General features: G+C 43.9%; 51 protein-coding genes (1 of these 51 running past the window's edge). 32 read left to right on the forward strand and 19 right to left on the reverse strand.

Features of this window, described 5'->3' with window-relative positions; genetic code table 11:
- On the reverse strand, window positions 1-698 hold the 5' portion of the coding sequence (locus tag FKX85_RS08180) for a metallophosphoesterase family protein (RefSeq protein ID WP_141614266.1). The gene continues 523 nt to the left of window position 1, outside the view; 698 of the gene's 1,221 nt are visible here — the first part of the coding sequence; the start codon lies at window positions 696-698; the stop codon falls past the left edge of the window.
- 527 nt (window positions 699-1,225) lie between these two features.
- Here FKX85_RS08180 and FKX85_RS21760 point away from each other — a divergent pair.
- Window positions 1,226-1,765: a septal ring lytic transglycosylase RlpA family protein gene (locus FKX85_RS21760; RefSeq protein ID WP_141614267.1), complete on the forward strand. Its 540-nt coding sequence runs from the start codon at window positions 1,226-1,228 to the stop codon at window positions 1,763-1,765.
- A 694-nt stretch (window positions 1,766-2,459) separates the two neighbouring features.
- Here the strand turns inward: FKX85_RS21760 and FKX85_RS08190 are convergent.
- Window positions 2,460-3,374, reverse strand: coding sequence for a bestrophin family protein (locus tag FKX85_RS08190; RefSeq protein ID WP_141614268.1), 915 nt, complete (start codon window positions 3,372-3,374; stop codon window positions 2,460-2,462).
- 754 nt (window positions 3,375-4,128) lie between these two features.
- Here FKX85_RS08190 and FKX85_RS08195 point away from each other — a divergent pair.
- The 25 genes from FKX85_RS08195 (at window position 4,129) to FKX85_RS08310 (ending at window position 32,233) form a co-directional block, all read left to right on the forward strand.
- On the forward strand, window positions 4,129-4,476 hold the full coding sequence (locus FKX85_RS08195; protein ID WP_141614269.1) for a LytTR family DNA-binding domain-containing protein: 348 nt from the start codon (window positions 4,129-4,131) through the stop codon (window positions 4,474-4,476).
- Window positions 4,445-5,368 (forward strand): sulfotransferase, encoded by a 924-nt coding sequence (locus tag FKX85_RS08200; RefSeq protein WP_141614270.1) that lies wholly within the window; start codon window positions 4,445-4,447, stop codon window positions 5,366-5,368. The genes FKX85_RS08195 and FKX85_RS08200 overlap by 32 nt, the downstream gene beginning before the upstream one ends.
- Before the next feature lie 240 nt (window positions 5,369-5,608).
- Window positions 5,609-5,740 (forward strand): hypothetical protein, encoded by a 132-nt coding sequence (locus FKX85_RS21765; protein WP_262711628.1) that lies wholly within the window; start codon window positions 5,609-5,611, stop codon window positions 5,738-5,740.
- A gap of 436 nt (window positions 5,741-6,176) precedes the next feature.
- Entirely contained in the window at window positions 6,177-7,361 is a 1,185-nt protein-coding gene (locus FKX85_RS08205) for a 6-bladed beta-propeller (protein WP_141614271.1), read from the forward strand.
- Window positions 7,362-7,913: 552 nt separating this feature from the next.
- On the forward strand, window positions 7,914-8,162 hold the full coding sequence (locus FKX85_RS08210; protein ID WP_141614272.1) for a hypothetical protein: 249 nt from the start codon (window positions 7,914-7,916) through the stop codon (window positions 8,160-8,162).
- 291 nt (window positions 8,163-8,453) lie between these two features.
- The gene (istA, locus tag FKX85_RS08215; RefSeq protein WP_229239638.1) at window positions 8,454-10,013 is read left to right on the forward strand and encodes an IS21 family transposase; all 1,560 of its coding nucleotides are present in this window, start codon (window positions 8,454-8,456) and stop codon (window positions 10,011-10,013) included.
- A gap of 12 nt (window positions 10,014-10,025) precedes the next feature.
- Window positions 10,026-10,745, forward strand: a complete 720-nt coding sequence (gene istB / locus FKX85_RS08220; protein WP_141614274.1) for an IS21-like element helper ATPase IstB — start codon at window positions 10,026-10,028, stop codon at window positions 10,743-10,745.
- A 120-nt stretch (window positions 10,746-10,865) separates the two neighbouring features.
- On the forward strand, window positions 10,866-12,029 hold the full coding sequence (locus FKX85_RS08225; protein ID WP_141614275.1) for a DUF4221 family protein: 1,164 nt from the start codon (window positions 10,866-10,868) through the stop codon (window positions 12,027-12,029).
- An 11-nt stretch (window positions 12,030-12,040) separates the two neighbouring features.
- The gene (locus FKX85_RS08230; RefSeq protein WP_141614276.1) at window positions 12,041-12,427 is read left to right on the forward strand and encodes a hypothetical protein; all 387 of its coding nucleotides are present in this window, start codon (window positions 12,041-12,043) and stop codon (window positions 12,425-12,427) included.
- A gap of 397 nt (window positions 12,428-12,824) precedes the next feature.
- Window positions 12,825-13,616 (forward strand): hypothetical protein, encoded by a 792-nt coding sequence (locus tag FKX85_RS08235; RefSeq protein ID WP_141614277.1) that lies wholly within the window; start codon window positions 12,825-12,827, stop codon window positions 13,614-13,616.
- A gap of 311 nt (window positions 13,617-13,927) precedes the next feature.
- Window positions 13,928-14,149 (forward strand): hypothetical protein, encoded by a 222-nt coding sequence (locus tag FKX85_RS08240; protein WP_141614278.1) that lies wholly within the window; start codon window positions 13,928-13,930, stop codon window positions 14,147-14,149.
- Window positions 14,150-14,235: 86 nt separating this feature from the next.
- On the forward strand, window positions 14,236-15,447 hold the full coding sequence (locus FKX85_RS08245; RefSeq protein WP_141614279.1) for a 6-bladed beta-propeller: 1,212 nt from the start codon (window positions 14,236-14,238) through the stop codon (window positions 15,445-15,447).
- Window positions 15,434-15,880, forward strand: coding sequence for a DUF1573 domain-containing protein (locus FKX85_RS08250; protein WP_141614280.1), 447 nt, complete (start codon window positions 15,434-15,436; stop codon window positions 15,878-15,880). The genes FKX85_RS08245 and FKX85_RS08250 overlap by 14 nt, the downstream gene beginning before the upstream one ends.
- 587 nt (window positions 15,881-16,467) lie before the next feature.
- Window positions 16,468-17,550 (forward strand): BF3164 family lipoprotein, encoded by a 1,083-nt coding sequence (locus FKX85_RS08255; RefSeq protein WP_141614281.1) that lies wholly within the window; start codon window positions 16,468-16,470, stop codon window positions 17,548-17,550.
- A gap of 11 nt (window positions 17,551-17,561) precedes the next feature.
- Window positions 17,562-18,203, forward strand: coding sequence for a glycoside hydrolase family protein (locus FKX85_RS08260; protein ID WP_141614282.1), 642 nt, complete (start codon window positions 17,562-17,564; stop codon window positions 18,201-18,203).
- Between the two features lie 401 nt (window positions 18,204-18,604).
- Complete coding sequence (locus FKX85_RS21890) at window positions 18,605-18,928, forward strand: LytTR family DNA-binding domain-containing protein (RefSeq protein ID WP_141614283.1); 324 nt, start codon at window positions 18,605-18,607, stop codon at window positions 18,926-18,928.
- 324 nt (window positions 18,929-19,252) lie between these two features.
- A complete protein-coding gene (locus FKX85_RS08270; protein WP_141614284.1) occupies window positions 19,253-19,615 on the forward strand; it encodes a hypothetical protein in 363 nt (120 codons plus the stop codon).
- 16 nt (window positions 19,616-19,631) lie between these two features.
- Window positions 19,632-20,891, forward strand: coding sequence for a 6-bladed beta-propeller (locus FKX85_RS08275; protein WP_141614285.1), 1,260 nt, complete (start codon window positions 19,632-19,634; stop codon window positions 20,889-20,891).
- A gap of 413 nt (window positions 20,892-21,304) precedes the next feature.
- Window positions 21,305-21,646 carry a hypothetical protein gene (locus FKX85_RS08280; RefSeq protein WP_141614286.1) on the forward strand — a complete coding sequence of 114 codons (342 nt, stop codon included), beginning with the start codon at window positions 21,305-21,307 and terminating at the stop codon, window positions 21,644-21,646.
- Between the two features lie 16 nt (window positions 21,647-21,662).
- Complete coding sequence (locus tag FKX85_RS08285) at window positions 21,663-22,922, forward strand: 6-bladed beta-propeller (RefSeq protein WP_141614287.1); 1,260 nt, start codon at window positions 21,663-21,665, stop codon at window positions 22,920-22,922.
- Between the two features lie 70 nt (window positions 22,923-22,992).
- Entirely contained in the window at window positions 22,993-23,586 is a 594-nt protein-coding gene (locus FKX85_RS08290) for a hypothetical protein (RefSeq protein WP_141614288.1), read from the forward strand.
- 267 nt (window positions 23,587-23,853) lie between these two features.
- Window positions 23,854-24,933 carry an efflux RND transporter periplasmic adaptor subunit gene (locus FKX85_RS08295; protein WP_141614289.1) on the forward strand — a complete coding sequence of 360 codons (1,080 nt, stop codon included), beginning with the start codon at window positions 23,854-23,856 and terminating at the stop codon, window positions 24,931-24,933.
- A 2-nt stretch (window positions 24,934-24,935) separates the two neighbouring features.
- Window positions 24,936-27,986: an efflux RND transporter permease subunit gene (locus tag FKX85_RS08300; RefSeq protein WP_141614290.1), complete on the forward strand. Its 3,051-nt coding sequence runs from the start codon at window positions 24,936-24,938 to the stop codon at window positions 27,984-27,986.
- Between the two features lie 246 nt (window positions 27,987-28,232).
- Window positions 28,233-28,790 carry an REP-associated tyrosine transposase gene (locus FKX85_RS08305; protein WP_141614291.1) on the forward strand — a complete coding sequence of 186 codons (558 nt, stop codon included), beginning with the start codon at window positions 28,233-28,235 and terminating at the stop codon, window positions 28,788-28,790.
- Window positions 28,791-29,101: 311 nt separating this feature from the next.
- Complete coding sequence (locus FKX85_RS08310) at window positions 29,102-32,233, forward strand: efflux RND transporter permease subunit (RefSeq protein WP_141614292.1); 3,132 nt, start codon at window positions 29,102-29,104, stop codon at window positions 32,231-32,233.
- 66 nt (window positions 32,234-32,299) lie between these two features.
- Here the strand turns inward: FKX85_RS08310 and FKX85_RS08315 are convergent, their stop codons facing one another.
- The 3 genes from FKX85_RS08315 to FKX85_RS08325 all read right to left on the reverse strand — a co-directional run bounded on the left by FKX85_RS08315 (window position 32,300) and on the right by FKX85_RS08325 (window position 36,318).
- A complete protein-coding gene (locus tag FKX85_RS08315) occupies window positions 32,300-33,355 on the reverse strand; it encodes a hypothetical protein (protein ID WP_229239802.1) in 1,056 nt (351 codons plus the stop codon).
- Between the two features lie 128 nt (window positions 33,356-33,483).
- The gene (locus FKX85_RS08320) at window positions 33,484-34,668 is read right to left on the reverse strand and encodes a 6-bladed beta-propeller (RefSeq protein ID WP_141614293.1); all 1,185 of its coding nucleotides are present in this window, start codon (window positions 34,666-34,668) and stop codon (window positions 33,484-33,486) included.
- 531 nt (window positions 34,669-35,199) lie between these two features.
- On the reverse strand, window positions 35,200-36,318 hold the full coding sequence (locus FKX85_RS08325) for a 6-bladed beta-propeller (RefSeq protein WP_141614294.1): 1,119 nt from the start codon (window positions 36,316-36,318) through the stop codon (window positions 35,200-35,202).
- Window positions 36,319-36,559: 241 nt separating this feature from the next.
- Between FKX85_RS08325 and FKX85_RS08330 the strand changes: the two genes are divergently transcribed.
- The 3 genes from FKX85_RS08330 (at window position 36,560) to FKX85_RS08340 (ending at window position 39,855) form a co-directional block, all read left to right on the forward strand.
- Window positions 36,560-37,666, forward strand: a complete 1,107-nt coding sequence (locus FKX85_RS08330; protein WP_229239804.1) for a hypothetical protein — start codon at window positions 36,560-36,562, stop codon at window positions 37,664-37,666.
- Between the two features lie 339 nt (window positions 37,667-38,005).
- Window positions 38,006-38,611, forward strand: a complete 606-nt coding sequence (locus FKX85_RS08335; RefSeq protein ID WP_141614296.1) for a hypothetical protein — start codon at window positions 38,006-38,008, stop codon at window positions 38,609-38,611.
- Between the two features lie 659 nt (window positions 38,612-39,270).
- Window positions 39,271-39,855: a hypothetical protein gene (locus FKX85_RS08340; protein ID WP_141614297.1), complete on the forward strand. Its 585-nt coding sequence runs from the start codon at window positions 39,271-39,273 to the stop codon at window positions 39,853-39,855.
- A 60-nt stretch (window positions 39,856-39,915) separates the two neighbouring features.
- Here the strand turns inward: FKX85_RS08340 and FKX85_RS08345 are convergent, their stop codons facing one another.
- Complete coding sequence (locus tag FKX85_RS08345) at window positions 39,916-40,638, reverse strand: hypothetical protein (protein ID WP_141614298.1); 723 nt, start codon at window positions 40,636-40,638, stop codon at window positions 39,916-39,918.
- A 607-nt stretch (window positions 40,639-41,245) separates the two neighbouring features.
- On the opposite strand from FKX85_RS08345, the gene FKX85_RS08350 reads away from it, so the two are divergent.
- A complete protein-coding gene (locus FKX85_RS08350; protein WP_141614299.1) occupies window positions 41,246-41,842 on the forward strand; it encodes a hypothetical protein in 597 nt (198 codons plus the stop codon).
- 167 nt (window positions 41,843-42,009) lie between these two features.
- Here the strand turns inward: FKX85_RS08350 and hemE are convergent, their stop codons facing one another.
- From hemE to truA, 6 genes are all read right to left on the reverse strand, one after another.
- A complete protein-coding gene (gene hemE, locus FKX85_RS08355; protein ID WP_141614300.1) occupies window positions 42,010-43,056 on the reverse strand; it encodes a uroporphyrinogen decarboxylase in 1,047 nt (348 codons plus the stop codon).
- Between the two features lie 199 nt (window positions 43,057-43,255).
- Window positions 43,256-43,783 carry a hypothetical protein gene (locus FKX85_RS08360; RefSeq protein ID WP_141614301.1) on the reverse strand — a complete coding sequence of 176 codons (528 nt, stop codon included), beginning with the start codon at window positions 43,781-43,783 and terminating at the stop codon, window positions 43,256-43,258.
- Window positions 43,784-43,908: 125 nt separating this feature from the next.
- Window positions 43,909-44,427, reverse strand: a complete 519-nt coding sequence (locus tag FKX85_RS08365) for a hypothetical protein (protein WP_141614302.1) — start codon at window positions 44,425-44,427, stop codon at window positions 43,909-43,911.
- Between the two features lie 229 nt (window positions 44,428-44,656).
- Window positions 44,657-45,238, reverse strand: coding sequence for a hypothetical protein (locus FKX85_RS08370; RefSeq protein ID WP_141614303.1), 582 nt, complete (start codon window positions 45,236-45,238; stop codon window positions 44,657-44,659).
- A 560-nt stretch (window positions 45,239-45,798) separates the two neighbouring features.
- Window positions 45,799-47,574, reverse strand: coding sequence for an ABC transporter ATP-binding protein (locus FKX85_RS08375; protein ID WP_141614304.1), 1,776 nt, complete (start codon window positions 47,572-47,574; stop codon window positions 45,799-45,801).
- Window positions 47,575-47,587: 13 nt separating this feature from the next.
- On the reverse strand, window positions 47,588-48,343 hold the full coding sequence (truA, locus tag FKX85_RS08380) for a tRNA pseudouridine(38-40) synthase TruA (protein ID WP_141614305.1): 756 nt from the start codon (window positions 48,341-48,343) through the stop codon (window positions 47,588-47,590).
- Between the two features lie 334 nt (window positions 48,344-48,677).
- On the opposite strand from truA, the gene FKX85_RS08385 reads away from it, so the two are divergent.
- A complete protein-coding gene (locus FKX85_RS08385) occupies window positions 48,678-49,157 on the forward strand; it encodes a DUF4293 domain-containing protein (RefSeq protein ID WP_141614306.1) in 480 nt (159 codons plus the stop codon).
- Window positions 49,158-49,774: 617 nt separating this feature from the next.
- On the opposite strand, the gene FKX85_RS08390 is transcribed toward FKX85_RS08385, so the two are convergent.
- Genes FKX85_RS08390 through FKX85_RS08400 form a run of 3 tightly spaced genes read right to left on the reverse strand, consistent with a single transcriptional unit; the run spans window position 49,775 to window position 51,818 of the window.
- Window positions 49,775-50,533, reverse strand: a complete 759-nt coding sequence (locus FKX85_RS08390) for a hypothetical protein (RefSeq protein ID WP_141614307.1) — start codon at window positions 50,531-50,533, stop codon at window positions 49,775-49,777.
- 56 nt (window positions 50,534-50,589) lie between these two features.
- Complete coding sequence (locus FKX85_RS08395; protein WP_141614308.1) at window positions 50,590-51,291, reverse strand: hypothetical protein; 702 nt, start codon at window positions 51,289-51,291, stop codon at window positions 50,590-50,592.
- A complete protein-coding gene (locus FKX85_RS08400; protein WP_141614309.1) occupies window positions 51,288-51,818 on the reverse strand; it encodes an RNA polymerase sigma factor in 531 nt (176 codons plus the stop codon). Before FKX85_RS08400 ends, FKX85_RS08395 begins: the two co-directional genes overlap by 4 nt.
- Before the next feature lie 230 nt (window positions 51,819-52,048).
- Here FKX85_RS08400 and FKX85_RS08405 point away from each other — a divergent pair, with 230 nt between their 5' ends.
- A complete protein-coding gene (locus FKX85_RS08405) occupies window positions 52,049-53,158 on the forward strand; it encodes a trans-sulfuration enzyme family protein (protein ID WP_141614310.1) in 1,110 nt (369 codons plus the stop codon).
- A gap of 303 nt (window positions 53,159-53,461) precedes the next feature.
- Here FKX85_RS08405 and FKX85_RS08410 read toward each other — a convergent pair whose 3' ends face one another.
- The 4 genes from FKX85_RS08410 to FKX85_RS08425 all read right to left on the reverse strand — a co-directional run bounded on the left by FKX85_RS08410 (window position 53,462) and on the right by FKX85_RS08425 (window position 57,573).
- Window positions 53,462-55,000, reverse strand: a complete 1,539-nt coding sequence (locus FKX85_RS08410) for a YifB family Mg chelatase-like AAA ATPase (RefSeq protein WP_141614311.1) — start codon at window positions 54,998-55,000, stop codon at window positions 53,462-53,464.
- An 89-nt stretch (window positions 55,001-55,089) separates the two neighbouring features.
- Window positions 55,090-55,470 carry a hypothetical protein gene (locus tag FKX85_RS08415; protein WP_141614312.1) on the reverse strand — a complete coding sequence of 127 codons (381 nt, stop codon included), beginning with the start codon at window positions 55,468-55,470 and terminating at the stop codon, window positions 55,090-55,092.
- A 100-nt stretch (window positions 55,471-55,570) separates the two neighbouring features.
- A complete protein-coding gene (locus FKX85_RS08420; RefSeq protein WP_141614313.1) occupies window positions 55,571-55,861 on the reverse strand; it encodes a hypothetical protein in 291 nt (96 codons plus the stop codon).
- A 32-nt stretch (window positions 55,862-55,893) separates the two neighbouring features.
- Window positions 55,894-57,573, reverse strand: coding sequence for a hypothetical protein (locus FKX85_RS08425; protein ID WP_141614314.1), 1,680 nt, complete (start codon window positions 57,571-57,573; stop codon window positions 55,894-55,896).
- Between the last annotated feature and the right edge of the window lie 98 nt (window positions 57,574-57,671).

Consider the following 57,671-nt stretch of genomic DNA (forward strand, 5'->3'; position numbering starts at 1 on the left):
TCCGGGATCAAATGGGTGTACAGCGCTTGGGTGCCGCCGACATGGAGTATGGGACGTTCGCTTTCGGGTTCTGCTTCGGGTTTTTCCCCTTCTTTCATGAAGAAAAAATGTCCCATAAAGAGGTTCACACCGGCATCATCACAATAGTCGTCTGCGAGATTTTGCCACTTTTTGCCCAAAACTTCCCGTAGAGCGGCTTCTTTATCCTCTTCTCCGAGGTAGGTTTTTAATAGTACTTCATTGGCGTAGGGAGCTAGGATGACGCGAACAGGAAAGTCGTATTGTGGCAATTTTAGTTCGACAAATCCAGGAGCCGACCGCGTGATCTGAAGTCCGCTGTCCAGCGTCCCCGTGGCGATCTCCTGATCGTATCTACTGTAAAAAAGGATACCCAATTCCCTTGCCAGCGGATCAGGTGCACTGATGAACTGTGTGCTGTCATGATTTCCGGAGATGGCTATAATGGGCCTTTTTCCGTCTTTGGAGAGTCTGCGAAGGGATTTGTACAGCAGCTCCACGGCCTCATGGCTGGGATTAAAGCTGTCAAAAATGTCTCCTGCCAACAATACCAAATCGACTTCCTCATGGTCAGCAATTGCGATCATCTCCTCTAATACCAGCTGTTGTTCGGGCAGCCTGGAATATTCCTGAAGGCGTTTTCCTAAATGCCAATCAGCTGAATGTAAGAGTTTTAACATATTTTAAAAAGGTCGTTTTTTTCGTTTTAATGGAAATCAGATTAAATTTAGGGGCTTAAAAATTGGTAAGCAAACCAAAAGGCGGTTCAAAGATGGGAAAAACTTAACACTTTCGTCACTGCGAACATAGTACAAAATATCATGGCCCGCCAGTCTGCTACCAAACAAGCATGTTTGGAGCCATAGGTAAGGAGGAACGACAAAGCATCTCCTTTGGAAGAAAAGATTGCTTCACTCCACCTCCGTTCCATTCGCAATGACGTACTGGAAACCGTCCCCGCGAACGCTATGGTAACGTAGTGCAGCAGTCCCGAGTCTTATCCCGTCACTGCGATCCTGTCTACAGCCATAGGCAGGGAGGAGCGACGGAGCGATCTCCTTTGGAAGAAAAGATTGCTTCACTCCGCTACCGCTTCATTCGCAACGTACTGGAACTATTTTAAGAAACGGAGATTTGAGGTCATTGCAATGACGCTTTATGATACTGATTAGAAAATTTGGCATTTAAATTGAATAAGCCGAAGCTTATGAAGAAAATAGTGTTTTTGTCCCTGTTGTTGAGTGCGTTAGCGCTCGGGGAGCTGTTTGCGCAGCCGCCCGTTTTGGGGGGGGATTCCACATTGGTCATTGAAAACGGGATTGCAAGTTATTATGGGAGATTTTTTCATAACCGGAAAACTGCCAATGGAGAGATCTTTGACATGGAAGGGATGACGGCTGCACATAAAAACCTGCCCTTTGGTACCATGGTGCGTGTGACGAATCTCCACAACGGCAAGCATATAATCGTAAAAGTAAACGACCGCCTTCCCCAAAACTCCAAAAGAACCATCGACCTGGCTAAAGGTGCGGCTCGAAAGCTGGGAATGATCCAGATGGGACTGGCCCCCGTGACCATCAGTGTGCTAAAGCACGAAAACATGGCCCGACTAATGGATTATTACGAAGATGATGTGCCCGGTAGTCTAAGGCTAAGAATGTATTATGAGCCCATAGCTGTAGAGAAAGATACGACTGTGATTTTTGCCTGGCCGGACTGGGAGGCTAGTTACGATAGCGGAGGCTGAATGGTTTTGTCTTACCCCCTAGCCCCCTAAAAGGGGGGAGCTGTTCCTTGGTCTAAGGCTATTTTTCATTGATTTAACAGTTCAGCCTTCAAACCTTAAAACTTTTAAACCTTTCCACCTTTCTTACCCCCTAGCCCCCTAAAAGGGGAACTGTCGCTTGATCTAAGGCTATCACTTATGGATTTAACAGTTCAACTTTCCAACCTTCCCCACTTTCAACATTAACACCTTCCACCCATTCTAACCCCCTAACCCCCTAAAAGGGGGGACTGTCGCTTAATCTAAGGCTATCACTTATGGATTTTACAGTTCAACTTTCCAACCTTCCCCACTTTCAACATTAACACCTTCCACCCATTCTAACCCCCTAACCCCCTAAAAGGGGGGACTGTCGCTTAATCTAAGGCTATCACTTATGGATTTTACAGTTCAACTTTCCAACCTTCCCCACTTTCAACATTAACACCTTCCACCCATTCTAACCCCCTAACCCCCTAAAAGGGGGGACTGTCGCTTAATCTAAGGCTATCACTTATGGATTTTACAGTTCAACTTTCCAACCTTCCCCACTTTCAACATTAACACCTTCCACCCATTCTTACGCCCTAGCCCCCTAAAAGGGGGAACTGTCGCTTGATCTAAGGCTATCACTTATGGATTTTACAGTTCAACTTTCCAACCTCCCAAACCGCCTCTACATCACATATTCATCATTGATAGGTCCGACTGGGTCAGGGATATGCTCTTCACGGATCATTTCAAGTAGGTTGATTTCGATGGTGCGGGTAATCTGGTTCAGCGGGATTCCGGTGGGGATAGGCTCAAAAGGATTTAAAATGGCCAGACCAATAAAGTGAATGGTGTGGAAAACATAGCCGATGATGGTGCCAAAAAGAATAGCTCGCCAGCCTACCGTAGGGGCTACTGCCAGTGTAAAGGCGATATTAAAGAGCCAAATAAAGGCTTTTGTATAGTAATTATAAGAGGTAGGGAAGACGGTGTTTTTGATCCGCTCCGCCTTGCCCATCTCATCACAAAACCGCGTGATCTCCCTGTTGAGTTCCAGGAATTCAAAGCCATCGATAAGCTTTTCCTTCCGCCAAGTCTTCAGTTCCATGGTTTGGAGACTGAGAATGGCATTGTGTTTATTGCTTTCGTTTTCGATGATATCGATATCGCTTTGGATGAGGTACTTTTTGTACTCACTATCGTCGGTGCCGCGTAGTTTTTCTTTTAGGGCATATAGAAAGGCAATGTGTCGTTTGATGGCATATTCTTTCATCAGTTGCAAATGTTGGCCTTTTATATGGTCATTGGGAACGGGAAATTGGAGGACATGTCTGGCCCAAGTGCGGGAGCTGTTGACTATGGCTCCCCAGATTTTTCGGGCTTCCCACCAGCGGTCATAGGACTGGTTATTATTAAAACCAATAAAAAAGGCCAGTGCAGTACCCAGGATGGTGGGGATGATGGATGGCATTTCGAAGCGATACTGGATAAAGTACCAATAGAAAAAGTAAGCTGTCGAGCAGGTCACGGTCACCAAAATCGTATTCTTCCAGGTTCCTCTGATAATGCGGCTTAACCTGATGTCATTGGTAATGATCATGATAAAAATCTTCTTTTGTAATGTGAACAATTTACGAAAAAGTTGGTGGAAACAAAGGGCATTGCAAATGCCATGGTTGGTTTCGCCTAGAACGGCAACTTATGAGACAGCCTGAAAAGTGTGATGGTTAGGTGGTTGATTCCTGTTTTGGATAGAAAAAGTCCAGGTCGTTTAAGTAATTTATATGTTTTATCGGTAATTATAACACGCTTATGGTGTTTATTGATATAAAAAAGTAATATAACAAAATAAACTTTGCTTTATTTATTTTATTTGATTTAATTATAACTATAAATACAGTTAAAGCCAAGAGTTTTATTGTAGTACGGAGTGAAAGAGAGGAATTAAAAATGCTCCGTTCGGTTTTCTCTCGTTGCAAACGAGGGGAATAGTAGAGGATTAAGAAAAACTTAACTTTCCAAATTAAGATCATTTTGTTTTACTGTCGTCCGACTAAATTTCACATACGCTGAAAAAGTAGGTTTAAACGAAAATAGAAGGGGTTTTTTCGATTTCCTAAAACTACCCCGTCCTCTGAAGGGGTGATCAGAAAGTCCCCTTTAGGGGATTTAGGGTGGATTTTGACGAATTTCCTTCGAAAGCATAATCTTTACCCGGACGCCAATGATTTTGCTTTGAATAGTGTTTTATGAAATTCTCATAAAGTAGGTGTTGCTTCTATTTAAAATAGCCGTAGTTGGGTATTTACTACTTTTTTTTGTAGTGAAATCAGTCTACTCCAAAACTAGAACGTATGGAATATCTTTTTTTGAAAAATGAGACGGAGACAGCGAACATCCCCATGGATATGATTATTTCACTTGAGGTGAAGGATTATTATTTGGTCTGTCACACCGTTTGTGGCCGGGATTTTTGCTGTAGTAAGTCACTAAATAAAATAGAAGGGGAACTCCCCTCTCACTTTATACAGATCAATAGGAATATTATCGTGAACTTACAAAAGGTACAATTGCTCAATTTTAAGGAAAGAACCATTTATATGAACGGACAATTGGCCTATCAGATGGCGATCAGGAGAATGAAAGCAATTCGCAAAGCAATCAATGAATATGAATCAGATAGATACGATATTGGCAGATAAGCATTTCCTCCCGGAGGACGGTATAGTGATCTTTGCGGATGCACGGAGCGGAAGCACTTGGCTAATGGAGCTCCTCGGTCATATCCCCGGTTCCATTATCAATTGGGAACCGCTACATAAGGAAAGGGGAGTCGTTCCTGTCAATTTTAATTGGGGAGACCGTCCCTATATTCCCTTGGATGATACGCATGAGGCATACCAAGATTGTATCAGGGATATATTATCCCTCAGAAAGTACTCAGACTGGACGATTGGCAAGAATTCACCGGAAGGCTTGGTAAAAGGTAAGATCGTCCTGACCAAGTTTGTCCGGGCCAACTTGCTGATCCCATGGATGTGCCAACAGGTCAAGTTCAAGCATAAACCTTTGTTACTGATGAGGCATCCTATAGACACCTGTCTTTCCCAGCTTAGGGCATTTGGAAGTAGAACCAATGATTATGGTGAAATTCCGTCGGGTATTAACAATGCCCGTTTCACACACCATAGAAAAATGATGAAACAAGCCCAAAATGATTTGGAGTATAAGATCGTCCTTTGGTGTATCAATAATATGCCGATTTTGGAGAATCCATGCTTAGGGGATTGGGTGGAAGTGGTCTATTATGAAGACCTGATCATCGATCCCCGGAAGCAACTCCGTTCGATTTTAGGACGGATCATTCCCTACGTACATATTCCAGAAGTAATGTCACTCATTCCATTAAGGGCTCCCAGCGAGACAAATTTACATGGAGGACTGGAAAACAGTCCTGTAAAACAACTTTACAAAAATATTGATGCCATTGGTTATAGCCAAAAGGAGCGGATTCAGATCATTTTTGACCACTTTGGATTAAAGCTATACGATGCCTTTGGGCCTTATAGAACCTGTAGTAAATTGTCTTTGTGATGGATCTAAACTTGGTATTACTTAAAAAACAGTAATTAACGCCGTCCCCTGAGCGGAGCCGAAGGGTAGCGGAGTGAAGCAATCCCGTCCGCCCAAACCGTCTTTGCGACAACCGGGGGAGGAAGCAATCTCGTTTTCTTAAGACGGGACTGCCGCGTTCCCGATAGCCTCCGGGACAAGCTGTACCTCCCTGCCTATGGCACCAGACAGGCCTGCCTATGGCTTCAGACAGGCCTGCCTATGGCTTCAGACAGGCCTGCCTATGGCACCAGACAGGCCTGTTTGGCACCAGACAGGCTCGCAGTGACGGGAAGGGGCTCGGAATTGCTTCGTTCCCGAGCTATCGGGACAGGCTATACTTCCCCCTTCTAAAAAGGGCGTGGCAATCTCCATGAAAGGAAAACTACCCCGTAAGTCTTGCTTTGTGTCCTGTTTGGCTTCAAACAAATTCACAGAGTTGGTTTGAAAATATAATCTGAGGTTTCACGCTCACGGGTTATTATGGTACACTTTTCCTTTGGTGTTGGTTTATTCTATTAGGTAAAGGCTGTAAATCAATCTTTTAATGCTACAGCTTACGTTGGGGGGAATTGCTCAGAACGTGCTCTGTGAATGACCCAAATGGTGGCGGTGTTATTATGACCGGAAATACCTGCGGAAGCGGAAATGATAGATGTATTGACAATGACTGCACCACGGGGGGAGGAACAGTAGTTCTTTAGAGCAGTAGCCTAAAATTGAATCCTAGAAGGCCAATTTATTGGTTAAATGGCCTTCTAGGGTTATGAATCTAAATAAAAATTAAGTTATGACTAAATCAGTCTTGTTTCTAGGAGCTTTTGTTTGCTTTTTTAGTTGTGGAGGTAGTAAAGAGATTAAAGATGATGTAATATTATCACCAGATTATAAGGAGTTGAAAATTGCGGAAGGATTGAATGAATTCGAAAGCAGTTTCGAAGCTATTTTTGAGGAAGTTTCATTTATACCTATTGATTTAACGGATTCCCTGTACCTGGCCTCCATTGACAAGATGGAAATTGGCAAAGACAGGATGTTTTTACTGGATAAAAAACTCTCCCAGTTGGTAATATGTGGATTGGATGGCAATTTGGAAAGGAAGGTCGGTAAATTGGGGTTTGGCCCTTCGGAATTTCAGGAGATAAGTGATTTTGTTTTAGACGGGGATGGAAAGCATGTAAAGATATTTTCCAATGATGATATGTCCTTTTATACTTTTTTGACAAAGAGCGGGGCTTTTCTTGAAAAGAACAGGATAAACGCTTACGGGGAAGGTTTTGAAAAGGTAGCGAATGATCAGTATCTGTTTTATCTAAATCATAATATAAGTGATAAAAGCGGGGCATATAATATTCTGTTACTGGATAAGGAAGGAAATGTGATCAAAAGATTTTTTCCATTTGATCCCGATAAATCAAATATGATGGTAACATATTCAGGTTTTTTGAAAAATAGTGGCGGACATGTGTTTTTCTCACCGCCTTTCCATAATGAAATATTTCGATATGATTCGAATTTGATGGAATTCCAAAAAGTGCTCCAATTGGATATCAATAGCAAGTATATAAATGAAAACCAAGATGATTTCCAAAAGATAGCCAATACAAGGGTCATAGTGGAAGACCTGACCACCAGGTTTTTGGGGGAATCAGTTTTTAAAAACGATGATTTTATAGTGTTTACCTACCACTATAGGGCTCAGAGGAGGATAGGAGTATATAATTTAAAGCAACAGGCATTAAAATGTTTTGCCAAATCGGTGGAGGACCCGATATTTAAATTGGCAGGAAAACCTTTATATATTGATAGTAACAATAATGTTTATTTTGAGGTGTCCACAGATCAGGTAAATACTGTAAAGGATAATGCACCTAAACTGTACAGTTCCTTGACTCCTGAAACAAAAAGCATGTTTGAGTCAAATGGGGAGAGTATAAGCTACTATTTATTGAAAGCAAAACTAAGAGATTTGTGAAATCAATCTATGAAGTAGGTAGTGGTCTGTGTAGGATTTGTATATCAAGGAACATTTTAAAATACTGTGGGCCGACTAAATTTCACATAGGCCGAAAAAGTAGGTTTAAACGAAAATAGAAGGGTTTTTTCGATTTCCTAAAACTACCCCGTCCTCTGAAGGGGTGATCAGAAAGTCCCCTTTAGGGGATTTAGGGTGGATTTTGACGAATTTCCTTCGAAAGCATAATCTTTACCCGGACGCCAATATTTTAAAATGTCAATAAAAGACAAATTATAAACTGTATCCATCTGAACACTTCCTTTCAGATCAACTATAGGGCTAATAAATGGCAAAAGCGCATCCATCCTTTATTTTTCCGGTTTAGAGGATTCGTTTTACATTGATGATATCCTTTATTCCTTCATGGAGGCAGGTGTCATGATAAGAAAATCAACGCTCACGAGTTGAGACACGACCTTCACGGGTTATTATGGTACACTTTCCCTTTGGTATTGGTTTGTTTTATAGGTTAAGGTTGTAAATTAATATTTTAACCAAAACCAATTTAAAATGAAAAAGAAAAGAGTATTGCCAAGAGTTTTAATGGCTGCGAGTGTAACTGCCATGGGAGTTGGTGTATTTCAAGTTTTTGATGCAGAGGCACAGACGACTGGCGGGGGGTGGCATTGTGAAGAAGTTAGTCCTGGCACTTGGGTTTGCGACAATGAGGATGGCGAATCTGTTGGCTGGCATGACAGTACGCCACAAGGTGACGGATCCTGCAAAGGTGCCCCGAACGGTTGTAGGATAGTGTTTTAATACCAGGGGACAAACCATATCCCCTGCTTTACTGGATATTCCGGAGCATGTTGACCCCATGATCCGGGAATGAACCGGAGGTTGAAAAGTGGCTTAAGCGGCTGTTTTCAACTGCCATTCCGGCGGATGCTGACCCCCTAAAGTAATATTTCAGCAATAATTCCGGAGCATATTGACCCCTCTGTTGTCAGATTCCGGAACATATTGCCCCCTCATAATGCTGGTTTTGGTTTTTTAGCGGATGATTTATATACCACTAACCGTGATCCAATGGCAGGAAAACCAAAACCAATGAGTCAGATAAAACAATTGATCATTCTCAACAAGCAGGGCAAAGGGATCAAGACCATTGCCCGAATGCTTGGCATGAGCAAGAATACCGTAAAAGCCTACCTGGTCAAGCTGGAAAAGCTGCTGGGGCAGACAGGTACGAGCCTAACCATAGATGATCTGCTCGCCCTTGAAGAGCCGGAGATCCATTCCCGTTTCCATCCTGGCAACCCTTCCTATAAGGATCCCCGGTACGATCATTTTAAAATGCGTCTTGAATATTTTCGTAAAGAGCTGAAGCGTACCGGGGTTACCAGGGCACTTTTATGGGAAGAATACAGACAGTCCCATCCGGATGGTTACAGCTACTCACAGTTCTGCCATCACCTTGACCAGCATGATCTTGCCCGATCAAAACCAACTATGGTACTTGATCATCAGCCCGGGGAAAAGCTTTATATTGATTTTGCCGGCAAAACGATTGACTACATAGACCGGGAAACCGGAGAAGTCATTTCCTGCCAGTTTTTTGTGGCCTGCCTGCCCTGTTCGGACTATGCTTTTGCCATGGCCGTGCCCAGCCAGCGTATAGCTGATTTTCTCCATGCCCTGGCCTGCTGCCTGGAACATTTGGGCGGAGTCCCTTCCCTGCTGGTCCCTGACAACCTGAAGTCAGCAGTGAACAAGGCCGACAAGTACGAACCGGATATCAACCGGGCACTGGAAGACTTTGCCAATCATTACGGTACGGCTGTCCTGCCGGCAAGGGTCAGAAAGCCTCAGGACAAGGCCCTGGTCGAGAACCAGGTCAACATGCTCTACTCCAGAGTATATGCCAAGCTGAGGAACATGCAGTTCTTTGACCTTTATGCACTCAACCAGGCCATTAAAATGCGGATCAGGGCACATAACCAGACACGGATGCAGCGCAAGCCCTACTGCCGGGAAGAGAAGTTTTTGGCCGATGAAAAACCCCTGTTGGGAAAACTTCCCGAGGACCGGTTTGAGCTACGGTACCATGCCTTGCTGACTGTGGCAAAAAACAACCATGTTTACCTGGCAAGGGACAAGCAATATTACAGTGTCCCGTATACCCTTATTGGCAAGAAAGTGAAGGTAGTCTACACCAGGTCTATGTTCTATGTGTACCATGAAGGTAAAAAGGTAGCCGTCCATGCCAGAAGCACCAAGGGCGGCTATTCTACCGTTGAAGACCATCTGTGTTCCCAGCACAGGCATTACAGGGATAGGAGCCCTGAATACTACCGGGAGCTTGCCCGTAAAAAATCAGCAGTTCTTTATCAATATGTATCCTTGCTGTTTGAGCAGAACCGGTATCCCGAGCAGCTTTACAGAACCTGTGATGGCTTACTGGCCTTAAGCAGGAAGTCCGACCCGGATACCTTTGACAGGGCCTGCAAAATAGCCATGGATCACCAGGTCTATTCTTATGGGTTTATCAGGAACATCCTTGAAAACAACATGGCCTATGAACAGCCCGATACTACACAAAAAGCCCTGCCCAAACACGACAATGTCCGGGGCAAGGAATATTACGACCAACAGAAACTCCAATTTTAACACTTAATGAATATGAATCAGATCGAAGCACAAATGACCAGGCTTAAACTGCACGGCATGTCCAAAACATGGACAGCCCTGAAGGAAACCCGCAAAACCCAAAACCTCACGTTGACAGAAGGCCTTGAGATGATGCTCCAGGCCGAGGAGCAGGAAAGGGACAACAGGAGGTTCAGAAGGCTGGAGTCCAATGCCGGATTCAGGTATAAGGCCTCCCTGGAAGAACTCAAGCTTGATAAAACCAGGGGGTTGGACGATATGGTGCTGGCATCCCTGTCCACCGGAGACTACATCACCAAAGGGGAATCGGTGCTGATAACAGGGGCCACCGGCTGTGGTAAAAGTTACCTCGCATCCGCACTGGGACACCAGGCCTGTATCCAAGGGTTCAAGGCCGCCTATTTTAATACCCAGAAACTGATGCTCAAAACCAAGATGGTAAGGCTGGAAGGCACCGCTATCAAGTTCTTTGACAAGTTGGCAAAAGCCGACCTGCTCATCATGGATGATTTTGGGCTCACACATCTGGAAAAACAGCATCAGATGGACTTTATGGAGCTCATTGAGGACCGGCACGGGAAGAAATCCACCATCATCGCAAGCCAATTGCCCGTATCCAGCTGGTATGAGGTGATTGGAGAAGAAACAATTGCCGACGCTATTCTTGACAGATTGGTACACTCATCATACAGAATCGAACTTAAAGGTGAAAGTCTAAGAAAAAAAATGTAAAATTGTCATACCATTGGATTCACAGGACCAAACCAACTTTTAGAGGGGTCAATATCCCCGGAGAGGGGTCAGTATCATCCAGAATATCCAGCTTTACTTCAATATTAAGTTTGAAACCATATGATTTATATATTTATGCGAAACAGTTTTTTTTTGGTACTATTATTTCTAACAATATCGTGTAAACGGAAGACACAAGAAGGGTTTGGGGGAATTGATATTGAAGGAGATGACGTTCTAAATAAAACAGGGAGTTTTAGTCTCCATTTGGATGAATTTGCAAGCTATGAAATTTTCAGTCACCAAGTTGTCCCTGAGAGAAAGAAAGAGAAGCTTTATGTGTTGAACAAGCAAAACAGATCGCTGGACATTTATGATTTAGAACTTGGTCAATTGGAAAAGAGGATAGAGATACCTTCCGAAGGCCCCGGTGGGATAACAAACCCTTATGGTTTTTTTGTTCATAATAGAGACTCGATCTTTGTTTTTGTCCAAGGTACCTTTAAAAACACTCAATTATTGAATGCTCAGGGGGAACTAACAAGGACTTTCACTCCGGAAAATATTGGGGATTTTAGGTTTGGTTTGATTAATCATGCTTCTGTCCCCAGTACTCCCAGCTATTATATGGCCGGAAAAATATATTTTGGAGAGTATGGCCTTTATTCTTCCAATGACCCGGAGAATTTTAACCGCTCAGTCAAAATGGCCGGGGAATATGACCTGCTATCCGGAAAGGTTGAAATGTACCGCGGATTTGGCTTTCCGGCAAGCTATCTGGGGAGGGCATGGAACGAATATCATTCGGTGTATTCCAGGGTACTGAACAAAGACCGGGAATGGGCAGTGTCTTGGTCTGGTTTGGATTCTATATTGGTTTATGATTCGGATTATCGGCTTGTGGAGTCCCGAGTAGCAAAAAGCAACTACTTAAGCAGCTTCTCCCCTCCAAAAAAAGGAGAGACTTTAAGAATTGCAATTGAAGAAGGCGGGTATATCCGTTTACTTTATAGCCCCTATTTGAACTGTTATTACCGGATAGTGAGACACGGAAGGGAGTTCGACGCCAAATATGATAGAGATGTTAATGCCTTTGATCGGTCTGATTTCAGTATTATAAAGCTGGACAGTTCTCTTAATGTGATTTCTGAAACAAAATTTCACGGGGGTGTATATAATTTGTTTTGTGTGTTTGTTTCCAATAGGGGCCTGTGTTTGCCCAGGAATAGTTATTGGAATCCTGATCTTAAAGAAGAACTGTTGAAAATCGATGTGTTCCACTGACCAATGAGGCGATGCATTTTGCAAATAATTTTATGGGCGGTTTTTTTTCGTGCCGGAGCCATGTCAGTCTGGAAAGAAGCTTGGAAAGCTTGAAACTGAAGCACAATATCGAAAGCGATACATTTTTGGTAGTTAATTGGGACCATTGCCATTCCTGCCGTTATGTTTATCCTCGCATGATTGAAAGGTATCTCTCTCTGCAGGATATTCAAGTCATCGCCATATCGAACCAGATTAAAAAGGTATTTACACAACTTTGTGCAGGGGAAATATTAATGATGAGACCTGAAGAGATGATGGAATACGATATTTACCCTATAATTCCTACCCTGTATATTATATCAGATAGCGGGAAAGTAGAACTGCTGGAAGTTGACCTAAGTGAATATGGAAAATAATCCGGATAAGAGCAGGTTGTTTATCTCATGTTGTCAGTGTAAATCAAATATAATAATGACATCTATGAACGCCTATTAGATGAAACATATATTGAAAAGACAGAATTTAAATACGTATAGACAACAACCGTAATGATATTCAGACAACGGGCACTGGCAGTTTTGGCCACAATCATGTTTTTGGCGAGGTGCAGTCAACAAAAGGAGGATTTCTCTGAAAATAATTGTACTCCAATAATAGATTCTGTAAACATTTCTGCAATTATAGAGAAACCTGAATATTTTCGTTTTAATTTTGAGGGGGGGGTATAAAGATGGTGTTTTCTACGTTCTTGTGGATATGCTGGGTGACTTTTATGCGATTGAAAAAAATGGGAATATACTTTGGGAAAAGGCTTTGAATAAGGTTTATGGAAGAAACAGTGAGCCAGGACCAAACATTCTCGTGACATTTACCGAAGATTTTCATATTGGAGATAAGGGAATTTTCTTTTTGCAAAGTGATAATTCCATTCATGAATGTGACATGGATGGAAACCTCGTAGCAAAACATAAAATCAACAGTTCAGAAGAGGGTAATGCCGTGTCAATGTGCCGGTTTACTGATCATGAGATTGTACTACTTTGGTATGATACCTATAAGAATTCACAATATGCCATAGTCCTTTTCAATATAAAAAAAGGGACGTCCAAAACCATCTTTAAAAAGAAACTTGAGTATCCAAGCTATAAAACACAAATGGAGGTTCACCATGGGAAGGTATACCTGTTTGAGGATATTAGTGATTCGGTGGTGGTCATTGATAAGAAGGGAAAGAAAATGGAATCTGTTAAACTGCCCAAAAGTCCTTGGAAGAACTATGAGGTGCATAATAGGGCGGAGGACAAAGATATTTCATTTTATAGGTCCTTGAGCAAGATTGAAAAAGCCAAATATATCAATGACAGTTTTGGGGACGTAACCATAACAGATAACGGTCATATTTATTTATTACATCACCTATACCAGAGAGATTCCATATCTTTTCCGTTCAAAGAACTTGTGTCAGTGTTTCTTCCGGATAAAACACTCCGTGATGTTGAGTTCGATCATCATATCCTTAACTTGGACAATCACGGGAATTATTTTTCCATTGTTCGCCATGAAGAAAAATCCTTTCTTAAAATATCACCCATTTTAATAAAGTAAAATGTATAGCACAGTGACTTATCTTCATCTCAACACCTCATTTACTGACCACTTGGGAATAAGGGAAGGCAAAAGCGCATCCATCCTTTATTTTTCCGATTTAGAGGATTCGTTCTATGCCGATGATATCTTTTACTCCTTCATGGAGGCAGGTGTCATGATAAGAAAATCAACGCTCACGAGTTGAGACACTACGTTCACGGGTTATTATGGTACACTTTCCCTTTGGTGTTGGTTTATTTTATAGGTTAAGGCTGTAAATCAATATTTTAACCAAAACCAATTTTAAAAATATAAAAAAGAAAAGAGTATTGCCAAGAGTTTTAATTGCTGCGAGTGTAGCTGCCATGGGAGTTGGTGTATTTCAAGTTTTTGATGCAGAGGCGATGACTACAGGCGGAGGTTTGGAATATGTCCCGACAAAATGTGTAGCGGTCCATCCAGATGGGTCTGAGGACGATTTGGGTCCTTCCAATGATTGTACGGATGGGGATTCTAATTGTCAGGACAATGATTGTAGCAGGTTTATGTAATCGCCTGAATAAAGAATTTCCTTTTATGGCCACCTGTCAAAATGGTGGCCTTTTAATATGGTGTTGAATTTTATGATAATTTTAAAATGAAAAGATACTTTGGAGCTGTTTTGTTTTTTTCAGTCATAATAGCCTGTTCATCCCCTACGGAAAAGTATGGAAATGTAGGTGGTGATATAAGGTACGTGGATATATCCGATTCTTACGCCACTGACAGTCTGGTTTCCATGTATGATCTGGTAACAATTGAGGAATTCGTACAATTAGGGGATGAAGAGGAGTTTTTTTTGACAGGGGCAAAAAAAATCGAAGAGTGGGGAGGCAAGTATATACTTCTCGACCCAAACAAGCAGTTGGTAGTGGCTTTTGATAAAGAAGGCAGGTTTGTCTCGCCCGTAGGCAACAAAGGCGAAGGCCCGGGCTATTACCGAGGTGCGACGGATTTTGTAATCGATAGGGAAAGGGGACGTATTATCATCTATTCCAGGGGCGACCAGGCCTTACTTGAATTTAATCAGCAGCTTGAATTTGTGCGACAGGTAAAACTGGGCTTTTTTGCCTATGACATGTCCCTTTTGGAATCGGGCAATCTGGCCTTTTATCTTAGCATGAATGGTGAGAGGGACGGAGGGGGCAATATATGGATATGTGATACCGAAGGAAAGATATTGGAAAAGCGAATGGAGTATCCTGAAGGGAAGAAGTATTATCCCTTTGATTACACGGGGTTTTTAAAGAACGGCTACTATACCTACCCGCTATCTTCCAGAATTTATCGGCTGGGGGAGAATGATAAACCTGATGAACAGGTTATGGAAATACGGATTCCGGGAGGAATTGGAGAGGATGAAATTTTTGAACATGAAAAGTACCTCCAACAAGGATACACTGATTTTGTAAATCAGAAAGCGATCTTAAACCAATTTGAAATAGGATTAGAGGGGAAGGAGTTAATTTTTAATTATGATTTTAAATATGAAGGAAAGAGGTTTGTAGGTACGGGATTTTTAAATATGTCAGGGCAGGTCTTTAGCCATAAAAACCTGAAAGAGACTTTAGATGGAGATTGGTTCTCAAAGGCTTTTTTTACAGTAAGACATTTTCCGGATTTCTGTCAAGCAACAAATTTTTTCTATTCAGTATCCAATAATGATATTCTGTCCAGGTATCTTAAAAAAAATAAAGAGGAGATTGACGGTATCGATACTCCGTTGACTGGAATTCTAAAAAAAGTTAGTTCAGAAAACAATCCTGTCATCATTAAATTCAGGCTTAAGGAGAAATATGAAGCCAAATAAAACGGATATCTGGATCGTAGTAGTGAGCTTGGTGATGGGCGGGGCCATGGGGCTTTATTATGATGACATAAAAAGGTTGTATCGGAGCAAGGATACCTCGAACCCCTACACGGTCATTGGGGTACTGGAAAAAGAGATAGACTTGGGGACAATCGCACAGGGTCAGGAAGCGAAGGCCTTCTTTGGACTGGTAAACAAAGGGGATGAGCCGTTAGTAATTAGCAGGGTGGAAACTACCTGTCACTGTACCCAAGGGGCATTTCAGCTATTGCCCACAGCGTCTGGGGATACGGCGTTTGTCGAGGTGGTGTATGACAAGCATGCTCCCGGTTTTTTTTACCAGGATGTCCGTATTCACGGGAATTTTGAAAAGTCCCCGTTAGTAGTAGGTTTTATGGGGCGTGTCGAATTTGAGCAAGGCAATGGCAAGTAATACGACATGGTGTAAAAACATAGGGGAATATCTCCACCTGAACACTTCCTTTTCAGACCATTTAGGGCTGGAAAGTGGCAAAAGCGCATCCATCCTTTATTTTTCCAGTTTAGAGCGTTCGTTTTATGCTGATGATATCTTTTACTCCTTCATGGAGGCAGGTGTCATGATAAGAAAATTAACGCTCACGAGTTGAGACACTACGTTCACGGGTTATTATGGTACACTTTCCCTTTGGTATTGGTTTATTTTATAGGTTAAGGTTGTAAATCAATATTTTAACCAAAACCAATTTTAAAAATATAAAAAAGAAAAGAGTATTGCCAAGAGTTTTAATGGCTGCGAGTGTAGCTGCGATGGGGGTGGGAGTTTTCCAGACTTTTGATGCGGAGGCACAGACAACTGGAGCAGGCACAATGTGTTGTGCTTTTGATGGAGATGGTTGTTTTGATGAATTTGGATTTTTTTATCCAGAAGATGTTATGGTTGATAGGGAATTCCCAGGAGACACGTGTACAAATCATCAATAGGGTAGATTGGAGCGATGTAATTCGCTACAATATTTTAATTAACTTATATTATTAAGTATGTATATCGCCAGATTAAGCTTTAGTTTATCTATCCTCTTAATTTCTTTGTTGTCATGTTCACATAAAAAAGAGAGGTTTCATAAGACATTTTCTTTTGAATCAATATCAGATGTGAAATCCTTGAAAGGGGTTAAGTACGAATTTGTTGAACTGATAAACCCCAAAAAGATAGAGTTAAAAAATGAATTCCTAATAATAGGAGAAAGTAGAAGAATTGATGATTATAATTTTCCGATACACATTATTGATAAAGTAAAAATGAGGTATTTTTCAGGAAAAGGAAAAATAGGGTTTGGGCCTGGAGAAATATCAGATGCCTATGGAATTGATGTAAGTGGGAAAGACAGTATGCTGTGGGTATATTCAGCACTTGAAAAGCGATTTTCTAAGTTTAATATATATGATCAAGAGCAACTTTCGAAGTATCAGATTAAACAAGACGAGAACTTTTTTATGGCTACGGCAATGGCATGGAGTTCAGATAGTTCTGTGGTATGTCGGATGGCCAATGATCCAAACATATTTGTAGAGTTTAAAATAGATGGGACAAGGTTAGCAGGTTATGGGTCTTGGCAGAATTTAGAAGTTGGTAAGGATCTAAACGATTTTAATAAGGGACAACTAAATCATGGTTGGTTCAAAGGAAATAGAGCAAAGAATATTTATGTCAACGCTGGATATAATCGTGACCATATTGAAATTCTTCATAAAAGAAATGGAGAAATATATACCATGGATGGCCCTAGAAATGAGATTCCTAAATATCAGTTTGTTTCTGGAGGAAAAGGAAGATTAAACAACGTAATTATAGATGAAGATAACCCAAAAGCCTACAGGGATATCTGTATTGGAGCCAATTATATTTATGGGTTATATTCTGGGTATACTAGAAAAGAAATATTGCGTGAAGGTAAATATGCCAATGATATCTTTGTGTTTAGTTTTGAAGGAGATATAATAGATCATTACAAAACTGACATATCTTTAAGTGCTTTTACTGTCGATGATAAATCAGGGAAAATTTATGGAATTACTGTGGATGAAAATCCAGGTATTGCTGTTTTTAATATGCCTAATTAATCTTATTTTTTATGATAAACTATCTTCATCTTAATTTTTATTTCTCTGATCACTTAGGTTTGATAGATGGAAAAAGTTCGACCGTTATTTACTTTTCCGTTATCAAAAACGAATTTTATTCAGAAGAAATCTCATTTTTATTTTTAGAAGAGCTCTTAGGTCAAATAAATCAGGGTGTTTCACTGAATTATGGAAATGGAATGGCCGGAATTGGCAGTCTTATCAATTACCTGCATCAGAAAGACCTATTGGCAGAAAGCCCATTTGAGCTATTTTCAGTGCCTGAAGATACCTTGCTGAAAGTGCTTTTTGGAGCCCGGTGTCATGAGATTACGCTTTCGCAGGGACTGCCCGGGATAGGGATGTATTTTCTGTTCCGTCTTAAGGATAAAGGACTTCCGGAAGATTCCTTTCAGGCCATGCGGTATAAGGAAGCGATCATCGCGACCATCGATCAGTTGGATCACCTTCTCAAGACCAAGTCAACGGGGGAATTAGATCAGTATGACTTGAGTATTTGGCATGGATGGAGTGGGATTTACTTGTATCTGCTGCAAGTGGGACAGTTGGGATATATAAAGGAGAGAATACTCGGAATGGCCCATCAGATACGGCAGATGATGATAGGAAGATATTTGAAAAGCATAAGTTGATTGAGGATTGACCTTCGAGGTGGATCAAGAATTGGAAGGACACAATACCTACTCTGATTCTGTATGATAGGGATCCGCAGTAGGCTGGATACGCAGAAAAAGAGTGTGGTAATCCGCCTGAGGCGGGCTGCCACAACTCCTTCCCTCAAACTCTCTTCCCACACTTCACAGTGACGATTTTTAAATCGAACTGAGGTTACTAAGCTGTTGTCTCTATAAATTCCTGCCGAGGTTGTTGAAAAATAATATATTGAGTATGAGTATTATTTTACATTAAATACGTATTTTTTATTTATGACCATGTTAAAATTATGTGTTATAGATGAAATACCCAATATTGGGTATTTTGTATCCTTTGAATACTTTTTATATTGCCGGGAAACTACGCTTTACAAAGAGTCATGAATACCCAAGATTTCTTAATTCTAAAGAACGAAAGTAATTTAGTAAGAATTGAACTTGAGCATATCGTTTATCTTACTATTAAGGATTATATTTTGACTTGTGCGACAGTATGCGGCGAGCGATTTAAGTGCAGTAATTCCCTAAAAGCAGTAGAGGGTGGCCTTCCTCCCCATTTTGTCAGAATTAACCGCAATACCGTTATTAATACTGATTGTGCCCGGGTGCTCTGTTCAAAAAAACGAACGGTAGTAATGAAAGACCAATCAGCGCATCATGTGGCATACAGACGGATGGGGGAAGTGAAAACGTTTTTTGGATGAATATGGATCAGGTAAAAACCATGCTGGCCAATAGGAAATTTCGTCCCAGGCGAATTTACTGCTTCTCTGGATGTGCCGGCAGGTCAAGTTTAGGCACAAGTCTTACTATTGACCTATACTGCGCTTGCAGTCGATATAGGAAAAAAGCATGTAACACAGGGAGCTTAAACAGTCATAATTCCATCCATTAAAACGAACATTTTTTACACTCACGGGATGAAACACTACGCTTACGGGATATATTGTGCACTTGACCTATTGTGTTTGTTTTTTTGTAGGTTGCGCTTGTTAATCAATCTTTTAACCAATAAACTTTAAAATTTTATGATTAAAGAACAAAAAACAATGAAATGGCTGCGCTGGGCAGCCGCGGGAGTTTTCGGTGCAATGCTGGTACTGAACATAATGGTCGGTCTGGATTTTGAAAAGGACAAGGTACTGCCTTCTGTGACCTTGGTAGAGCTGGGGAACCAGGCTTTTGCACGGGGTGAGAGTGACGATGATGGATACTGGTTTACTGATGAAGAGCAGAAGGACATATACAATAGTCAAGGGAGTGTTGGCGGTATTTTTAGATATGTTGGAGTTGGGGCAGATTGGGAATATGGTATAGTCGGCACCCACTACTATTGTGACGGCTGGGGGCTTTATTGTGACTACGATGAGCCTTACACAGAGCGATACTAATTAGTCAATATTGAAAATGATGATTTCCTATATTATCCTTTACGGGATGCTGTCCTGGTCATTGCTGTCATGCGGAAGTGGCGGGGACAGCAGCCCTGTAGTATGCGGGGACGGCTGCCATCAAGTGGATGTGGAGTTTGGCGGGAAGACAGTCTTTTCCGATATATTGGATTCGGTGTTTTACGTACAGCTGGAGACCACGGAGGAAAGCCTTATCGGCAAAATATCAAAGGCCCTGGTGGCGGACAGCGTCATCTATATAATGGACAAGCGCCTTGCGGAAAGGGTCTTTGCCTTCGACATGGAGGGCAAATACCTGTTTGCGGTAGGGGAAAAGGGCGCCGGTCCGGGAATGTACCGTTCCGTCAAGGATATCTGCGTGGACCGCAAAAAAGGGATACTGTACGTTTTGGACGGCAAACGTTATAAACTGTTGGAGTATTCGCTGGACGGAAAGTTTATCCGTGAAAGGGTGCATTTCAAAAACCTGGGCGTCCGTGAGGTGGAGGTCTACAGGGACGGTTTTATTGTGTACACGGGAAATTCCTGTTTCAGGAACTGTGGTTCCGTCTATATTACGGATGGACAGGGGAATATTTCGCGGGAAGTTTTGCCTTCGGACGACCGGCTTCCGGACCATCAGGCGGTGAGCAATAATCTTTTTGCCCTCAACGGGGAAGAAGGCCTGATCGCGCCCATATACAGGAATACGATATACAAATACGGACCGGAGGGCATCCGTCCCCATGTGGTGCTGAATTTTGGCGATAAAAGCATGGACAGGGAGAGATTAAGCAGGTACAAGGATGAAATGAAAGCTTACATTGATATAGCAGAAGAGATGTTTACCCATATACGGTGCCTGCAGTCGGACAATTCCGGGAACCTGTTTCTGACGGTCCCCTTGGAATATGCGCTTCAGTCAGGGATATATAATGTAAACCGATCTGGAAAACTATCCATGTCTGCATCAAACTTTTCCCGAACGTTGGATGGAAGTTTTATATTTGAACCGATCGGGGCAATGGGTGATTTTATCATCAACCCGATCGAAAGCGGTCGCTTGTTTAAATTAAAGACAAAATGGATGTCAGAGGAGGGGAGGAATGTCTTCGACAGAGAAGAGGTGAAACAAGTGTCGAGCCCCCAAATGAGAACGGTGCTTAAATCGGTCAAGGCCACTGACAACCCCGTCCTCCAGTTTTTTTCCATGGATCTCAGTAACCAGCGTGCACAAGAAACAGAACACGGCACGGTCGGTGCACAGGGGGAATGATTGTCCATCGTGCGGGTGGCTCCCTGTTTTATCGGGACAGACAGTGCCCACTGAAATAAAATTAATCATAATGAAAGCAGCAGTAACCATTAGTTTTATCCTGAACATCCTTTTGTCCCGTGAGTGGCAATCAATGTCTTTAATTTAACCTGAGTTGGGGGGTAAACAGACCATTTGACGGTGATTTTGTCATCTCGCGGCGGCGAGTGACATATGTTTCTGTTTTTATGCCGTTTATACTCCGAACTGACGTTAATTTAAAGACTTTATTTACACTCACGGGATGAAACACTACGCTCACGGGACATATTGTGCGCTTGCCCTATTGTGTTTGTTTATTTTGTAGGTTGCGCTTGTTAATCAATCTTTTAACCAATAAACTTTAAAATTTTATACTTAAAGAACAAAAAACAATGAAATGGCTGCGCTGGGCAGCCGCGGGAGTTTTCGGTGCAATGCTGGTACTGAACATAATGGTCGGTCTGGATTTTGAAAAGGACAAGGTGCTGCCTTCTGTGACCTTGGTAGAGCTGGGGAACCAGGCTTTTGCACGGGGTGAGAGTGACGATGATGGATACTGGTTTACTGATGAAGAGCAGAAGGACATATACAATAGTCAAGGGAGTGTTGGCGGTATTTTTAGATATGTTGGAGTTGGGGCAGATTGGGAATATGGTATAGTCGGCACCCACTACTATTGTGACGGCTGGGGGCTTTATTGTGACTACGATGAGCCTTACACAGAGCGATACTAATTAGTCAATATTGAAAATGATGATTTCCTATATTATCCTTTACGGGATGCTGTCCTGGTCATTGCTGTCATGCGGAAGTGGCGGGGACAGCAGCCCTGTAGTATGCGGGGACGGCTGCCATCAAGTGGATGTGGAGTTTGGCGGGAAGACAGTCTTTTCCGATATATTGGATTCGGTGTTTTACGTACAGCTGGAGACCACGGAGGAAAGCCTTATCGGCAAAATATCAAAGGCCCTGGTGGCGGACAGCGTCATCTATATAATGGACAAGCGCCTTGCGGAAAGGGTCTTTGCCTTCGACATGGAGGGCAAATACCTGTTTGCGGTAGGGGAAAAGGGCGCCGGTCCGGGAATGTACCGTTCCGTCAAGGATATCTGCGTGGACCGCAAAAAAGGGATACTGTACGTTTTGGACGGCAAACGTTATAAACTGTTGGAGTATTCGCTGGACGGAAAGTTTATCCGTGAAAAGGTGCATTTCAAAAACCTGGGCGTCCGTGAGGTGGAGGTCTACAGGGACGGTTTTATTGTGTACACGGGAAATTCCTGTTTCAGGAACTGTGGTTCCGTCTATATTACGGATGGACAGGGGAATATTTCGCGGGAAGTTTTGCCTTCGGACGACCGGCTTCCGGACCATCAGGCGGTGAGCAATAATCTTTTTGCCCTCAACGGGGAAGAAGGCCTGATCGCGCCCATATACAGGAATACGATATACAAATACGGACCGGAGGGCATCCGTCCCCATGTGGTGCTGGATTTTGGCGATAAAAGCATGGACAGGGAGAGATTAAGCAGGTACAAGGATGAAATGAAGGCATACAAGGATATAAGCCATGAGATGTTTACCCATATACGGTGCCTGCAGTCGGACAATTCCGGGAACCTGTTTCTGACGGTTCCCTTGGAATATGCGCTTCAGTCAGGGATATATAATGTAAACAATCCCGAAGAGCTATCCATATCCGGATCTTATTCTACCCGAACATTGGACGGACGTTTTGTGTTTGAACCAGCCGGGGCAATGGGCGATTTTATCATCAACCCGATCGAAAGTGGTTTTTTATTTGATATAAAGACAGAACTTATCTCAGAGGAGGGAATGAATGCATTCGAAAAAGAGGCGGTGAAACAAGCGATAAGTCCGCAGTTGGGAACGGTGCTTAAATCGGTCAAGGCCACTGACAACCCCGTCCTCCAGTTTTTTTCTATGGATCTCACCAAACAACGTACAGAAGAAATCGAACACGGCACGGTCGGTGCACAGGGGGAATGATTGTCCATCGTGCGGGTGGCTCCCTGTTTTATCGGGACAGACAGTGCCCACTGAAATAAAATTAATCATAATGAAAGCAGTAGTAACCATTAGTCTTATCCTGAACATCCTTTTGTCCTTCATGGTGTTTACGTTTTATAAAGCAAAAGAACGGAACATAAAATATAGCGTGAAGCAGGCAGTTGAGGTGGTCAGAAAAACAAAAGAACTGGAATCCATTCAGGAATACGCCTCCCTTATGGAGGGCTATACGGAGACCCTACGGGGTACCGCAACGGAAAATATCAGGCTCCAGCAGGAACAACTGGACCTTACAGGTTTAAGCCTAAACAGAACGGACGGTCATTACCTTATTTTACTGGTCGATGTAAATTCCTGCACGAGGTGCTTGGAGATAGAGATGAAAAGAATAAAGGAAAAAGGATTGGTGGGAAACATCAATATTTTAACGAACGAAAGTTCGGAAAGGCAAAGGAAAGTTTTTAAGAACAAATACAGCTACAATGGAGATGTCCATTATACATCTACTCCTTTGTTCAAACAAACTTCCTCCCCTGCCTATTTGGTCTGTGATTTAGATGGAGTTGTTATGGACGCTTGTGTAATTCCAAAAAACTTTCCTGAAATTTCAGGTCTGTTTTTGGATAAATATGGATTAGAATAGCGAGAGAGCAACACTGTAACGTTTAGCCCCATTTTGCCGTAAAGGTTGGGTATGTTTACTGATTTTTTCCAGACCTATAATGGCCTCTGTTTGAGAATCACGTTTTTCCTTTTACTGGACTCCTGGACTTTGAAAATGGCAAAAGCGCATCCATCCTTATACTTCGTGGTCCGTTATGAAGAATACTTTCTGTTCAGTGCCAAAAACCCTTTGCTTTTAATTAAATAATTAGTTAATTGAAGGAGTGAACATTTTATTATCTTTTCAATGAATGCAAACAGATTGTTTTTATTGCTGATTTTGGTTTTTCCGTTCTTTTATTCCTGTGAAAACAGTACGGAGCAGCAGGAGGAAGTCCCCCTCGAATCCATGCGCAATGAAGTGTCCGCCACCAAGGTGACGGTGGCCAAGGCCGAAAAACGCTCCTTCGACTACCTGATCAATGCTTCGGGCAAGGTGGAGGCCGGCCGGCAAGTGATGGTGGTCATCGAGCGGCAGGGCTACCTCAAGGAACTGAACATCCGGGAAGGCCAGTATGTGGAGGCCGGAACGGTCATCGCCCGCCTGGACAATACCGACAATGTCTTCAGAAAGGAAAAGGCACTGGTGCAGCTGAAAAATGCGCAGGCTTCCTATAACAGCGAAAAACTGGGGTTTGGATCCATCCTGGAAGGAGAAGACCAGGATCAGGTCCTCCAGCTTGACGAGCAGCTGAAGGCCAGCAGTGGCCTGCTGTCCGCACAAATCGACCTGAAGGAAGCAGAGCTGGAGCTGGCCAAGGCCACGATCAAGGCGCCCATCTCCGGCAAGGTGGCCGACCTACAGCTGAAGCCCGGCAGCCTGGTCAATGCAGGCGATGAACTCTGTGAAGTGCTCAATACCCATAACCTGTTGCTCAGTGTAAAGGTACTCGAATCCGACATTCCCTTTATTTCCCTCGGCCAGACGGCAGAGGTCTACCCTGTTTCTGCCGGCACTGGATCTTTGACAGGCAAGGTAAACAGCATTAATCCCAAGGTGGACGAAAACGGCCTGGTGGAAGTGGGCATCAAGCTGGGCAATTCCCAAAAGCTGCTTCCCGGCATGAACGCCCGCGCGGTGATCCGCGCCCCGCAGTCGGACAATGTGGTGGTGCCCAAGCAGGCACTGGTCTACCGCTCCGGCCGCCCGGTGGTCTTCACTGTCAACGGCAAGGAGGCCAAGTGGAACTATGTGGAGGTGGGCAAGGACAACGGCCGTGAGATAGAGGTACTTGACGGCATCAAGGATGGCGAGACGGTCATCACCAGCAACAACCTGCAGCTGGGGCACCAGGCACAAATCCAAATCGCAAAAGAAAACGAATAGCCATGGTCAGATTTTTATTGGCACGGCCGATTGCGGTGACGATGGTCTTTGTGGCCCTGATGGTGTTCAGCCTGATCGCCTTTACGAAGCTTCCCGTGTCGCTGTTGCCGCCCATCGATGTACCGCAGATCGTGGTGAAGGTCAATTATCCCAATGCCTCGCCCGAGGCGATCGAGCAGAACGTGCTGCGCCCGGTGCGGGAAAGCCTGATTACACTGAACGGCCTGGAGGATATGCAGAGCAAGGCCGGCAGCGAAACGGGCACGGTGAGGCTGCAGTTTGCCTATGGCACTTCCATGGAGCTGGCCTATATCGAAGTGAACGAAAAAATCGACCGGCTGACCAATAGCCTTCCCGAAGAACTCCCCCGCCCCCAGGTCATCCGCATCAATACCAACGACATCCCCATGGTCCGCATCCAAGTGGTCCCCAAGGAAGGCACCGACTATGCCGAGGTGACCAAGCTGGCCGAAAATGTGCTCAAAAAACGTATCGAACAGCTGGAAGGGATTTCCCTGGTGGACATCAACGGCAAGCAGGAGCGGGTGATCACTGTGCGTCCAAACAAGGCTGTGCTGGCAGGGCTGGGCATGACCGAACAGGATGTGATCAATGCCATCACCTCGGGCAACCGGGAGCTCCCCGGCATCAGTGTCAAGGACGGCCAGTACCGCTACTTCCTGCGGCTGGCCACACGTGTGGATACGCCGGAGGACATCGAAAACCTGCCGGTCAGCGGACCCGAAGGCCGTGCCGTACCGCTGGGCAAAGTGGCCGGGGTGCAGTACCGGATGGAAGAGACGATGGGATATCACCTGTATGGGCAGCGGCAAGGGCTAGTGATTACTGTCCACAAGCAGGCTGCGGCCAAAATGAACGAACTCATGGAAAAGGTCCGGGAGTCTGTGGGCCATTTTAAGCAGGATTACCCGCAGGTGGACTTTGCCATGACCCAGGACCAGAGCACCCTGCTCAACGCGGGGATCAGCAACCTGCAGACCAGCCTGCTCTTCGGAGGGCTTTTTGCCTTCGGGGTGCTGTTTGTTTTTATGGGTAACTACCGCATGCCGGTGATCATTGGCCTTAGTCTGCCCACTTCACTGGTGATCAGCTTTTTGGTCTTCCAGGCCGCTGGCATCTCTATCAATGTCATCTCCCTGAGTGGCCTGGCCCTTGGGCTGGGCATGCTGATTGATAATGCCATCATCGTCCTGGACAATATCACCCGCAAGCGGCAGGAGGGACTGCCGCTGTTCGAGGCCTGCGTGCAGGGGGTAAACGAGGTGATGTCCGCGCTGATCAGTTCGGTGCTGACCACTTTGGCGGTCTTTGTGCCGCTGGTATTCCTGAGTGGTATTTCCGGTGCCCTGTTCCTGGACCAGGCGGTGTCGGTGGCAGCGATCCTGTTTGTCTCGCTTTTGGTGGCCTTTGTACTGCTTCCACTGCTGTACAGGGTGTTCTTTGCTCATAAGACCTGGGAAGGCAACCGCGAGGACAGCCGTTTTTTCAAAGCCATAGTAGCCTGGTACAAAAAAGGCTACCAAATGGTCATGGCCAATAGGAAGCTGAGTCTGGTGCTGCTCCTGATGCTGATTCCGGTGTTTTTGCTTATTGGGATGGCCCTGCCCACGGAGGGGCTTCCGCCCATTGCCAAAAAGGATGCCGTGCTGGAGGTGGACTGGAACGAACCCATCGGCGTGGAGCAGAACCGGGACCGTATAAAGGAGGTTATGGCCAGCCTGAAAGGGGAGTTTGAACAGGCAGAAGCGGATGTGGGCGTGCGGCAGTTTTTGCTCTTTGACGGAGAGAATTCCGTGCAGCAGGCCACGGTGTACATGGATTTTAAGGACCAGCAGTCCAAGGATGCACAGACCGCGCTACTGGAAAAGATGCTGAGGAATACCTTCCCGCAAGCCACCGTAGGGATCACTGATGCTCCGAGTGCCTTTGACCAATTGTTTGCCTCCAATATTCCCTATTACGAAATGCGTTGGAAGGAGCTGGAAAGCAAGCGGCCGGTTCCCGCTGCCGAGATGGGCCCCTGGCTGGAGGAGCTGCCTGTAACTGATTGGAAAAAAGGACCCGGGCTGCAGGAAGAATCAGCGGTGCTTTTTCGTGTTGACCTGGAGAAAATGGCCCTTTACGGGATCGATATCAGTACGCTGACCGGTGAGATCGAAAGGCTCTTTGGCCGCTACACCATTGATGAGATCAGGCGGTTTAGTGAAGTGACGCCGATACGACTGGAGGGCAACAAGTCGGACTTTATGGCCATCCTCCGCAGCAACCACCTGGAAGGCAATGAAGGCCAGCGCTATGCACTTGCCAATTTTATCAACGTAAGCTATGAAAACCATTATAAGTATGTCACGGCAGACAAGACAGGCATCTACCAATCGGTGAGCCTGACAGGTTCCCATCCCGAGGAACGGGAAGGCGAGCTGAGGGAGTGGGGTCGTGGAAAGAATTTCAGTGTGTCCTTTGCAGGGCAATATTTTAAGGACCGGGAAAATATCCGGCAGCTGATGGGGATTTTGGGTGTGGCAGTGTTGCTGCTGTATTTTATTTTGGCCGCACAGTTTGAGAGTTTTGTGCAGCCGCTGATCGTGATCTTCACCTTGCCGTTGGGCATTGGCGGTGCCCTGTTGATGCTCTGGCTGACGGGCACCTCACTGAACGTGATGTCCGCCATTGGGCTGGTGGTCATGCTGGGCATCATGGTCAATGACGCCATCCTGAAGATCGACACCGTGAACCGGCTGCGGGAGCGCTATGCCCTGGAACAGCCCCGGGAGACAAGCAGGGAAATTCTCGACCGGGCACTGTTCCGGGCAGGGGAAATCCGTCTGAAGCCCATTCTGATGACCTCGATTACCACCATTCTGGCGCTGTTGCCGGTGGTGTTCAGCTCTGGATTGGGAGCTGATTTGCAGCGGCCCCTGGTGTTCAGCGTCATCGGTGGCCTGACCATCGGCACGCTGACGGCACTGTATTTCGTGCCCCTGGCATATTGGGCAGTAAGTAGGAAGAAAGTATCAAGTAGTGAGACATGAGACAAATATTTCTCCCCGCCGCGGCGGGATAACGCTAAGACGTGGTTGTACCGGGTCTCTGCTCCGGTACTGGGAAACATTGAGTCTCTGTTCAAAAATATAAGGTTGAATCTGGAGACTCGGTATTTGTTGTCCCGCATCAGAGATAGCGGGACAACATAAAAATGGATAAGAACGTGGTTGTACCGGGTCTCTGCCCCGGTACTGGGAAACATTGAGTCTCTGACTCAAAAATATAAGTAAAAAATGAGTAAACAGGATAAACCCTATCGTATTACGGACCAGCATGGAGTTTATTTTCTCACCTTAACGGTAGTGGACTGGCTTGATGTGTTTACGAGAAAAGAATATAAATTGGAAGTGGTGGACAGTTTGAATTATTGTGTACAGAAGAAAGGGTTGGAATTGTATGCTTGGGTTTTAATGAGCAATCACCTGCACCTTTTAGGTAGGACAAGGGAGCCGTTTCGGATAAGTGACTTCATAAGGGATTTCAAAAAGTACGTTGCTGCGAGAATTCTAGATAGTTTGGGACGTGAATCTATTGAATCCAGAAGGTCATGGATGCTTTCACGAATGAAATTCAGGGGTGGCCAGGTTAAGCGTGTGCTTAATTATAAGTTCTGGGAAGACGACAATCGGGCGATCTGGATCGAATCAAATAAGTTCTTGGAACAAAAGCTTCATTATATTCATGAAAATCCTGTTAATGCCATGATTGTAGAGGAACCAAAAGAATATCTATTTAGCAGTGCTCGGGATTATGCAGGAATGAAAGGCCTTGTAAAAGTAAAGTTGGTTTGAAGGAGTGAGTCGGGAGACTCAGGCTTTGTACTCCCGCGTCAGAGACGGCGTGATAACGCTAAGGCGTGCTTGTACCGGGTCTCTGCTCCGGTACTGGGAAACATTGAGTCTCTGATTCAAAAATATAAGGTTGAGTCTGGAGTTCAGTATTTGTTGTCCTGCGTCAGAGATAGCGGGACAACATAAAAATGGATAAGAAGAAAGAAAAGTATCAAGTAGCTAGATGCAAGTATCAAGAAAAAGAAAAGAGTAAAGTGTTGAACCAATGAGCCATAGGCTCACGGCTCACTACTCAGATCTCAAGACTAAAAATGAGTTCATTCAGGATCACGATATCGTTTTTTGTGCTGGCCATCATAGGCTTTGCGCTGGTGCCACGGCTGACCGTGGAGCTGAACCCGCGTGAGCAGCAGCCGGTGCTGAGCATCTCCTTCGGTGTGCCGCAGGCGGCACCGGAGCTGGTCGAAAAGCTCGGTACGGCACCGCTCGAAGGGTTGTTTTCCCAGCTTTCGGAGCTGAAAAAGATCGAGTCGGTATCCAACTATAACAGCGGCCAGATCACGCTGCGCTTTGACAAGCACACCGACATGGAGTTCAAGAAATTTGAGGTGGCTTCCCTGATCCGGCAGGTGTATCCTTCGCTAGACCAAAAGGTGGGGTATCCGTTGATCTACCAGTCTGCGCAGCGCAATGAAGAGCCGCCCATTCTCCAATACAGCATCAATGCACCCTTTGCACCCTTTGAGATCAAGAAAGTAACCGAGGACGTGCTCAAATCAGTGCTTACGCGGTTTGACGAGGTGGAGGAAATCCAGGTGTACGGAGCCAACGACCTTCAGCTTTACGTGACGTACGACATCCAGAAATTACAGGCCCTGGGCCTTACCCGCAGCATGCTTACGGGAGTCCTGCGCAATGCCTTCGGGACAGGCTATCCGGGGATGGCGGTAAACCACCAGGGCGAAGCGCTGTTTATCCAACTGGACCGTAGCCTGACCAGTTTGGAGCAATTGGAAAATCTCCGGATCATAAGCCGTGGCGGCAAGGACATCTACCTTCGGGACCTGGCCCGCCTTACCTTGGAAGAGGCCGAGCCCAGCCGGTATTACCGGATCAATGGCAACAACTCGGTGACCATGGGCATCACCAGCCGGCCAGGCGTGAACAAGGTGGTGCTGGCCAAAAAACTGCGGGAAGCAGTCGAACAGGCCGGAGAATTGCTGCCATCGGGCTATGATGTGCGCCTGGAGCAGGACGATACCGAATACCTGTCCAAGGAACTGCACAAAATCTACCAGCGCTCAGGGCTTTCCATCCTGATCCTGGTGGTCTTTATCTTTCTGATTAACCGCAACTGGCGGTACCTGACCGTGCTGTTCCTCGGGATCGTGGTCAACCTGAGCGTAACCGGGATTATCCTTTATGCACTGGGTACGCACCTGCACCTGTACAGCATTGCGGGACTGACGATTTCCTTTGGATTGATTGTGGACAATGCCATCATCATGATCGACCACTTGCACAAGCACCGCAACAGGAAGGTCTTTCTTGCGCTTTTGGCCGCATCGTTGACGACGATCGCTGCATTGCTGATGGTGTTCCTGCTGCCCGAGGAGGACCAGCGCAACCTGACCGATTTTGCGGTAGTGGTGGCGGTGATGCTGGCGGTGTCCCTGCTGGTGGCACTGTTGTTTACCCCGGCCATGTACGGGCTGTTGTTTGGCGAAGAGGCCAGGAAGGGACGAAAGTTGACCTTGCCGCAGCTGCGGAAAAGGGCGGTCTTGTTCAGGAGGTATTTTGGTATGATCGGCTTTGTGGCCCGGTTCCGGAAAACACTTGTTATGCTGCTTGTATTGCTCTTTGGCCTGCCCATATTTTACCTTCCGGCCAAATGGGAGGAACAGGACTGGTACAACAAGACCATTGGCAGCACGGTTTACCAAGAGGATATCCGTCCTTATGTGGACAAGGCACTGGGCGGATCGCTGCGCATGTTTGTGCGCGGGGTGTTCGAAAAGTCGGGTTACCGGGAAGCGGCACAGACCAGACTGTACGTGAATATTCGGCTGCCCTTTGGCAATACGCTGGATCAAATGGACTTTATTGTGCGGGAGTTTGAGGAATTTCTGAAAGGCGTGAAGGGGGTGGACAAGTTTGTCAGCAGTGTTTCTTCTGGACAACACGCTTCGATCACCATCACTTTTGAGGATGCCTATGAAAATTCTGCACTTCCCTATCAGTTGAAGGGGAGGCTGTCGGTAAAGGCAACCGACTGGAGTGGTGCCAATTGGAGCATTTATGGTGTGGGGCAGGGCTTCTCAGCAGGTCCCGGGGGAAAAGGAATCCCTTCCTTTACGGTCATGATGAAGGGGTACAACTTTGACGAGCTGGAGCGGCAGTCGGAGTTGCTGGCCGAAAAGCTGCTGCGCCACAAGCGTATCCAGGAGGTAAACACCAATGAACGGATGGGCTACAGGGAAAGGACCTCTGAGGAGTTTGTCCTGCGGTTTGACCAACAGCAGCTGGCGCTCCAGCGCGTCAATCAATACGAGGTGATCAGCGCACTGGAGGCAGTCTCCAAGCCTACCCGCACTTCCCTTCATCTGAGTCTGGACGACACCAATTACGGCGTGATGGTGAGAGAAGAAGATTCAGAGGTTTTTTCACGCTTTGACCTGGAAGAGACCACGCTGATCAGTGGGGAGGACCGGATGTTCAAGGTGTCCAGCTTGGGTACCCTGGAGAAGGAAACTACCACCAATTCCCTGCATAAGGAAGACCGCCAGTACATCCGCAGGGTGGCATTTGAATACATGGGCTCGCGGAAGTTTGGTAGCGAATACTTGGATGAGGTGCTGGAGGAAATGAAGGCCAGTATGCCCATCGGTTATTCTGCAGAGACTTCGTCATACTACTGGGGCTACGACAAGGCCAAAAGGCAGTACGCCTTGCTGCTGGTACTCATCGTGGCGATTTTCTTCATTTGCGGCGTGCTGTTTGAAAACCTAAAGCAGCCCTTTTATATCATTGCGGTGATTCCCATTGCCTTTATCGGGCTGTTTTTGATCTTTTCCCTGTTTGATTTTTACTTTGACCAAGGGGGCTATGCGGCCTTTGTGATGCTGGGAGGATTGGCTGTAAATGCGGCCATCTTTATCGTCAATGACCTGAACAACCGCCAGACCGGACGCTATAACCGGAATGTGCTGAAGTCTGTTGCGGGAAAGGCCATTCCGATCCTGCTGACTGTACTTTCCACCTGCTTTGGGTTGATTCCGTTTATCATGGAAGGCCAGAACGAAATTTTCTGGTTTTCCCTGGCCATTGGCACCATCGGTGGACTCGTGTTCAGCATGGTAGGTGTGTTTTTGGCCTTACCGGTGTTTTTGTGGAGGAATAAAAGTGAGCGGACAGCGAAAAGAACATCAAGCAGCAAGATGTAAGTATCAAAATTAGAGAAAAGAACCAGATCTTATTACTGGCGAAAAAACGGATAATCATTGAATTCATTATTCAATCTTCAGCCCCACTTTAAAAAGTTGGAAATAATCCCGTTCTATCTCCCCGTCCGGTTTTCCCAACATCCAAAGTTCGCCATTTCGCACAAGCATGCTTGTTGCCCATAATCCATCAGGTACAAAATCGTTGACCACCTTTCCATGAGAATCCAAAATTGCGATTCGAATCGGGTATTTTTTCCGCATCCGTTCCCAAAACCCCGGACTTATATTGTCTGAAAAACTCTCTTCGACATCTCCGTGGTCATAGCCTGGGAAATAAGCAAGAAGAAAATAATCTTTTATTTTCTTTATGTTTAAAATTTTACCAGAGCTCCTTTTATGACCATAAAATCGAATGTCATCCCTATTGTATTTTTTTGCTCCTTTAAAATAATGGTAATTTGATAATTTTATAGGAATCTTTGAGATAAGAGAAAATGGAGATTGGTTTTCAAATACATAAATAGTTGGTTCTAATCCAAATACAACGAAAAGTTGATTATCTTCTACATCAAAGGTAGGTTCCCAAGCATACCTAAAAAAGAAGTTCCCCTTTCTAAAAATGGAGGTTTCTGGTAGAGGAATAATGGATTCCGTTCTTCCTGTTTTAGGATCCAATAATGACATTGCGTAATAGTTATCAAAAAAGTCCTTGGAACCATATTCGAAGTCCCTACTTCCTAAATCCATATATAGATATTTCTCACCCAGCTTAAGCAAACCCCTTCCCATTGCAATCCTTCTATAATTAGGGTTATGAAAATCCACAAGTTTTATGCGAGAAATAAGGTTGCCAGAAAAGTCATAACACATAAAACCATTAAATGCATAGGCCATAAATGAATTTTTTCCATCGATTACAAGTGGAGCCATAATATGGCCATAAGTGTCTCGAGTATCTCCATCTTTGATAAAGGATGCCAGGATATTTCCATTAAAGTCCGCCACAAAGATCTCTTCTCCTACACTATATCGATTGTTTTCCATAAAAAGTACTGTCTTAGACAAAGGATCAATGTCATGGACAATCGGATTGCCTAAATAGTGAATTTGAATGCTATCCAACTTATCAAGGGTGACAGGGAGATGGTTGCTTTCTGATTCGGAAGCCTTTTTCTCTTTGCTGGTGCAAGAAAAGAGGAGCAAAAGGAGGATGGTTGTGCATGAAAAGGCGATGTTCATCGTATTTAGGATTAATTTTGGGATCGTTTTTTTAAATGGTAGAGCGCTAGGATTCTTCCACTGTCCCTGTTTAGGTTTTTGGCCAAGCGGGTGAAGGGATTGTCCACTTCGGCGAGCTGATCACTGTTTTCGTTATAATGTTCCATTAATAGATCTGGAGGATAGCTGTTAAATACAATATTGCCCTGGAGGAATCTCGGATAGAAATAGTCAAGACCAAAGTCAATGTCATTTTCAAAACGCGAAGCAGAAATGGATAGATGACTTTTTCTGTCGTAAATCACCGTGCCATAGTTGTTTTTTTCAGTGTAAGAGGTAATAAGGTAGTCCTGATTGACAAAAATGTTGGCCCTGTGTACAATATACCTTTCCCGTGTGGTGGGGTTATTGAGAAATTCCACCATGTCATTTTCTTGTAGGCGTTCGAGAGGGAGCATTTTCCCCTTGAAATCCAGGTGATATTTTTGCTGTACAGTGGTGTCTTTGATCCAGTAAATAGTATCGGTGAAGGTTTTGGTGAAAAAGTAATTGTTCCCCGCCTTTTTAAGGTTGTGGTGTTCTGTGATAAAAGGCAAGGGTTTATCGTAAGGGTTGGTCAGTATTGGTGTTAGCGCGTTGGTTTTGGAATTCCATTGGAACAGTAGGTGATGGCTTAGTTCTTTATCATTGTTGGCAAAAGAGCTTTTGACACCTGGATGGATATGGATAATATAATGATCTCCTTCGTGATGCTCCAGTTTGGAAATAATGAAGGGAAACTTTATTTCTTCTTTAAAGTCCCCGTCAAGGTCATACCTAAGTAGCTTATTGCCAGAAATAATTTCAATGGTTTTTTTTGATGCATTGATACAGGCATCGCTGATGTATTGGTATTCACCAGGTCCCTCTCCATAGGCTTCTATGGTGGCTGTTAAATTGAAATCCTGATTCAGAATGGCAATTTTATAGGTGTGGCCGAAGTCGCAGAAAAAATACTGGCCATCCAAATAGAGTATTTTATCCACAAAGAAGAAATTGAAGTGGTTTGGGAGTTCGATATAGTCAATTTCACTGAAAATTTGGCTCATCTTCATGCTCCTATGCTCGGATAAAGAAATAGTTTCTGTATCATTTGTGGGCTTCTTTGATGAATTACATGAAAAGCCGCCGATGCAAAAAAGAAGGGCAAATCCCCAAATAATAGTATAAGATTTCATAGGCTGAGGTATTTGCTAAGGTCGAACGTTAGATTTTTCTAACATTTGATCTAATTGACGATGGAAATAGTCGGCCATCCCTATATTTGCAAATTCAATAACCTGCTGATTCTTGGTTAGGTATGCGATAAAATGTTTATTGTCAAAGGATATGGTGTCCAAATGGTTTTTGTTGAAAAAGGAGTTGGATGGGTCATGTATTACAGGATAGGGGAAATCCATCTCTGATAATTTGTTTTTGAGCATTTCTTTATCCCTACCAGTAAAATAAAAAACAAAACCCACTTCAGGGTACTTTTCCTTTGTTTCGTTCCATCGAAAAACTCGAGAAAAAGGATGGAGGGACAGTTTGTCATAATTAAAATGTACCACTACCTGGTTTTGGCAATCCAAGCAAATTTCTGTCGAGCCGTTATTTGATGAGACGATGTCAAGGTGCTGTGGAAGGTCTAAGGGTTGCGTTTTTTTTTGGCAAGAGGCTATACCTGTAAGGAAAAGCATTATATAAAATGAACGAAGAAAGATCATGAGCTAAGGGGTTAAGGTGGTCGAAATGATGATCGGATAATCAAATTCCTGTTGGGGAAGTTGAAAGCCAGGAGATTGTCCGGATTTTTTTAGGAAATCCAAAAGTGCCTGATGATACGTGAGAAACAGGATGTTGTCGTCTTGATCCATACCTATGGGATGGTAAAATACGGGAGTATCTTCCTCACTTACTTTGATCTTGGATATGGATTTGTCAGGATGATTTACAAAAATAAGTTGTTTGTATGTGCCAAATGGACCTTGAAACATGCATTCCAGCGTAGTGATTTCATTACTTTCAAATAGTCCGACCAGGTTGGCAAAGCCTTTTTCATTGAGCATGGCGAAGCTTTCCATGATGTTCATCTCCCAAAATGAGTTAGGAATAGCATAGGATCCGAAATCAACCTCGAATGCAGTAGCAAGGGAGTCGTTATGGAATCGATAGGCTCGATTGTTAAAAGATTCAATAAAATAGTGTTTGCCGCCTGTTTGTAAAAAATTTCTTTCTGTCATGGGGAGCAATTCTCCGGAATACTCGTTGGGTAAATAGCGGTCTGTAATTTCTCCTGAGGGAGTGACTTTGATGATACGGTATTTAGTGACCGGGAGGTTATAACTGCCATAGAGTAAATAGTCCCCGTTTGGGAGTTTGGTAAAAGAGCTGGCTACATAATCCATTTCCAGAACGAGTGTCTTTTCCCCTGTTTCGCCGAATTGATAGATCGTGGATTTGTTTCCAATGGTGGACAGGATTTCCAGTTCTCCATTAGTATTTACATAAAAATCATTAAGGGAAGGGATTTTTTCCGGGCCATCACCTTCTTCAGCCATCTTCCCACTGTAGGTGCCTGATTTGTCAAAAACGTGAATACTTTTTTGTTTACTTTCTTCATCCATAACAAATAGCTGTGAGTTAGATGACCTGATTCTTAGCCATGCTCCCATCAGGTTTTCTGAAGTGGTCTCCAGCGGAATGGCTTCGATGATCTCCAGGTTGGAGCTTGGCAATTGTGGGGCATCTTTGATAGAGATTTGGGATGAGGGTGACTGGTTTTCCTTTGACTTATGATTACAGCCAATAAATAAAATCACTAAGATGAAAACAAAAGAGTATTGCATAACTAAAAATAGGCTACATGAGAAACTTAATAAAACTATGAAAATAGTTTCTAAACTAAAAGGTTTTTAGTTTGTTTTATTTATCTTGGAGGACCATTGGCCATTGAGTTTGCACCCTTGGAAAAACATTTAGCACCTAAAATAAATATATCAAGTGAAATCGTTGAAAACTACCATAGTATGCACTGTAATTGTTTTAATAAGTTTGGTTTCCTGTGGGAAATCTGAGAGGAAAACGCCCATGGGGCCAACTGCCCAAGTGGAATTGGAAGTGGTAGATTCCTTAATAGTGGATGAACTGGAGCCTTTGGTGATGGATGACCATCGGGGTGATTTGGGATATTATTTGTTCCGAAATACCAAAAGCCGTCAGCCGCTGTTGGTCGATGAACAGGGAACTGTGATCCAGGAATTTGATATTCTTAATGAAGGGCCGGATGGGATTGGAAGCTTTGGCTCAGGATACAGGCTGCTCAATGATACCAGCTGGATCGCACAGAATTTGATGCAGGGGTATTATGTATTTGACTATCAGGGAAACCGGAAGCAGCACCTCCCGGCCCATTGGGCAGGTATGTTTTCGATCTCCGTTTATACCAATCGTACGACTTTTAATCCCTATATCAAGGAAGGTAAAGCTTATATCTTAGGAGAAGAACCGAATGCTTTTGACCATAAGGCCATTAGTGCCAAGGAGCTGGGAAGCGAATTCTATGATCAGGCCAAGACGATTTTTGATTATGATATTGCTGCAGGGGATTTTGAACTGATCACCACTTTTCCGGATGCCTGGAAGCCCAAGGCGGAAAGTCGGTATGTAGGCCCTTCGTTTCCGCTGGTGACCATCAATCGCAAAAGCCTAAAAATGGCTTTATTGCCTACTGTTGGTAATCAATTGTTTATTTATGATTATTCGGGCACTGCACCGGTGTTGGAAGATACGGTCTTGCTTACCCATCGATATCGCCCGGACCAAGCTCCAGAAGCCAATTTGGATGCGGAGAAGTGGCTCGAGGATTACCCGATATTTACAGACTTGAGGGTATGTGGTGATGGTTTTTTGGTGGGTTTTTATACCCGTGTTCCTGCTGAAGTGGTAAAGGAACTCCGTGCCAAAAGTGAGGAATATTACAAGTTACCGGAAGCCAAGGAGGCGACCGAAAAGTACGCCAAGCCATACTATATACTCGTTCAGGGCGGGAAGCAAGTGGGCGTGATCGATAAATTGCCCATACACGGGGTGATCGATTTTGCAAACGAGGATGGGTTTATCTATGTCAACGACAATCGGGACCCGGAAGTGGAAAGGGACTATAATGTGTTTTATAAATTAAAGGTGAAGCAGTAAAATCTAACGTGCTAAAAAAAAAATCGAGGCTGAAATTACGAAAAATGTAAATAATCGGCTTAATCCCCCTAAAACAAGTACTATTTCGACGATGCAAACGGTTTTAATTTCAAAATATTGAATTTGTATATATTACATATAAATGTTTCCAAAATGTTAATTTTATATATTTATCATTGACATATTTGCAATAATGAATTCTCTTTTTTACGTTTGAATTACAATCACGTGATTCATTAATAGTACCTGCCCAAAATAATTAGCCTCAGAAATATCCAGTGAAAGGCACTGGGAGGTTTTTACAAGAGTTAGTTTGTTAACCCTTTAATCACTAAAACCATGAGATTAATTATTGCAACATTGTTGGCCTTGAGCATTTCACTAAGTGCTACGGCCGTAACTGTAGGTCATACCGACCTCACGAAAGAAGAAAAAGAAGCTAAAGCGGTCCTTGAAAAAATCGGGGACAAAAAAGTTCAGTTAAAGTTCTTGACCGAGCCTAATGGTAAAGTATTGGTAAGGATTAAGGATGCTGATAGCGGGGTGATTTATAAAGAGATCATCAAAACCGAAAAGGAATTTAGAAAGAACTACGATCTATCTGCTCTGGCAGAGGGTGACTATGAATTTGAAGTATTTACCCGCCAGGATGGCACGATCAACAATTTTGAAATCACATTAGGCGAGAAAAAGTCTGCCGGATCCAATTATTTTACCAAGGTGAAAGTAATTGACTCTAAAAAGGTGGCATTGTTGGTGAAGGCAAAGGGTGCCAATAAAAAATACGTTCGCATCTTGGATGAAGGCCATGTGATCTTTGAAGATACTTTCGAGGGAAATAAATACGGGAAATTATTCACTTTCGAAAGAGTATCATCTCTTGAGGGCCTTGTATTCGAGGTGAGGGATGAGGATGGAGCTGGCAAATACCTGTCTGCTTTATAAGTAAACTTCTTAGCTAAGAATTGAAGGACTGTCTTTAGGGGCAGTCCTTTTTATATTTTGTTCAAATTTTAGATGATTCCGAATCACCTCTCCTGAAGATTACTCATTTTGACATCCTTGGCCCTTAAAACCATAAACAATAATTTCTCCACTTCCAAAAATGTAAAAGCAGCTCCCCTATACTTTTATCCTTTGACCATATTTTGCAGCACGATTTGTACAATGAATTAAAAGCGGTTGATTTTGAGAGGGGAAAACGTCAGGATGCTTTTAAAAGTTTGCGTAAACGTTTGAAATGAATCCCGAATTTTAATGATGAAATTTATTATAAAAAATATCAGAAGTAATTATATTTTGTTTTATGTTTATTATAAAGAATAATATTTCATAAAGTGTAGAATGGCTTTACTGTGTGAGAAGTAATGTTGCAAATGCGATATAATTAATGTTACTGGTTCATTATTACCGAATCGTTAATTATAAATATTTATCATTGAATATTTGGTAAATATATGGTTCATGTATTACATTTGTAGTGTAATCAAAAACCATAAACAATTACACGCCCAAAATAATTAAGCTCAAAAAAACTAAATACCCAGTAAGCCAAATAGGTCAATGGGAAAAAGAAATCTAAAACTCTATAAAATTTTCTAGTTATGAGATTAATTATTGCAACACTAGTAGCGTTCTGTATTTCAGTAAGTACATTCGCGAAGACAGGATCTGACCTGGACGAAAAAACCGTTACAATCGAAAAAGTAGGAGACAAAAAGGTAGAACTGAAGTTCATGGCTGTGCCTAGCGGCAAAGTGCTGGTAAGAATCAAAGATGAAAACAGTACTGTGATCTTCAAGGACATCATTTCAAGCGATAAATTATTTGCTAAAAAGTATGACCTTACAGCACTTGCTGATGGCGAGTACCACTTTGAAGTATTTACTCCTGAGCAAGGAACGATCCAAAACAAAGATCTTTTTGTAGGAACCAAAAGAGAAAAAGTTGATTACTTTACTAAAGTTAAAGTACTTGACGATAGCAATATTGCCTTCTTGGTGAAGTCTTCTGATGACAGCAAGAAATTTGTAAGAATCATCGATCAAGGAAACGTGATCTTCGAAGAAACCTTTGAAGGTGACAAGTTTGGAAAAGTATTCAAATTTGAAAAAGTTGCCTCTCTTGACGATTTGGTATTCGAAGTAAGAAATGAAGCAGGTGACGGAGAATACATTTCTGCCCTGTAATCAAAATAATATTTAATAGACTTAAAAAGGTGTTTCCAAAGTAGGAAACACCTTTTTTTTTTATTCGGTAGAAAGGTAAAGGGCATTTTCAAGATTGCCGATAATGGTCAGGTAAATGTCCCTGTTGCCATCCAAGTTGTTAGGCTCTATCTCTACCGTACCGTTTTCATTACCATCCATGGCCAGCGTCAGGTCTACATTTTCCAATAACCTGTTAATGTCAAAGTTAAGGTAAATGTCTTGATTGCCGGAAATACTGATGTTTCCCGATGCGGCGGCCGCAGTGAGCATTTCTTCGGTGTCGGTATAAATGGTCATCAGCTGATTGTTGACATTGCCATCTATTTTTAAGGTTTTTTCATACATGGCATCAGTTTCGGCGAGGTCGCCGTTTTGCTGAAATTTCAGTGTAATGGCTGAATAGTCACCTTGGCTTAGCGTTATCGTTCCCATCGTTTCAGTCAGCGGCAGGGCACTTTCCAAAAGGCTCAGGCCAATGGAATTTCCCTCATCGAGTGGCAACTGGACGGAGGCAGCACTTTCTTCAGCACCATGAAGGCGTATATTTCCGAATCTCAGCTCAGTGGCGATGATATTGGCACCTGAGATGGTTCTGGCATTTTCGTCAGGCTGTTTATCCTCTAGGGAGCTGTTTTCAGCAATTGCTCTTGCTTTTACATTCACCGTTGCATTAGGCATTTCGTCCTGATCTTCATTATTACAGGAAAATAGTCCCAGTGTACCGGCGGTGAATAGTCCGATTACCAATAATTGCTTTTTCATAATCATATTAATAGTTGGTTTACTGGATCAGTACCAAGCCTAATGCCAAGAGCCATAAGGAATAAAAAAATCCTGTAAAACGCCCTGTTTGAAGCATTAAGAGCTGTGATGGGAGGAAATGGTAAGTTGGTCTTATGAAATAAAGGTTGGTTTTGTGGTGGTTATGGATAATGTGTGGAGCATTTTTTTAGTGAGATTAGGCGGGTTTTGTGTCAGAATAGAACATTCGAGTGTTCGAAATAGTACAGTTGTTAAGGACTAATAGGGTGAAGTTCAGTTAGGTGAGAAAGAAAAAAATATTTTTTTCAATTTATTTTTAAATAGCAATACAATAATTTCAGGTCAGCTAAAGGCTTGAAAATTGGAAAAAGCTGTATTGTTTCCGATCATTTGTCCGAACACCTTGTTGATTTTGATACACTTTTGGCGTTGATATCCGATGCCAATAGCTTCTGTTTAGAGTTTTTTTAATGTTTTGATAATCTTTTGGATAGCGATTTTGGCCATGCCAAAGTAAGAAAAATGGTTGTGGTATGCGATTGGTGTATAGGGAAGTACAAACGCAATCAAATTTTAAAAACTTACAATTAACATAACAAATACCGTCATGAAAGCATTATTCACATCCGTTTTTGTATTAGGAATGATTTTCCTTGCCAATGCATCAGCTAATCCCGATACTTTGGCAAAAAAAGAAAGTTTAATGGCCAATACCATGGTAGAAGCCACTGATAAACATATAGCTGTTACATTAGGTGCCCCGGTTGGTAAGGTGAAGATCTTCATCTTGAATGAAGATAATAAGATTTTGGCTGTCAACAGGTACAGGGCAAACCAAGCATTGAAAATACCTTATAACCTGGACGACCTTCCTGAAGGAGCGTATAAGATCAAGATTAAAACAAAAGAGGAGGAGATTACTTATGAGGTGATGACGGAGGACAAAAAAGTGGTAATGGACATGCCGATCGTGGCTTATGGCAAAGCGAGTGATCAAAACACCATCAACCTAAAAGTGCTTGGCATCGAAGTGCCTGGTACCCATGTGGATATATTCGACGAATCCAATTTGCGCATCGCTTCGGACGAAGTCAATGTGGAAGAAGGGTTTGAGCGAAACTATAGATTTACCAATAGAAAAGTAGAAGGTCTTTATGTGCGGATAAAGGATGCCCAAGGAAGAAAGAAATACATTTATTTCTAATATTCCACCAATTAGCATAGGTTTGGGCATGGGGCTGTCAATACGTGACAGCCCTTTTTCTTTTTTTGTCAAAAATAAAATGTCCTTTGATCTATAGCTAAAACCATGAAGTCTCAAAGACAGCAAAGAGTTGTGGCTGATTTTTTTTTGAAATGAAGGATGTAGGTTTATGCTTTCATCCTTAATTGACTACTGTATTCTTTTACGGTATTGATAAACACCTTCACTTTTTCGGGATCGATATCAGGGTAAACGCCATGGCCAAGGTTGGCGATATGCCTTCCGGTACCGAATTGGTCCAGCATTCTTTTGGTGGCGGCTTCCACTTCTGCTGCTGAGCCATATAGGGCAGCTGGATCCAAGTTGCCTTGGAGGGTTTTCTGGTCGCCAATGAGCCTTCTGGATTCGGCAATGCCCATGTTCCAGTCGAGGCCGATGGTTTCACAGTTCAGTTTTGCCATTTCCTCTCGTGCGAAGAAAGCGCCTTTGGCAAATACCGTTACAGGTACTTCCGTAATGGCGTCGCAGATTTCGGAGATATATTTTAGTGCGTATTTTTGATAATGGTCCGGCGGTAGGATACCTGCCCAGCTGTCAAAAATCTGTACAATGTCCGCTCCAGCGGCTATTTGCGCCTTGAGGTAGTTAATGGTGGATTTCGTGATCATGTCCAGCAGGCGTTCTGACAGTACCGGTTCCTGATACAGCATGGCCCTGGATTTGGAGAAGGTCTTGCTTCCTGATCCCTCGACCATATAGGCAAAGATCGTCCAAGGTGCGCCTGCAAATCCGATCAAAGGCACACGTCCGTTCAGGGCTTTTTTGGTGATCTTGATGGCTTCGATGACATAGCTAAGGTCATCCACTCCATCTGCAATTCTCAGTTTGTTGAGGTCTTCTGCTGAAGAAACGGTGTTGGGGAATTTTGGCCCCTGCTTTTCGATCATTTCATAGGGCAGCCCCATGGCTTCCGGAATGACCAGTATGTCCGAAAAAATAATGGCTGCATCCACTCCCAGCAAGTCCACCGGCTGCAGGGTGACTTCTGCTGCCAGCGCTGGTGTCTGGGCGAGTTCGATAAAGCCACTTACGCTGCTTCGTACTTCCCGGTATTCGGGCAAAATCCTTCCGGCCTGACGCATCAGCCAAACAGGGGTGCGTTCCACCTGCTCGCCGCGGGCCGCTCTCAATAACAAGTCGTTCTTCAATTGCATGGCGCAAAGATAGTTGATTGCGCTAAATTATACGAACTGTATTGGGGAAATGGATGTAGGCTTTTATTCTAGTTCAAAAAAACTTTGCGCCTTCGGGTCTTTGCGGCATTATTTCGATTACATATGAGATGCTAAACGATTGGGATAAAAAAAGCCACCGAAATTTCTTCCGGTGGCTATAGTGATATAATTTTCAGTTTTATTTTTGAATTTTTACGAAGTCACTTTCTTCGATGTTTAAGTATTCCATGGTATCATCATAATCTGAGAAATCCATTCTTCCACTCGCAGATAATAAATCAGCAGGAACAATTACAACCCGGAACAGGATATTATCTGTCCAATGAGGCGTCAATTGATTAAAGTCAATAGGGGAATTATCCAAGAATATACTGAAATCATTCGGTGAATAATCAAAGTTATAGACTAAAACGCCCTCTTCTAAATAAAAAGTCTGAGGTAATAATCTCCAGGCATAGAACTCTGAATCCACTGGTGATGCTTCATACATATATATTAAGACTGCATCACCATCAAACAGTGTCCCTCCAAAGTCTTCAAAGTTAAAAATATCGATATAATCGTTTTCTGAATTAAAGGATATTTCAACCTCGTAAGCGTCTCCTACGATATTTACACCTGGCTCGCCCTGTGGGCCTGGAGGTCCTTCACAGCCTTGGATCATAAAGGCGGAAGCAACAAACAAAAGCAAAAATAGTTTTCTCATATCTGAGGGGTTTAGTTTCACGATATTCTTATTAGACGGTCAATTCGGAAATATGTTTTATATCACCCGAAAAGATCGGCCATAAATTTTATTTCTCCAAAATCATACCAAAAAGTACAAAGCCACTATTTCTTCTTGGCAATTGGTGCCCAGACTTGGACATGGTCTTCATGGAGCAAGCGATCGATGAAGATGCCGGTTAGGGTGAGGTGGTTTTCCTCGGCAAAAGCTTGCATGTCTTCTTTGATGGTTTCTGGTCGTGGCATGACCCATTTGTTATACCTTAGATCGGCCACTAGGAATTGATTTTCCGGGAATACTTTTTCTTCCCAATCTGCCTCGATCCTGTCATTTGCTTGGTCCAGCCCCACGAAGACTTTCATGGTGTCCAGTTTGCCGGCAGGCTCCACGTAATATATGGTGTGCAAGGTGGCTTCAGCTTCTTCGGCTAAGGCTGCCTCTATCTTTTGGAAGGTGGTTTTTAGTCCTTTGTCTTGAGGCGTGCCCCTATAGGTGAGTCCATAAAGTTGAATGGATTCCCCTTGCTTTACTTCAATGGGATAGTCCTTAAAACCACCCAAATAAGCAAAGGCGACAAACCCCAATACGGCCAGTATACTGATGATGATTACCGTTTTCTTCATTTTCTGATTCCTTGATTGCCCTTGGTCTTATTGCGTCAGAGACAAGCCTGCTTGGTGTAGACAAGCTTGCTTGGTATAGACAAGCTAAATGTTTCTCAGTGCTGGAGCGAAGCCCCTGCACAACGTTTATCTCAAGACTATCTTTTTTTTGAGTTAAAATCATCCCACCTAACCTCCCCGCCGCGGCAGGGAGGAACGTGTCTCAATACTCATATCTCACTACTTGATACTAAAAATGGTATCTGGCGCCAATGCCGCCTTGTAGCTTGACGTGGCCAGGGCGATCAGCGATTTCCATCATAAGCCCCAGTTCTGCGAAGACACTGACCGGTTGGTCTTCGAAATAATATTCTCCACCACCAAATACTTCGAGGCCAAAGTCAATATTGTCCTTGCTTTCGTACAAGACGGCAGGAACATCCGCTGTTTGTTGGTAAGCATATTCGACATTGATGCTTCTCAGCTGTAAGCCTGCGCCACCAAAGGCCAAAAGCGTACCTTCTGTAATGTCAAATTCAGCCGTAATATCTTCATGGTAAGCCACCCGGCCATTGAGGGAAATGCCTCCTCCGGCGCTGTGGTTAAGGTAAAAGGCACCAGGTGAAGGTCTGTTATTGTCGAAGACCTTTCGGTAATAGGCGGAACTATTCGCACTACCTCGGCCAATCATTCCTTCAAAGGAAACTTTGTCATCGAGAAAGGTTTTGTACGTGATGCTGATGGGTTCGCCAATCCTCAAGCCGATGGATTGTTCCTGTGCAAATGCCGCAATCGGCAGGCTAAAGATAAACAATAGCAGGATCTTTTTCATGTGTTGATATTTACGTGTTTTGCCGTGGTTTTACGTTAGAACGGCGCAAAATTAAGGCCTATTATGGAAAGGTCTATTTTTCGTACAGGTAATTTTTAGTTTAGGCTTCAATTATATTTCGAACTACTGACGTCCGACTAAATTTCAAATATGATCAAAAACTGTCTTTAAATAGAAATTTGAGGGTTTTTATTCCAATTCCTAAAATGCCCCCATCCCCTAAAGGGGAGCTTTAGAAAGGCCCCTTTAGGGAATTTAGGGGTGAAAACAGTTGGTTTTTTTTCAATTTGACGATTGTTTTCTCGGATGCCGGTAATTTCGAGCCGATAAGTTTTTACTTTTTCCAAACTTTTTCATATTGCTTACTGGCCGTCTTATTGAAGGGGAATTAGGAACAACCTCCAGTGTCTGGGGTCGGGATTGCTCCAGAGGAATGTCTCAATGCTATTAAGCTAAGAGAGAAACCATCATCTAGAACGTAGAACAAGAACGTCATTGCGATGACCAGAAGGAAGAAGCAATCTCCAAACCTCCAGACCTTTCAACTTTTAAACCTGAAACTACTCGCTCACCATCGACTTCAGCTGCATCTGGTGGAGCTGGGCATAATACCCCTCTTTTTCGAGCAAGGCATCGTGCGTGCCCATTTCCATGATTTCCCCTTTGTGCAATACGATGATATTGTGAGCTTTCTGGATGGTGGAGAGCCGGTGGGCGATGACGATAGAGGTCCTGCCTTTCATCATTTTTTCGATGGCACTCTGGATCAGCTCTTCAGTTTCGGTATCCACCGAGGAGGTGGCTTCGTCAAGAATGATGATTTCAGGATTGTACACCATGGCACGGACGAAGGAAATCAGCTGACGCTGTCCTACTGATAGTGTAGCGCCACGTTCCATGACATTGTAATCCAGTCCTCCGGGAAGTCGCTCGATAAACTTCTTGGCCCCGACCAGTTCTGCGGCTTCCATTACTTGCTCTCGGGTAATGTCCGGATTTCCCAGGGTAATGTTAAAGTAGATCGTGTCAGAAAATAAGAAAACGTCCTGTAGAACCACCCCAATGTGTCGACGCAGGATTCCCAGTTCAAAATCCCTGATGTTTTTATCATCTACTTTTATGGTTCCTTTGTTGATTTCATAAAAACGGCTGATCAGGTTGATAATAGAGGATTTTCCTGCTCCAGTGGCCCCGACCAGCGCGACCGTTTCGCCGTGTTTGACCTTGAAGTTGATATCCCTCAGCACCCATTCCTCATCATTATAGGCAAACCAAACATTTTCAAGCTTGATATTGCCTTTGATCTTTTCAGGGGTATAATTGCCTTCATTGGCGATATGCTCATTGCTCTCCAATAACTTGAATATCCTGGAGGAGCTTACGACACCCATCTGCAAGGTGTTGAACCGGTCAGCCAGCATTCTGATTGGGCGGAAAAATAGCTGTAGGTACATGATGAAAGAAATCAATACGCCCACTTTTAAATCGAGCCCAAATACACCCGTGGCACCATACCAAACCACGAGACCTATCCCCACTGCTTGGATAATTTCAGCTACTGGATAGTAAATGGCGTAATAGAGAACCGATTTGACATTGGCCTTTTTATGTTCTGTATTGATCGCGTCAAATTTCTTGTATTCCCTGTCCTCGCGGTTAAATACCTGGACGATGTTCATGCCCGTAATATGCTCTTGCAAAAAGGAGTTGAGATTGGATACAGCATTTCTGACCTCATTAAAGGCCACTTTTACCTTTTCCTTAAAGATATAAGTGGAAATGATCAGCAGCGGGAGGGTGCTCAGGCTGACCAGGGTGAGTTTCCAGTCCACCCAGAACATCACGCCCAAAATGGTGAAAAGCTGAAGCAGGTCCCCGATAATGGCGGCCAAACCTTCGCTGAATACATTTGAAAGGGATTCGATGTCGGAGATATTTCGGGTGACCAAGCGACCAATGGGGGTGTTGTCAAAGAACTTCAGGCGCATTTTGAGCAAATGCCGATAAAGCTTGACCCTGATGTCCCGAATGATGACCTGGCCGATCCAGCCGGAAAGATATGTGTGCGCAAACTGGACCACCGCCTGCAAGATCAGTAGCCCGACCAACAGGTAAATGATGCGAAGCAAGCCTTCCTGATCACCAATGGCTATATGTTCGTCAATGGCTTTTTGGATGAATAACGGCTTAGTAGGGGCCAAAGCAGCCAAGGCCACTGTAAGGAAAATCAGAAAGAAGAACCGACCTCGGTAGGGTTTTACAAACTGATAAAGCTTACGAAGCACCTGGGTGTCGATGATGTCTCCGCTTTTTACATTTTCTTTTTCCAGACTCAAAATCTACTGTCTTTTAGATGAATATTTCTTCCGGGTAGGTCACCCTACTGAGAAACAGGCCATGAGGAGGAGCAGCTATACCAGCCTTTCTCCTGTCTTGGCTGTCCAAAATCTGTTGAAAACCTAATATGTCCATTTGACCTTTGCCTATTTCCACCAATGTTCCGACAATGGCCCTGACCATGCCACGTAAAAACCGATTGGCCGTTATATGGAATACCAAATGATGGTCTTTTTGTTCCCAAAAAGCTGATTTTATTTCACATTCAAAATGATTGACTTCCGTTTTTACTTTACTGAAGCACTCAAAATCCCGATGCTGCAGGAGCAAAGCGGCCGATTTGTTCATATCGGTGACATCCAGCTTGTAAAAACAATGCCAGGACAATGTTTCTTCAAACGGATTTTTACGCAAAGAGATGTGGTATTCATAACTTCTCCATTCCGCATCGAAACGCGCATGTGCCTCCGGAAGCACTTCCCTGAGATCATAGGCACTGATATCCTTTGGCAGGACCGCGTTGATTTTTTTGAGAAAAATATTTTTTTCCAGTTTGTCATTCCAGTCAAAATGCAGGAATTGCTGTTTGCCGTGCACCCCCGTGTCGGTTCTTCCACTGCCCATGGTGGCGACTTCTTGGCGTAATATGGTTTGCAATGCCTTATTGATTGCCTCTTGTACCGTCAGGGCGTTGGGCTGGACCTGCCAGCCGTGATAGCGGGTGCCTTTGTAGGCCACCTCCATAAAATACCTTCTCATTGTCTCCATGAACGTACAAAGATACTTGAATCAGGGTGGTTTCCAATGAATGGCCAAGGTCAAAAAAACAGGAGGTACTTATGTTTGAAATGGCACATTACCCTAAAAAAGGGGTTGGATAATACCTTTACAGAAACAAGACAATTGCTGGAAGATATTTCTGGTTCCGCTTATTTCCAATTAGCCACGAGTATTGCGTGAGAGATGAAAAACATCAGTGCTATACTGTAAGAAATTCCATGTCTTACCTTTCCGGCATTTAAACCTTCCCAACCTTAAACTCTTGTTTCTTGCGATTATTCAAATTACCACCTTTCTTTGTCAAAAGTTTTAAATCAAGACAATGATACAACGCGTACAAACGATCTTTCTCCTTTTGGTGGCTGTGGCCATGTTACTGGAAACCTTCTTTCCCATCTGGACTCAGGTAAACCCTGATCAGACAGAAATGCTGAAATTGACAGCCTGGAATTTGACCCATACGGAGACCGCTTCAAGCAACGTCCTCGAACAGACAGGAACTTTTTATTTGGGAATTTTGGCCTTTTTGGCGGCGATAATCGCGATCTATAGCCTCAGCCAATTTAAGAACCGGACTAAGCAGATGTTCCTGAATATGATCAATTCACTGGTGATGGTGGTGAACCTTGGGCTCATTGTTTACCTGACTTATGTGGAGAATATGGAATTCAATGCTACCGCCAGTGGTGCTTTTATGATCGGTTTTTACTGCATTGTGGCAGCCATGATCTTCAATATTGTGGCCAACCGCTTTATCCGGAAGGATGAAATGCTGGTGAAATCAGTAGATCGTATTCGATAAAACTTGAATGCCTTAAGGCAAAAAAGGAGATTGGCTTCATCTAGTCTCCTTTTTTGTTCTTTAGGAGAATTCAATAATAGATGCATTCTGTCATTCCCGTATAATCAAATCCCCAATATTGATCATAATTCCTGACTTTGATCAATTGTCCTGATTCAGGGAAATTGTTTCTAAAATGCTCCCCTGAAAGGGGCTTAATCCAGCCCAATGAAACGCATTGGGCCAATAGGTGATGATGAGACTACCCGCGGCCTGTAAAGCCAGCTAAAAATCTTAACGGCTAAACGTATTCCCGCGTCTATTGTTTGGCTAGATGGAAAAACTGAGCTAGGCTTTCAGCCTGCGTAAGAGGAGTTTTTTTGACTTATAGCCCCCAAGGCCTTGCCTCGGGTTAATGTTAGGAAGGCTTTCAGCCTTAATGGCTACAAAGGATTTTTCTTGCAATAGGGTTGATTAACAGAAAATGCAGTGCGTATCAACCATTCATCGTCCAAGGATCAATCCTCGGACGATGAAGACATGGCTAGATTTAGCAACCCCAAAGGGACTGAATTTTTTTAAGTACTTTTGTCCTGGCCGTGAATGGCTGTTAACTAATTTCTAAACTAAGATAACAATTACCAAAAACGTACTCCCAGAACCGGATAATAGGTGCTCAGGTCATCTGTGGCTACCACACCTGCTTGGATGTACAAGTGGTTGCTTACCCTGTGCCTGTAAATGGCCCTTAGGGTAGTCCCCTTAAACAGCTCGCTAGGATGGCTGTTGAGCAAATAGCCGATTTGGATGGTCTGTTCATTATTGACAATGGTACTTCCTTTGTTCCATGAAAATTCCCCATTGATAAACCAATTGCTCATCACATCGATTTCGCCCTCTATCTTTTGTGGAAAATACACCGTGTTGGTGATGGCTGCCCCGATGCTGTAGCCTGGTAGCCCTAAGTGTGCCCGAAAGCCCACTTCCGGAGTAAAGTTCCCTCGCGTAAAATCAAGTCCTACAGGAATGCCCAGTTCGATACTTTCGATATGCCTCCCGTATTTGCGATCGATTTTGTTTTTTACCGTAGTAAGGCTCGTCCCTTTGAAATTATTGGCAAGTCGGAAAGCTGTTGTCTCAAATTCGGGAAAACGAGTGGAACGTTTGATGAGTGGCGTCAGGGCAGCTTTTAAGGAATCAGCTGAAAATTCCGTGTCATTAAAATAGAACAGTATTTCGCTTTCGTTGGGTAAGTGGAATTGTAAAGTATCGGTAATAGGCCACTGCCTTTCCAGCCATTGTTGATGATTTTTGGGCAAGGTGTTTTCTGCCTCCTGTGCCCAGCAACAGGCCGCTGTTACCGTTAATATGATAGTGATAATATTCGCTTTATTCATGATTTCGTAGATTTAAGGAAACGCATTAGGTTTAGTGGAAGCCAAATGCACCGAATCTATTTTTCTTGCGAAAGTCTGAGCACCAATTTCCCGGACGGTTTCGCTACTTTGTGCAGGTGAGCTTGATCCTGGGGTGTTTTGGAGGCATAATCTGTTTTTAGTTTTATCCGGTCGTTGATGCCCCAAGAAATAGTCACCTCATGGAAGGACTGGTTTGCTTTTACAGTGTCAAGGCCCGCCTTCGTTTCTTCTGACACTACAATGGATGTAGATGCGTGAAATGATTCCTCAAACGAAGGCATTTGGAGGCGAGGTGGATCATCGTCCTCCAAAATGACAGGTTGTTCAGAAACTCTTTTTACAGCGGTTTTTTTGCTTGGAGCCACTGTATTCGACGATGATTTTGCCTGATGGACTTTGGGTATTTCCGGTATTTTCACTTTCCATGGGATGTCCCGTGGAGAAACGGTTGTCACCAAGTACTCACGGTGATGGCCATTCGTGGTATCCAAAAGGCTTACGGCGAGCAATAGTCCTATGCCAGCCATGACAGCCGCTCCTGCTGTCCACCACCAAAATACCACACGACGACGATCCAGTTCGGTAGCGATGGCAGGCCAAATATTCTTGTTGGGACTGATTGGCGGAAGGTTTTCCGTTTCTCTTTTGAGTTGGGCATCCATATCCAGCTTTGAGATCAGCGCCTCCCAGCTGCTTTGATTTGGCCGGTGTTCCGGTAAGTTAAATCGCTTTTTCATGCCTTCATAAGTTCGTTTAGTTTGCCACGCAGTAGCTTTTTGGCGTAAGAAAGCTGGGATTTAGAGGTGCTTTCCGAGATGGATAGCAGATGGGAACATTCGGCGTGCTTAAACCCTTCCACCTCGATCAACAAAAAGACACTCCTACATCCCGCCGGCAGTTCCCTGATCGCCATATCCAACAGTTGTCCGTCAATCCAACCGTCAAGGGGAGCATGATCCGGTAGTTCAGCTACTTGGTCCAGCGATGTGAACAGCATACGGCTTTTGGCCAGTTTTATGGCTTTCCTGATTGCTATCCGCTTCATCCAAAAGCCCAGGGTACATTCTCCCCGGAATTTCTTGATTCCCTTGAAAATTTCAATAAATGCCTCTTGCAGGGCATCATGAGCCAAATCTTCTTCGTTCAGGATCCTGAAAATAGAAGAATACAGGGCTACCTTGTACCGTTCGAAAAGCTCAAACTGGGCTTTTCGATCATGCTTGGTACATCGCTCGATTAGATCTTTCTCAAAAATTGATTTCATTTTATTTGGCTTCCTGCATAAAAGAGGCTGCTTACGGGAAAAAGGTTGGAAAGCAGCTGAATATTTCTGTACTGAAAGTATGGTGGATTAATAGTGGGCCTGTCCCGGTCTTTTTGTGAAAGAAAAGCTCAAAACAATGCCTGTTAATTTTGAACCCCTTTGGGTAAATCATGGTTGCTCTTGGGAATTGACTTTATAATTTCCCTATTTTTATATTAAAATCATAGCCTATGAAATTTGAAACATTAGCAATACACGGAGGAGAGGAGATCACAGGGCCGCACAGGCCGGTGGTACAGCCCATTACCCTGTCCACTACTTTTGAGCATCATGAGGGTTCGCTGATCTATTCCCGCGCCAACAATCCCAATCGGATGGCACTCGAAAAGTTATTGGCTGAACTGGAAATGGGAGAAGCAGCAGCAGCTTTTTCTTCCGGGAATGCAGCTGGAATGGCGGTTTTTCAGGCATTGCCACTAGGAAGTCACATCGTGGCTCCGTCTGACATGTACCATGGACTTAAAAAGCAACTGGTGGAACTGTTTAAGGATAGGCTGGAGGTGACATTTACGGACCTGAGTGATCCGGAAAACTTTGAGAAGGCCTTGCAGCCAAATACCAAGCTGTTGTGGATCGAAACCCCTTCCAATCCTATGCTGAAGATCAGTGACATCAAAGCGCTCTGTGCCATTGCCAAAGAAAACGAGGTAATGGTGGTCAGTGATAATACCTTTGCGACGCCGGTGTTTCAGAACCCACTGGAATTGGGAGCTGATGTGGTCATGCACAGTGCTACCAAATATTTTGGAGGCCACAGTGATATTCTCGGTGGTGCTTTGATCACCAAAGTGGTGGATGAATTCTGGAAGGAAGTGGTAAATGTCCAACAAACAGGAGGGGCCGTATTGTCTCCATTTGATTGCTATATGCTGATTCGAAGCATCAAAACCCTTGCGTATAGGATGAGGGGACATGCCGAACATGCTGGCATGATTGCCTCGTTTTTGGACCAGCACCAAAAAGTGGAGCGGGTTTTTTACCCAGGGTTGACAGATCATCCCGGTCATGAGGTGGCAAAAAGACAAATGACTGGTTTTGGCGGTATTCTTTCTTTCCTGGTGAAAGGCGATCCTGATGATGCCGATAAATTAATATCAAATCTAAAATATTACACTAATGCTACAAGCCTTGGTGGGGTAGAAAGTCTCATCGAAAGAAGAGCTGCTGTGGAAGGTCCAGATACCAAAACACCTCAAAATCTGATTCGGCTTTCCGTAGGTTTGGAGCATCTGGATGACTTGCTCTCGGACCTGGATCAAGCTTTTCAAAAAATAGGCTAAATCGCCTTATATGCAAAAGACCATTCGCCAAGGCGAATGGTCTGATGGTTTAACTGACTTTTAATAATCGAAAAAGTGTGTTGAACAAGTTGGATTGTTTTAATTTAAGCGGGTGATCACAACTTTTGCTAGCAAAGTAACGCATAAGTTTTGCTTTAAGCAAAATTTGAGCCTCAAAAAAGTACAATATTACTCATAAAAATAATTCAATATAATTATTCATATTTTTAATGTATCTACATGTATTTTTCACTTAAATTTTATAAAGTAAAAATTCAATTTCTAATCTCTAGTGGTTGGTTGTCAGCCGGCCCAGCCTTCCCTGTCTAAGCTGCGGTATTGGATGGCTTCTGCCAAATGCTCGACTTTGATATTTTCGGAATCGGACAAGTCGGCAATTGTTCTGGCCACTTTTAGGATCCTGTCATAAGCCCTGGCGGAGAGTCCTAGCCTTTCCATGGCGGTTTTCAACAGCGTTTTTCCTGCTTCATTTATTTTGCAAACTTCCTTGACCAAATGCGAAGGCATCATGGCGTTGCAATAGATGTCTTTGTGCTCCTTAAATCGCTCTACTTGCCGATCTCTGCCACGGACTACACGGTCACGGATTACGTTACTTTTTTCTGCTTTTCGGGTAGAGGTCATTTCGTCAAATTTTACAGGGGTAACTTCCACATGAAGGTCAATTCGATCGAGTAGAGGGCCACTCACTTTGTTCAGATAGCGCTGTACTACCCCTGGGCCGCAGACACACTCTTTTTCTGGATGATTATAGTAGCCACAAGGGCATGGATTCATGCTGGAGATCAGCATGAAGTTGGCAGGGTAGTCCACGGAAATCCGTGCTCTACTGATCGAAACTCTTCTTTCTTCCAGTGGCTGGCGCATGACTTCCAGGACTGTGCGCTTAAATTCAGGCAATTCGTCTAAAAACAAGACACCATTATGTGCCAAGGATATCTCTCCAGGCTGAGGATTACCTCCGCCACCGACCAAGGCTACATCGCTGATGGTATGGTGGGGAGAACGAAAGGGGCGCTGGGCAATCAGTGATGCTTCTCTTCCCAGCCTTCCTGCCACCGAGTGGATTTTGGTGGTTTCGAGTGCTTCCTGAAGGGTGAGTGGAGGAAGGATGGAAGGCAGCCGCTTGGCCAACATGGTCTTGCCTGCTCCGGGAGGCCCCACCATGATGACATTATGTCCTCCGGTAGCAGCGATTTCCATAGCCCTTTTGATGTTTTCTTGGCCTTGTACATCCGCAAAATCAAATTCATAATCCTCTAGGGAATTATAAAAAATATCCCTGGTATCGGTGACCAAAGGGGTGATTTCCAGTTCGCCTTCCAGAAAGCCAATGGCCTGCGCTAAATCTTCTACTCCGATCACGTCCAAGTTGTTGACGATAGAGGCTTCTGCAGCATTGGGTTGAGGTAAAATGATACCTTTGAATCCATTTTTTCTTGCTTCTATGGCGATGGGTAACACACCTTTGATGGGGCGCAATTGGCCGTCAAGGGATAGTTCACCCATGATGACATATTCATCAAGTTCGGCAAACTCCACTTGTTCGGAGGCTTTTAGTATTCCCATAGCAATGGGCAGGTCATAAGCAGATCCTTCCTTACGTATGTCTGCGGGAGCTAAGTTAATGACTACCTTTTGGCGCGGCATTCGGTACCCAAAATACTTCAAAGCAGATTCTACCCGCTGCTGACTTTCCTTTACAGCACTATCAGGAAGGCCTACCATATAAAAACTTGTGCCCTGTCCTACGTTTACCTCTATCGTAATCAATATGGCATCTACTCCAGAAACCGTACTACCATACGTCTTTGTTACCATTTTTAATAAAATTCTACTTCCATAAAAAAAGGAAATCTCCAAAGAGATTTCCCGCTAAATTAATTTTATATCTCCCTTTTTGGGCATCTTTATTTGATGTTTTGCCTGGGCTTGATACCGGAGCCATCAGCGTCGTCCTCTTGACTTGGACCTGTAGTGGGCGGGATAGAGCCTCCTGCGGGGTTTGCTTTTGCCTTCTGCTCATGGTCATAAAGCCGGGCTTTTAATTTGTCATTTTCCGTTTCCATCCTTTTGATCTTTTTCCCCATGCTGCTTGCATACATGGATACGAGCAGCCATGTGATCAGATAGAGGACAAAGCCAGCAAGAAGCCAGATCACCACTTTTCCAGCAGTGAGTTCCTGGATTCCAAAGCCATTCTTAATGCTGTCGAAAACCAGAAAAAACACCAGTGCTACTCCAAAAAAAAGTGCTACCAAAAGCTGAAATACACTTGATACCTTTTTCATAAATTTAAAATTAAGATTTGTTATCCAATATACTAAACTGATTGCATAGTGGAAAGTTTCTTATACAATCCTTCTTGACTTATTAGCGCGTCATGCGTGTTTATCTCGACAATTTCGCCATTTTGGAATACTCATTGGTTTCCATGTCAAATTTTTCATGCACATACACCAGCATCCCGAATTCCCCATAAGCGTCAGAGCCTGCATAAAGTAAATAGCTAATCAGGTCCGTGAAATATCCTATTGTAAATGGACATTCCGGCTGGGTGGCCTGGCGTTGTAATTCAGCAGGATCCACCTGTTCGAAGATGACATCAAACAACGGCTTCAGCAGGGCGAAGTTAAGCAAACCAAAAATGATGGCCAGCAAAGCGAATAAATTATTGTCCAATAGTCCAGCTCATTGTTTTTTGACTGATCTGGTCAGTAATTATACGTTTCCCTGGCAATATTGAGACGCAGTGACAAGTGGGAATAGTTACTGACGGCTGGCGCGTCCGAATCTTCCGAAGTATGCCTTCTGTAGCTGTGCCCAAGGTCAATAAATAAATTATGCTTGAGCATGTATGATGCGACGACATTGCCCATGATCAGTTTGTTTTCCACTCCTTGTCCGATCCTGTGACCATATAACCCAAGGCCGTCTTCTCCCTCTAACCTGTTTTTTAACAAATCCCCTCCCATATTGGTGGCTTCGTCAGGATCAGTACCGTAAAGATGGTATATACCTGTAAAATTAAAGGAAAGTTTTGGAAGGGGCTGATAGCGGATGATTCCGATAGCCTCCCGGAAGTTGGCTCCACGTGGGTGGGCGATGGGCGTTCGATAGTTGGTGTAGGCTTGATGCTCAAATTTCTCTTGATAAGTATAAGGCCGGGCTTGGTTGTATTCCAGCTGTAAATCTAGGTTCGGGATGTTGAAGGCATTGATGTATTTGTAGCCCAGCTGGAGTCCATGTTTATTGCGTTTGGAGTTTTTGCCTTCTACACCAAAAAACTCTCCGAAGACAAATTCATCCAAGGCAAACTGGCCATAGAGCTGCATGGCACGGGCAAAGTTCCATTTGAAGTCCGTTCCCAGCATTACCTTGTCGGGTGTTCCCAGTTGATGCTCCACCCATCGGTAAAAAATCACCGGATTGAGGTAAGTCCAGTCGGCTTGATTGGCCATGACGGATTCGAAGATGCCAATGTTCAGTTTTTTGCCAATGTTCATGCCAAGCCGGTGGAGCGAAAACCACTTTTGGGGGTAACGGCCGTCTTCAGGTCTGTTGCGGCTATTCAGGAATATGTCGGCTGTCATCTGTGCCCACATGGTCGTGTACTGTAATTTCCAGACGTTCACGTTCAGCTTTAGAAACATGTAGGGGTTGGAGAAATCCGATAGGATCATGGAGCGGTAGCCTTCGCCGACAAAGTTCCTGTCATGTCCCATCTGGGCTTCAATGTGTTTGGAAGCTTTAAAGGTAAAATACCCCCTGGCAGCGAAATAACTATACCCATGATCACTATATGGCTTCCAGAAACCCTGGCCGGGCACTGCGCCGTTGTGGGCGGCATAGTCTTCTGCCCAGGTGGGGAAAATCACCTCGTTGCTGGTAAGGTAGGTGTAGAAACCTACTTTCCTGTCGATGCTTCCCCTAAGGGTGATCCCGCGCGTGTTTCTGAAATTGGTGCCTTCTGCGCCAGACTCCGTGCCGCCGCGGAAATAGATCACCGGATTTACATGGACGTCAAAATCCTTGTCCCTGTGATAATAAAAGTCTGAGGGCTTTTTATAGATTTTTTTCCAAAGTGGCTTTTTGGAAAGTGATGTCTCTTCTTCTACAAATTCCCAGTTGTCATTTCTTAAGTAGCGGAAATTGAATTCGTCCACCCTTCCAGTGGCCTCTTGGTCCACTTCATTCAGGAAACGGGCTACATTGTCTCTCCTTAATGGTTTGAAACCTGTCTGGTAATGAGGGGCAAATTCCCCCCTTAAGATCTCGTAGCGATCCAGCAAGTGATAGTATTCCCTATTATAAGGTATCAATGCACTCTGTGCCATACATACTTCCATCACGCCACATAGAAGTCCTACGGCTAGTAAAAATTTCCTTAACATGTTGTGTAATATGATTAACGTCAAACTCGGTTTCAGTCCCAAAACTTAGGACAATAATCCCTTATTGCCATAAAACTACATTAATTTTTGGTCAGAAA

This window comes from Echinicola soli, assembly GCF_006575665.1.
In the GTDB taxonomy this organism is placed as follows: domain Bacteria; phylum Bacteroidota; class Bacteroidia; order Cytophagales; family Cyclobacteriaceae; genus Echinicola; species Echinicola soli.

Coding starts and splice junctions, on each gene's coding strand:
- FKX85_RS08280 (WP_141614286.1), top strand. CDS start 21,305: ATGAAATGGCTGCGCTGGGCAGCCGCGGGAGTTTTCGGTGCAATGCTG.
- FKX85_RS08330 (WP_229239804.1), top strand. CDS start 36,560: ATGGGGCCAACTGCCCAAGTGGAATTGGAAGTGGTAGATTCCTTAATA.
- FKX85_RS08260 (WP_141614282.1), top strand. CDS start 17,562: ATGATAAACTATCTTCATCTTAATTTTTATTTCTCTGATCACTTAGGT.
- FKX85_RS08255 (WP_141614281.1), top strand. CDS start 16,468: ATGTATATCGCCAGATTAAGCTTTAGTTTATCTATCCTCTTAATTTCT.
- FKX85_RS08305 (WP_141614291.1), top strand. CDS start 28,233: ATGAGTAAACAGGATAAACCCTATCGTATTACGGACCAGCATGGAGTT.
- FKX85_RS08390 (WP_141614307.1), bottom strand. CDS start 50,533: ATGAATAAAGCGAATATTATCACTATCATATTAACGGTAACAGCGGCC.
- FKX85_RS08225 (WP_141614275.1), top strand. CDS start 10,866: ATGATTTATATATTTATGCGAAACAGTTTTTTTTTGGTACTATTATTT.
- FKX85_RS08385 (WP_141614306.1), top strand. CDS start 48,678: ATGATACAACGCGTACAAACGATCTTTCTCCTTTTGGTGGCTGTGGCC.
- FKX85_RS08205 (WP_141614271.1), top strand. CDS start 6,177: ATGACTAAATCAGTCTTGTTTCTAGGAGCTTTTGTTTGCTTTTTTAGT.
- FKX85_RS08425 (WP_141614314.1), bottom strand. CDS start 57,573: ATGTTAAGGAAATTTTTACTAGCCGTAGGACTTCTATGTGGCGTGATG.
- FKX85_RS08335 (WP_141614296.1), top strand. CDS start 38,006: ATGAGATTAATTATTGCAACATTGTTGGCCTTGAGCATTTCACTAAGT.
- hemE (WP_141614300.1), bottom strand. CDS start 43,056: ATGCAATTGAAGAACGACTTGTTATTGAGAGCGGCCCGCGGCGAGCAG.
- FKX85_RS21765 (WP_262711628.1), top strand. CDS start 5,609: ATGGCTTCAGACAGGCCTGCCTATGGCACCAGACAGGCCTGTTTGGCA.
- FKX85_RS08370 (WP_141614303.1), bottom strand. CDS start 45,238: ATGAAAAAGATCCTGCTATTGTTTATCTTTAGCCTGCCGATTGCGGCA.
- FKX85_RS08295 (WP_141614289.1), top strand. CDS start 23,854: ATGAATGCAAACAGATTGTTTTTATTGCTGATTTTGGTTTTTCCGTTC.
- FKX85_RS21890 (WP_141614283.1), top strand. CDS start 18,605: ATGAATACCCAAGATTTCTTAATTCTAAAGAACGAAAGTAATTTAGTA.
- FKX85_RS08285 (WP_141614287.1), top strand. CDS start 21,663: ATGATGATTTCCTATATTATCCTTTACGGGATGCTGTCCTGGTCATTG.
- FKX85_RS08230 (WP_141614276.1), top strand. CDS start 12,041: ATGCATTTTGCAAATAATTTTATGGGCGGTTTTTTTTCGTGCCGGAGC.
- istA (WP_229239638.1), top strand. CDS start 8,454: ATGAGTCAGATAAAACAATTGATCATTCTCAACAAGCAGGGCAAAGGG.
- FKX85_RS08190 (WP_141614268.1), bottom strand. CDS start 3,374: ATGATCATTACCAATGACATCAGGTTAAGCCGCATTATCAGAGGAACC.
- FKX85_RS08325 (WP_141614294.1), bottom strand. CDS start 36,318: ATGCAATACTCTTTTGTTTTCATCTTAGTGATTTTATTTATTGGCTGT.
- FKX85_RS08245 (WP_141614279.1), top strand. CDS start 14,236: ATGAAAAGATACTTTGGAGCTGTTTTGTTTTTTTCAGTCATAATAGCC.
- FKX85_RS08410 (WP_141614311.1), bottom strand. CDS start 55,000: ATGGTAACAAAGACGTATGGTAGTACGGTTTCTGGAGTAGATGCCATA.
- FKX85_RS08310 (WP_141614292.1), top strand. CDS start 29,102: ATGAGTTCATTCAGGATCACGATATCGTTTTTTGTGCTGGCCATCATA.
- FKX85_RS08405 (WP_141614310.1), top strand. CDS start 52,049: ATGAAATTTGAAACATTAGCAATACACGGAGGAGAGGAGATCACAGGG.
- FKX85_RS08360 (WP_141614301.1), bottom strand. CDS start 43,783: ATGAGAAAACTATTTTTGCTTTTGTTTGTTGCTTCCGCCTTTATGATC.
- FKX85_RS21760 (WP_141614267.1), top strand. CDS start 1,226: ATGAAGAAAATAGTGTTTTTGTCCCTGTTGTTGAGTGCGTTAGCGCTC.
- FKX85_RS08290 (WP_141614288.1), top strand. CDS start 22,993: ATGAAAGCAGTAGTAACCATTAGTCTTATCCTGAACATCCTTTTGTCC.
- FKX85_RS08210 (WP_141614272.1), top strand. CDS start 7,914: ATGAAAAAGAAAAGAGTATTGCCAAGAGTTTTAATGGCTGCGAGTGTA.
- FKX85_RS08365 (WP_141614302.1), bottom strand. CDS start 44,427: ATGAAGAAAACGGTAATCATCATCAGTATACTGGCCGTATTGGGGTTT.
- FKX85_RS08250 (WP_141614280.1), top strand. CDS start 15,434: ATGAAGCCAAATAAAACGGATATCTGGATCGTAGTAGTGAGCTTGGTG.
- FKX85_RS08345 (WP_141614298.1), bottom strand. CDS start 40,638: ATGAAAAAGCAATTATTGGTAATCGGACTATTCACCGCCGGTACACTG.
- FKX85_RS08200 (WP_141614270.1), top strand. CDS start 4,445: ATGAATCAGATAGATACGATATTGGCAGATAAGCATTTCCTCCCGGAG.
- FKX85_RS08270 (WP_141614284.1), top strand. CDS start 19,253: ATGATTAAAGAACAAAAAACAATGAAATGGCTGCGCTGGGCAGCCGCG.
- FKX85_RS08275 (WP_141614285.1), top strand. CDS start 19,632: ATGATGATTTCCTATATTATCCTTTACGGGATGCTGTCCTGGTCATTG.
- FKX85_RS08320 (WP_141614293.1), bottom strand. CDS start 34,668: ATGAAATCTTATACTATTATTTGGGGATTTGCCCTTCTTTTTTGCATC.
- FKX85_RS08195 (WP_141614269.1), top strand. CDS start 4,129: ATGGAATATCTTTTTTTGAAAAATGAGACGGAGACAGCGAACATCCCC.
- istB (WP_141614274.1), top strand. CDS start 10,026: ATGAATCAGATCGAAGCACAAATGACCAGGCTTAAACTGCACGGCATG.
- FKX85_RS08350 (WP_141614299.1), top strand. CDS start 41,246: ATGAAAGCATTATTCACATCCGTTTTTGTATTAGGAATGATTTTCCTT.
- FKX85_RS08300 (WP_141614290.1), top strand. CDS start 24,936: ATGGTCAGATTTTTATTGGCACGGCCGATTGCGGTGACGATGGTCTTT.
- truA (WP_141614305.1), bottom strand. CDS start 48,343: ATGGAGACAATGAGAAGGTATTTTATGGAGGTGGCCTACAAAGGCACC.
- FKX85_RS08340 (WP_141614297.1), top strand. CDS start 39,271: ATGAGATTAATTATTGCAACACTAGTAGCGTTCTGTATTTCAGTAAGT.
- FKX85_RS08395 (WP_141614308.1), bottom strand. CDS start 51,291: ATGAAAAAGCGATTTAACTTACCGGAACACCGGCCAAATCAAAGCAGC.
- FKX85_RS08400 (WP_141614309.1), bottom strand. CDS start 51,818: ATGAAATCAATTTTTGAGAAAGATCTAATCGAGCGATGTACCAAGCAT.
- FKX85_RS08415 (WP_141614312.1), bottom strand. CDS start 55,470: ATGAAAAAGGTATCAAGTGTATTTCAGCTTTTGGTAGCACTTTTTTTT.